This is a genomic window from Legionella drozanskii LLAP-1 (assembly GCF_001467585.1).
GTDB lineage: Bacteria > Pseudomonadota > Gammaproteobacteria > Legionellales > Legionellaceae > Tatlockia > Tatlockia drozanskii.
The window spans coordinates 257,988-315,658 of sequence record NZ_LNXY01000027.1 but is presented as its reverse complement, the minus strand read 5'-3'; the positions used below and the strand labels follow the sequence as shown (position 1 = coordinate 315,658).

Here is a 57,671-nt window from a genome sequence, read left to right as displayed (position 1 = left end):
CGCGAAGCCATAAATTATGCCTGGGAATTCTTGACTGAGGTCTTAAAACTACCCCCAGAGCGTTTGTGGGTTACTGTCTATAAAGATGATGATGAAGCAGCCGATATATGGCTTAAGGAACTTGGGGTATCGTCTGAACGTTTTTCACGATGCGGTGAAAAGGATAACTTCTGGTCAATGGGTGACACGGGTCCTTGCGGGCCTTGTACAGAAATTTTTTATGATCATGGGCCCGAAATTGCCGGTGGACCTCCGGGTAGTCCTGATGAGGATGGAGACCGCTACATTGAAATCTGGAATTTGGTATTCATGCAATTTAATCGAGACAAGTCTGGTCAGTTACATCCCTTACCTAAACCCTCTGTAGATACGGGAATGGGATTAGAGCGTATTGCTGCAGTTGTCCAAGGTGTACATAACAACTACGATATTGATATTTTCCAACATTTAATTCGTTCAATTTGCAAACTCGTCTCCTCCATCGATCCTGAGCATGTTTCTTTGAAAGTCATTGCTGATCATATTCGCGCTTGCTCCTTTTTAATTGCCGATGGCGTGGTTCCAAGTAATGAGGGTAGGGGCTATGTCTTACGTCGTATTATCCGACGTGCAGTTCGGCACGGCAATAAATTAGGCCTGCCGACACCTTTTTTCTGCAAATTAGTGCAGCCTCTTATCGAAGTGATGGGCGATGCCTATCCTGAACTGATTAGTCATAGAGAGCAAATAGAACGCATTTTAGCTCAAGAAGAAAGTCAATTTGCACGCACCTTGGAACAAGGTTTGCGCCTATTGCAAGAGCAAATTCAATCCTTAAAGGGGAAAGAAATTGCCGGTGACATTGCTTTCAAACTTTATGATACTTATGGATTTCCGCTGGATTTGACTGCTGACATTGCCCGTGAACAGGGTTTAACTATTGATATGGAAGAGTTTAATCAATGCATGCAACAACAGCGAGAATTATCTCAGTCAGCAAGTCAATTTGCGACGGATTATTCAGTCACTACGCAGCTGGCTGAATCTTCAGAGTTCCATGGTTATCAAAAGGAAAACCTACATTCTAAAATTTCAGCTTTACTTGCGGATAATAAGAAGGTTTCTAAGTTAATTAAAGGCAGCAGAGGTGCTGTTATCCTAGACCACACGCCGTTCTACGCGGAAAGTGGAGGCCAGGTTGGTGATCGCGGCAAACTGCTAGATGGACGATCTGTTTTTCGTGTCGATGACACGCAGCGAATCGGACAGGCGATTGTTCACTATGGCGAAGTGCTTGAGGGAGAATTTGCAGATAATCAAGAAGTGAAAGCGCTGATTGACGTGGCTAGACGTGATGCAATACGTATGAATCATACCGCAACCCACCTCTTGCATGCCGCTTTAAAAGCAATTGTTGGTTCTCATGTACAACAGAAAGGTTCATTGGTGGATGCCGAGCGTGCGCGCTTTGATTTTTCACATTTCGAAGGGCTCACTTCCACTCAATTGCGCCAATTAGAAATTTTAGTAAACGATAGAATCCGAGCAAATGACAAAGTAGTGACTGAGATTATGAGCGTGGAAGAAGCAAAGAAATCAGGTGCTGTCGCCTTGTTTGGTGAAAAATATGGTGATTCCGTGCGAGTACTCTCCTTAGGTGAGTTTTCCAAGGAATTATGTGGTGGCACCCATGCGTCCCGAACCGGTGATATCGGGCTTTTTAAAATCGTTGCCGAATACGGTATTGCCAGCGGTGTGCGACGAATCGAAATGGTTACTGGTGCTTACGCTTTGACCTGGGTTAATCAGCAATTAGACCATTTAGATGAGGTCGCTGCCAAACTTAAAACGAATACTGTGAATGTTTCTGAGAAATTGTCACAATTTTTGCATGATATAAAACAGCAAGAAAAAGAGTTAGTGCGCTTAAATGCGAAATTAGTTGCAAAATCAGGCGCTGACTTACTGAATGAAGTAAAAAATATAAATGGTGTGAACTTGCTAGTTAAGCAATTAGATAACATGGACAATCAGACGCTGAGAACAACTTTAGATCAATTAAAGTCTAGCTTAGATAATGCAGTGATTGTGCTAATTACCACTAGTCAAGATAAGATGAACGTTGTTGCTGGAGTGAGTAAAAGTCTTTTAGGTCGTGTACCAACTGCTGCAATGCTCGTTAAGCATCTTTGCGGTAAAGGGGGAGGCCGAGAAGACATGGCTCAAGGTGGAGGTCGTGTTCCGGAAGATCTGGACCAAAAGATTTCACAGATTCAGACAATGATCGCTGAGCACGCAAGTTAACATTTAGACGGGGCGCTGAAAATGGCATTATTGGTGCAAAAATTCGGGGGAACGTCGCTGGCTACACTTAAGCATATTAATCATGCGGCAGATTTGGTAGCAAAGGCAAAGCAAGCAGGCCATAAAATAGTCGTGATTGTATCGGCTATGAGTGGAGAGACGGATAAACTAATTGGTCTAGCTAATAATATTAGCGAATCTCCTGACCCAAGGGAGTACGCGGCTCTTGTTGCCACAGGCGAACAAGTTTCGATGGCCTTGATGGCGATGGCTTTAATCAATCGAGGCATTAATGCTCGTTCATACACTGGCGGACAAGCACGAATCCAAACCTGTGATCAGTACAAGAAAGCACGAATACAGGCGATTGATACTTCGCCTATACTTCAAGATCTTGAACAGGATAGGGTAGTTGTTATTGCTGGGTTCCAAGGTATTGATAAAGATGGAAATATAACAACGCTTGGACGAGGCGGCTCAGATACTACGGCGGTTGCTATTGCTGCTGCATTAGAAGCTGATGAATGCCAGATTTATACCGATGTTGATGGTGTTTATACCACTGACCCACGAATTGTCCCCGACGCAAAACGCTTGGAACAGATTACCTTTGAGGAGATGTTAGAGTTTTCTAGCCTTGGCGCGAAGGTCTTGCAAATTCGTGCTGTTGAATTTGCTGGCAAATACAATATTCCACTACGTGTTCTCTCTTCCTCGCAAGAAGGTCCCGGAACTTTAATTACCTATCAACAAAAAAATAGTATGGAAGCTCCGATGGTAACCGGAATTGCTTTTAGCCGTAACGAAGCCAAAGTCACCTTATCGGGCGTCCCTGACAAACTTGGACTAGCTTCAGGTATTTTAACGGAGATTAGCGAGATAGGTGTAAATATTGATATGATTGTTCAGCATTTGTCTGCCAATGATAAAACTGATTTTACATTTACGGTTCATCGTGATGAATACCAGACTACGATGAAAAAGTTGACGCAACTGGTAAAAGATTTAGGTGCGAAGGCCGTGGTTGGCTCAAATGGACTAGCCAAATTGTCATTAGTAGGTGCGGGGCTTAAAAGCCATCCTGAAGTTGCCTCGATTATGTTTAAAACCTTGGCATTGAAAGGGATCAATATTCAATTAATTGCCACTTCCGAAATTAAAATATCAGTACTCATTGATGCTGCGATGCTGGATGAAGGCGTACGTGCTTTACACAGTATTTTCCGGCTTGAAGGGGATGATCAAGATGAATCACGTGTTTCATCGGTGGTCGGAGAAATGGAACCGAATTATGTTGCTGTGCTGGGCAAATAATGATTTTGCTCTGAGAATGTAGGTAGCCAAGGCCAACCTACGTTCTAAAATTAAATGGAGTTAACATTCATGAGCATCTGGATTGAATTTAAACAATTTGCCATGCGTGGTAATGTCATGGATCTTGCTGTAGCGGTCGTGATAGGTGTTGCTTTTGGCAAAATCGTCTCTTCACTGGTTGATGGTATTATAATGCCCTTAATCGGCCTCTTACTTGGGGGAATAAATATTGCCGATAAATCCTTTAAAATAGGAGCTGCAGTAGTTAAATGGGGTTCCTTTTTACAAACAATTATTGATTTCACACTCATCGCGTTTTCTATTTTTCTCATCATTAAATTTATTAACATGTTGCAGCAGAAGCGAGAAAAAGAACCAGAGCTCACCAAAGAAGAAACTCTGTTAACTGAAATTAGAGATTTGTTGAAAGCTAAAACCAGTGGAAAAAATTCTTAGAGTAGGCCGGGCCAAAGCCTAACCTACGATAATTCAGTTTTACAGGGGGAATAAGCTAAAAATTACGAGGGGCACCCGCTCCGCCTGGGCCAGGTGCTTGAGCTGGTCCGCCAATACCGCCAACTCCTCCAGGGCCGCCAGGTCCACCAGGGATCCCTGGGCCACCGGGTCCTCCAACACCTATTGGTCCTCCAACTGTACCGACTCCGCCAGCATTACCAAATCCACCAGGTTTACCAAATCCCCCTGGTTTACCGATTGCTGGACCTACGCCACCGATTCCTCCAGGTTTACCTACGCCTCCGGGTTTACCTACACCTCCGGGTCCGCCAATGCCAGCCGGTCCTATTACACCGCCGACACCACCCGGCCCGCCTATGCCCCCGACTCCGCCTGGTCGGCCTATGCCACCGACGCCACCTGGTCCCCCTATGCCACCCACGCCTCCAATTCTGACATATCTTCCTAATCCCATAGGTCTGCCCGTAGGATTCATGGAATAACTGAGCTGTTCAATAGTCCTAAGTTGTCCTTCGTTACTGTTAGGATAAGTTATTTCTTTGGCTGAGGCCGTAGAATGGATTAATAAACCAGTGATAATTAAAATCCCTGATAGATAGGTTTTAGGAATAATCGATTGCATTAACGACTCCTTATAAATAGATGAATATCCCTAGTCCTTGGGATATAGAATTAAAATTTATCAGACTTAAACAGAGATATCTAGTTATTAGCCTTGTCGAATACCTCGGGGCTTGCCCGGCATTGTTGCATGGTTGAATTTTCCGCAAAGAACGTTGGGCTAAGGCCTGGGGTTGCTCCAATCAGTAGCTCGGTCCGTTCGGGCTGAGTCCTTCGAGAGCCTCAGGATGCTCGGGTGCGCGTACGCTGTCTCCGAGGCCTTGGTTGGCAAGAACCTGCCTCAGGACAGGCCCTTCGAGTGCCTCAGGACAGGCCTTCTAGACGTCGCTGGCCGCCGAACGGTTCAGTAAAACACTGGATTTGGCGCGAAATATTATTCAAAAAAAAAATGACGATACCTCAGGGCTAAGCCCAACCGATAATACATCTTCGTTTTTTAATCAATTAATGTATAATGCGCTCATTTGGTCGATTATTAATCAGTCCGTAATAAAAGAAGGATTCTTTGCAAGATAAGGTAACCAATCGTGTATTCAAAAGAAGAAACAGCTCAACCACTAGACCAGTTAGATCTCAGTATTTTTGAAGATATTCTACAAAAAGAAATCGCTCTATTTCCTGATAGTTTGGAACAAGCTTACAGTTGTGCAAGAGATGAAATTGCTCATTATTTTATGGATGGGAATAGACGAAATAGCATCCTAATTAGCTTCCAAAGAGCAAAACAGCAAGGCATCTTGGATGAGGAATATCTTAAATTGTTGAGCTTTTTTGAGGCTGTTGGTTTTCATGAGGCTGATAATACACTGAATTCCTTAAAGGAGCTTTATAACCGTGTCAATGGAGATGATTTTACGTTGGGGATTGTTAATGCGGATGCTTTAAATTCTTATAGTGTGGCCTCCTTAGTCGATGAATTAATGGGTGATGAAGGTATGCCTTCCGAAACTCTTAGTCCAGCATCCCCTCAATCAACGAAAAAAAGATCTTATAGTGAAATAAATAAAGGAAATGAAGCTGAGGTTGAAACAGGTTCCCGCTCAAAACGAGCTCGCATTGCTGCAACTAGTGAGTTACACAAGTTTGCAGCGGATAAAGCTGGATGTGAAGAAGTAATAAAACGAGTAGAAATGGGGGAGGATATCAATGCTGAAGATCCTGATAATGCATTATCTCCTTTAGAACATGCTGCACGAACCGGAAGCTTTGAAACTTTCTGTTATTTGATAAATTTAAAAAATATTGATTTAAGAAATCCAGCACGTTTATTTAAATATGTGTTAACGAGTGGTGATACGCGTATGGTGAGCTATGTATTTGATGAATCGAATGGAATAGCTGAGAGATTGAATATAACTGATCTTGAACTTTGTAAAGCGGTAAAAAGCAACAGACTTCATGATTTAGAAAGCTATGCAGAATGTTTTACAAGCGAAATGAGCATGGTTGATCTTAATCCTAATGATGATTTAAATGCTTGTGCCTTTGGTAATGCGCTATTTTGGGCCTATTGTTTCAATAGCCAAGCGGTTATTGAATTTCTTAATAATTTGCTTAGGCAACAAATTAAATCAAGCGAGACTAATAAACAAAAACTCATCACGGGATTGGGCTCATTGGCCCTTGATTTATTCTCATTAAACAAAACTAAAGAAGCAACAGAATTGTATAGTTTCGTTATAGAGCTTGTAAAAGAATGCTCTGAAGAAGATCTAGACGATTATCACTTCCTATTAACTGATTTTTCTTACAATAAAATGCGTTGTTTATTGAGAGAAGAAGAGCATTCTGCAGCATTGATGGCAGCGTCCGAGGGCCTTAATTATTGTCATCATATCGCTAATGAAGCTAGTCAAGATAGCTATAAAAATGCTTTGGAAGCTTACCGCGAAAAAATTCGCCTAGCTATCAATGCCAAGGTCTATGGTTTCCGTTGCGTTGATGTGAATGGTGATGGTTCTTGCTTTTATTATGCAATGATAGAGCAGTTAAAATTGCTCGATCCCGCCAATAGTGAGCTAACTCCTCAACAATTACGTGACAGGGCAGCGCGGCATATTCGTTTGAATTTTGCCTTATATCAAGATTCTATCCTTGAGAGTGAGCGAGGCACTTATCTGGAACAATCTCTAGGGACTCAGGCATGGGTTGATCATTTATTCATATTAGCCCTTGCAAGGGAGTTTAATATGAACGTTGTCATTATCAAAAATGATGACAGCGATCCCGATATTTTTCGACAGGAAAATCCTATTGCTACCCTATTTTTTGGCTATGAACTCGCCAGACATTATCAATACCTACAACCCTTGGACACTGATAGCACTAACACCTCAATTCGATTAATGATAGAGCAGAAAGAGATTGATACCATCCAAACAAGACAAGCCGGTCCTCTTAACCAGAAAGATGGTTTATTTGCAACGATTTCAGACCCGGATGATTTTGAGCTACGTCAGAGCAAAGCAAAATTATTGGTTGAACAAGGTTGCGATCCTTGGCAGGCGGATCAAAATTTAAAAATGTCACCGATAGAAGCTGCTGTGCTAGCAGATGATCTAGAGATGTTTGGTTATTTATTCTCGTCAATTTCTATGAATTCTTTTCCTTTTCCACCGGGAACAATTGGTCCTATTTTGAGCATCGCCTTGAAAGAACAAAAGCTGGCAGTGCTTGATCATATCTTAGCGACAGCAAAATATGTTTTTAATGAAGAAAATGACCTGGTCTCTTGCCTGTTTATTGCTGTAGTTACGGGAGATTTGTCCACAGTCGAGGCGATTTATAACAATCATCCTGAAATGCTTACTAAGATGGATAGAGATGGAAGATCGGCTCTCTATTTTTCTATCATCTCTAAAAATAAAGAGGTTTATTATTTTTTGTTCAGTAAAGTTCAAGAATTTATTCAGCAAGGCGGTGAAAACTATGAGAATGTTTTTAATAATATGGAATCCTGTATAAATCTCTTATCGGAAACTGATGTATTTGAAGAAGATGATCCCAAAGAAGAGGACGAGGTACTTAATTCAGAACAATCTAAATTTGCAGATTATTCTCAGCAGCCTTATTGTACACTGTTCCAACCAAATCATACTCCGCCAGATTCCGCTGATTTAAAGCAGAAAGATAGCCAATATAATTTGTAATAAATCTCTGAGAGAAGCCTATAGATAGAATGCCAGATCTCGCGATCTAGGTTTTTTAACCTTAGGTTCTCTCCAGTTAAAAAATTTGTGAGGCCAAGGCCTAACCTACCTGGAATAGCTGGGCCCGAATAATTCATTTTGTTAGTTTATTTACTTACATATTGATCTATTAAACTTTGTGCAGTCGTTTTTGCTTCTGTGCGTTTATTTGCTGGAATTAAAGTATAAATATCATTTTTTGCATTTTGATAGTCTTTGTTATTAGGAACAGCAGCGGAGGCGGCAGAATACCAGGCATAGGCTTTGATATTGTCTTTGGGAACACCCAAACCATCACGATAGAGATGAGCAATATTATAGAATGCAAAGCTGTTACCACCTTGAGCTGCCTTTAAATACCAATTCATGGCTTGAGTATAATCCTGAGTGACGCCTTCCCCATGATCATAAGCATAGCCGACTAAATCTTGCCCCATCGGTGAGCCTAAATCGGCAGCTTTTTGATACCATTTTAAGGCTTGGGAATAATCGAGAGGTAGGCCATTTCCGTTATAATAAAAATTTCCCATCGAAATCATTGCAGCGGTATTGCCTTGATCAGCAGCTTTGGTATACCAAAGCGCTGCTTTGGCATAATCTTGTGATATACCCTCGCCTTTTTCGTAGGCATAGGCTAAATATTCCTGGCCTTTCGCTGAGCCTAACTCTGCCGCTTTTTTATACCATTGCACGGCTCGTGAAAAGTCTTTGGGGACACCGTTACCGTCATAATAAAGATCACCCAATTCCATCATTGCGGATACATTTCCTTGATTGGCTGCTTGTTTGAACCATTTTGCCGCTTCAGTGGTGTTTTTAGTTATACCGTTTAAACCTTGATCGTAGATTGCGCCAAGATTATATTGTGCCTCGGTATTTCCTTGGTTAGCTAAGGTTTCGCAACTCGATAAATCCGAACAAATATCATAGGGTAAAGCAAAACTTAGGGAGGGAAGCGTTATACTAGTAGCTAAAATTAAAGTCCTAACACGCGCAGCAGTCTTTTTTTCCATAACGTTATCCTGCCTAAATCGATATTTGAAATTATAGACTAATTTGCAATAGTTACTTGATGTTTTGCCAACGATGGAATTCGTTTTCCAGGTAAAATGAGCCCAACTAAATTAAGTGGATCGATGGCAGAAATAGTTACGGGTTCATGATGAAGTTCTTTTTTCTTGAAAGCTCGTAAAGAATCGACGGCATAGGGCAGGGCGAATTGCTCACCGATAAAACCGCTAATAAATCGTCCCCCCCTAATTTCTCCTCTAGCTTCCATGCGACGAAAGGCAGTTAATAAATCCCGCCAGCTCGGTCTAATTTTTTCTTTTACTAATAGATCACGAAAGCAAACACCGTATCGCTTTAATAACATTAGGCAGGTGGCTTCAATTGGCGGTGTTTTCGGCGTCGCTTTTCTCGTCTTCAGCAAAGACCAACGTCCGGTGGCGGGTCGATAATTAAGACGGCGGCCCCTTTTTCCTGCTCGACGATGAGGATCGATGAGGGCGCGTAGATTATCAAAACCATCTGCGGTAATAAGACCGGCTGACACTAGTTCCCATAAACCCATTTCAACTTGTGTCTTAAGTTCGTTAATTCCTTCGACAATATCAATAAAGAAAGAAGCACCATTTTCTTGCAAATAATCATAAATACTTCTTGCCGTATGACTTAAAGCCTGTAAATCAATGGTATGAATAGCTTGCAGAGTCGCCATCCAGTCGGCATTTTCACGCACAAAAAAAGTAATTGGCGTGATACTGGTTGGCAGGATGCGTTTAAATTGATTTTCTTCCTCCACGAGTAGGCTGATTGCAGGATGAGGCGATAAACGGCCCCAGCCAATGACGCCTGTAAAACAGAGATGATCGAGCCAATCTTTATTGTAGTCTTTGACACGTTTAGCAAAGACTAATTTTTCCCAGGCATTAGCAGGAATTTCATAGCCTTGTAATTGCTTAATGACTTCAAGTAAACCCTGTTCTCCCTGCAATTGTGAGCCTGGTGCTAAGTGTTGCCAAGTCAGCAGCCAATGAATAAATTGGGTAGCGGTGACCGGTTCAATCTCTTTGCGAAGGATACCTAAGGTATAGGAATGAATTCTTGCTAATAATCGACGTTCACACCATTCAAGCTGATTCCCAGCCCTAAAATTTCCACGCAAAATTAATCCGGTCGATTCTAATTTTAAGAGCGTTTTTTCAAGATCAGAACTTTCAAGACCAAGGATTTCAACTAATTCATCTCGGGTCACAGGACCGAGGTATTGAAGCCAGCCGCGCATCATTTCTACCAGTGCTTCTTCAGGTTCAATTTTTTCTTGCTGAATCGTTTTCAAATGATGGTGAAAACTCGCTTCAGGATAAAGGGTATGAAAGGTCTGTGCTTTTTCAGTCGCTATCCAAAATAAGCGCTCGTGAACGGACGCTTTTCCAGCTCGACCTTGAGCGACTAATTCGGCAAAAAAAACGTCCCAAGTGGGTGAAGCTTTTTGCTGCTCATTTAAATGAATATTAACGGGTAGCGTAATGAGCGTTTGTAAAACATCGTGCAGTTCATCAGCGGATCTAATATCTGGCCAGGCTTGTTGTTGCACTTCCGTTATCGCCAGGGGATTTAATTGACCAATATCCTGCAATAAGGTTGCGGGTAAGACCCGACGCATTTCAACGGCTCGGGCTCTACGTTCTTCCAAGGGGGCGTCATCAAGAAAAGCGTAGGGATTGGCATTTAAAATTTCATGGGAAAATACCGAAGGAGTAGGGGTATCAATGGCTAAGCATTGGATTTTTTTGTTCACGATATCAGTTAAAATAGTCAACAATCCTTCAATATCCAGCGCCTCAGTTAGACAATCTTTCATGGTTTCATGAATAAGAGGATGATCAGGCGGTTCAATATCTTCTCCGGCCAAATTATCCTGACAAGCTGCTGCATCAGGAAATACAGCAGCTAAGAGATCATCAGCCAGCATGCGCAAAATATTGGGAGGTACTTTTCGCCCACCACGAAAACGAACCAGTGCCAAGGCTCGCAGTGCATCCCAGCGCCATCGCGTGGTAAAAATGGGTGATTGTAAAACAGCTTGAGTTAAAACATGGCGAAGGGTATTGGGGTGTAAAAAATGAAAAACATCCGCCAAGGGAAAACTATGTTGTTCAGCCAAGGAAATGGCAATGCCGTTATCTGTAGCGGCTGCTTGTAACTCAAAATTAAACGAACGGCAAAACCGCTTTCTTAATGCAAGACCCCAAGCCTTGTTGATACGTGCACCAAAAGGGGAGTGAATAATCAGCTGCATCCCACCAGCTTCATCAAAAAAACGTTCGGCGATGATAGTATCTTGAGTGGGTACCGCGCCTAAAATTGCTCGGCCTGTCAGAATATAATTGATGAGCTGTTCGGCGCCACTATCATTTAACCCACAATTGGTTTTTAACCAGCCAATGGATTCTTTCTCCCAAACAGTCTCGCCTTTTCTTTTTTCGCGGGAGGGGGGCGTCTCATCAGGAATCATTGTCTGTATTGTTTTACGCAGATTCGAAACTTGCAAGGAAAGTTCGTTTGTTCTCGAAGGCGCTTCCCCTATCCAGAAAGGAACAGTGGGCGGTGCTCCATGAGCGTCTTCAACAAGAACCCGTCCTTTTTTGCTCTCAATTCGTTTGATTTGCCAGGAAGTATTACCCAGTAAAATCACATCGCCACGATGACTTTCAATAGCAAAATCTTCGTCGAGTGTTCCTACAACAAGACCATTCGATTCGGTGATGACTGTAAATAAATTATTCTCAGGAATAGCTCCGCCACTAGTAATAGCAGTTAAACGGCTGCCGCGGCGCGCTTTTACTAAGCCATTGACTTGATCCCGGAAAAGATAAGCACCATATCGGCCCCGGGAGCCTGCGATGCCTTCTGACAATATTTCGAGTATGGCAGTGAAGGTTTCGCGGGATAAATTGCGATAGGGGTAGCTTTTTTTCATCAAGTGATATAGCTGTTCTTCAGACCAATCATTAGTGGCACAGCTGGCAACGATTTGCTGGGCTAAAATGTCGAGAGGCTCTTCAGGGATAATTAATCGATCAAGATCGCCAGTACGAATGGCATAGACAAGTGCCGCGCATTCAACTAATTCATCACAGGTTGTTGCAAAGAAAATTCCTCTAGAAATTGCACCACGCCAATGTCCGGCTCGACCAACACGTTGCAAAGCAATGGCAATTGCTCTGGGAGAACCGAGTTGGCAGACTAAATCGACAGTACCAATATCAATTCCCAATTCTAAAGAAGCGGTAGCGACAAGCACCTGCAGTTTTCCGGTTTTCAATTTTGTTTCTGCGACTAAACGTAATTTGCGCGATAAGCTACCATGGTGGGCGGCTACTTTTTCTTTATCTAATCGTTCAGATAAATGATGAGCCACGCGCTCAACTAAGCGTCTAGTGTTGGCAAAAACTAAGGTTGAGCGATTTTGTTTCGCTAATTCAGCGATGCGATCATAAATTTGATCCCACATTTCATTGGTAGCAACAGGACCTAATTCAGTTTCCGGGGTTTCGATGCGGAGTTCTAAATGACGATTATGGCGAATGTTCACAATCACAGGCCGCGGCCCGCTTGTGCCTGCTAAAAAATCACCCACTAACTCAAGTGGTTTCTGGGTGGCCGATAAGCCAATGCGTACTGGCTTTTCTAAGGTTATAGCTTCCAGTCTTTCAAGTGATAAGGCTAAATGAGTTCCTCGTTTATTATTAGCAAGTGCATGAATTTCATCCACGATCACGGTTTTGACGCTCTTAAGAATGGCACGACTTTTTTCGGCAGTTAGTAGGAGGTAAAACGATTCTGGCGTAGTCACTATAATATGCGGAGGTTTTTTCAGCATAGCTTGCCGATCTTTAGGCAGGGTGTCGCCTGTTCTGACCGCAATTTGAATTTCTCTCATCAATAAGCCACGCTCTTGGGCTAAATCCTGAATTTCCTCCAGTGGCTCAAGCAAGTTCTTTTCAATGTCATTCGTTAGGGCTTTGAGAGGGGAAATATAGATGACCTGAGTTTCATCAACTATTTCAGTTAGCGCTTGACGAACTAATTGGTCAATGCAAATTAAAAAGGCAGCAAAGGTTTTTCCTGAACCGGTCGGTGCAGAAATTAAGGTGGTATGGCCTGCTAAAATAGATGGCCATCCCTGTTCCTGGGGTTCGGTAGGGGATATATATTTGTTTATAAACCAATCACGAACGAGTGGATGTGCCCAGGCTAAACTATCTTGAATAGAACTCATATGTAAATTATACGCGATAATTTGCGAAAGAATTACTTTCTTGAATGGGTGAAAAAAATCGAAGTGCTCAAACTAAAAACCGAGTTTTTATTGTGGCTGCAAAACTAGTTAGGATCTTTAAATAAGCGTAGTGATTTAATAGACTTTTATTTTTGAATGAAGCAATATTAGGTTGGAACTGAATTATAAAAGGTTTTTAGGATTAAGGATGATAGGGTTTATTGTAGCGCAAAGGATGTGCTTTCTGAATCAATATCGGCGTTTTTCTATGCTGATAGGTATCCTATTGTATTCCGGGTTTGCTTTGGCCGAATTTTCCTCCCAATATAATTTGGCTTTTTATTATGGTTCTCAGCCGCCACTGGAGAAATTACGTTTTTTTAAGAATGTGGTCATTGAGCCCAGCAGCGGTCTAAATCCTCATGTGTTAGAAACCGATGGCCATAAGGTCTATGCTTATGCTTCTCTGGGGGAGGCAATCAATTTAAATCAATATGGAAAGCCGATCGATAAAAGTTGGGTTTTAGCGAAAAATCAGAATTGGCACTCGTTGGTTTTGGATCAGACAAATCCTGCTTGGCAAGAATTTTTTATTAATCAAATAATAACTCCTCTCTGGAATAAAGGTTATCGAGGATTTTTTCTAGACACATTGGATTCTTATCGCCTTGTCTCTGAAGACCCACAAAAAATGAAAAAGCAGCAAGAAGGGATTATCTCTACTATTCACGCAATAAAAGCCAAATACCCTGATGCTAGGCTTATCTTAAACCGTGGTTTTGAAGTGTTACCTGAACTCAAGACCTCAGTAGACGGGGTCGTTGCTGAATCACTATTTAATGGTTGGAATAATCAGAAGAAAGAATACTTCCAAGTGCCCGAAAAAGACAGGTCTGCGTTATTAAAAGAGCTTTATGCGGTAAAGAATAGGGGGATTCCTGTTACTGTCGTAGATTATTTAAGCCCTAAAGATGCGGCAAATGCAGAAGCTGCTGCAAAAAAAATCGCAGCCCTAGGTTTCAATCCATGGATCACGGACAGTACGTTTACTCAGATTTACTTAAATAAAGTTGCTTATCCTTCTCCACAAAAAATTTATTTTGCTCAGCCACAAAATGTTTCAGCCCATCTTCCACGAAAAGTTTTAATTCTCTACGATGGAGAAGTGAATAGTCCCGGTGCAAAACTATCTTCTGAAGCTTCTCAGGCCTTATCAATGCCAATCAATTATCTTGGTTATGTCACTATTTTGCACAATGTTAGAACGCCACTTCCTAAAAATTTAAGTCCAAATGACTATGCGGGGATAGTGTCCTATGTGCCCGAATTTCTTATTGGTAGAGAGGACGAAATTTATAAGTGGTATAAAGAGCAGATGAAAAAAAAGATACCCTTAGTGATTCTCTATGGATTTGGTTTTTCTCTCGATGATGAACAAAAGTTAAGAACTTTTGGCTTATCGGCTCCACTCTATTTCCCAAAACCTAAAAATGTAAGAATCGTATACAAAGCCCCTATGATGGGTTACGAGGCCAACCCTGTCATTGGTAGTGAAGTCTTTGAGGCGATTACTTTAAAAAAAGGGACCGTTTTATTAAGAGCAAAAGATGAAAATGGAGCTATTTTCGATGTTGCAGGATTGACTCCTTGGGGAGGCTATTATTTAACAGGTAATGTTTTCCTTCCTAATGTGGGTGACTATTATCGTTGGTCCGTTAATCCTTTCGAATTTTTTAAACAAGCTTTGCATTTTCCTGATCAACCAATCCCTGATCTGAGCTCTGAAAATGGTCGACGATTAATGCTGGTCCACATTGATGGTGATGGATTTGCAAATAAGGGTGAGTGGTATAAAGGTACCTGGGTTAGCGAAGTGATGCGGAAGGACTTTTTAGAGTTTTATAATGTACCTACAACGGTATCAATTATCCAAGGAGAAATTGCGCCCAATGGTCTTTATCCTAAGCTCTCACCAACCTTAGAAAATATTGCTCGCAGAATTTTTGCTCTACCTAATGTTGAAATTGCAAGCCATACGTATAGCCATGCTTACAATTGGGAAGATGCGGAAAATTATAAAGGAAAACCACCGAATCCTTTTACAATTTTGATTCCAAATTATGTATTTAACAATCGTACGGAAGTGGTCGGATCGGTTGAGTACATCGATCAAAATCTTAGTCCTCTAGGGAAGAAATGTCGGGTGTTTTTATGGCCAGGTGATGGTAATGTGAGTGAACAAGCGCTTTCTTATGTTTACCAGCAGGGGTTAGCGAATTTAAACCCCGGAAGCTTAATCACTAATTTTTATAATTCAAAGGTGCAAGTCCCGGCGGTGGGGCTTTATCAAGGACCCTATTACCAAGTTTTTGCTCCTACGGGTAATGATTACGAAACAATCGTCCAAAACCCTGTTTTTTATTCCATCATTGATATTATCGATGCGTTTAAACTGACTGATAAACCGCAACGATTGAAGCCGATCGATATTTATTTTCACTTTTTTACTTTAGATCAGTTAGGCGGCGTTAAGGCGATGCATAAAATTTTTGATTATGCATTATCAACACCGGTAATGAATATTTTTGTTTCTGATTATTTTAATAAGGTGCAAGATTTTATTAGTTTATCCATTACTAAAAAACAAGATGGATGGTCATTTTTTACGAATGATGATCTTCGAGAGTTGCGAATTCCTCAATCGATGGGATACCCAGATTTAGTGGGTAGTACTAATGTGATTGGCTACAGTGCTTACAATAAAGATTTTTACTTACATTTAGGTCCAGGAGGCAAAGCCTTCGTTCGTCTAACACAAAAACCCCCTACGATTCCATTTCTTATGGAATCGAATGCCAGAGTAACGCGCTTTGTAAGAAAAGAAAAAGACCTTGAATTTTCATTGGAAGGATATTTACCGGCTAAATTTATTCTCGAAAATGTAGAGAACTGCACTTTATGGAGGGATAAGGAAAAGATGGTGCCTCAATCTCAACAGGGCACACAAAAACACTTCGAATTCAAAAGGGATTTAAAATATGACTTCGCTCTTCGCTGCGAATAAGAAAAAGAAAAAGTTTTTTGGCTGGTGGCAAATGCTAGTTTTTGTATTGCTACTCATAGGCCTTTTCCTTCTTCTTTTTCCAAAGGGATTATTTATAGATACTGTTTTGCATAATACAAAACCAAGCCGAGTATCAGTCAGTTTCTTAAAAAATTTAATTGCTAAAGATCCCACTAATGTAGCGCTAAGAATGAATCTTGCTAAACAAAATTTAGTCTTAGGTGAATTACAAGAGGCAAAACAAGCACTCGCGCCACTCATTAGCTTTTCGCCTACCTCTGAAACTCAATGGCGAGCACTCTGGCTTTATTATCAAATTTATCGTGTTGAAACCTTTCAGTTACGCCCAAATACTCTTACGCGAAGAGAAAAAGAAAACTATTTGAAATCGCTGCAGACCCTGCTAGCTAACTCACCCTACTTAACTTCAGATGAGCAAGTTCAATTAGCCGACGAAGCCCTTTCTACTAATACACCGGAAGTCGCTGATGTCCTCTATAAAAAAGTAATGCTGAGAGATAAAAAAAGGCCAATCGCTTTTTATGTTAAAGCTGCAAAAGCGGCAATGTTTGTGAAAGACTATGAAGGGAGTGCTGAATTTTATCGAATGGCGATGGAGAAGAGTACTAAAACAGAGGATAAGCGTCTGTATTTTACCAAAGCCTTGAACAGCTTGAGTGCAAGCGGGGATCCTACAAAGACGCTTGCCTTTGCGGAAAAGAACATTGATGGGTTAAAAGAGGATCAAGCTACTTTATTTTATATTACTAAGGTTGCACTTAGGGCAGGACAACAAAGAGTCGCTGAGCAGTTTGTAGGTCAGCTTTTGCATTTACAGTATCAGGACTTACCGGAATGATGCAGAAAAAATATACTTCCCTATTTTTGCTCTATCTGATTCTGCAATCAAACGAATCGCTGAGCTTGAGCTCAGCCGCAATTTCAGCCGCTGCTGAACAACTAGGTTCGTTCGAAGTAAATTCTGTGAAATCTACGGCAATAAGTAAAAGGGTAGTGGCTAAAATCGGAGCCGTATCTGGAAGCAGTGCAGTATCTGGTTTTGTTTCACAAACTAATAAAATGAATAAAAGAGAAGCAGCGACTCGCGTCGGTACAACTACTCCCGTCACACAACTAAGTACAGCTTCTAAAGCAGCGACGATTAGCCCTGACCAATTATTTCAGTTTACACTTCCAGAAGAAGATGACACTAAGCACCAAGCAGTAACAATAATTAAATACGATAAAGATATTTATGAGCTAGCGTATTCAGTTTACATGCAAAGCAATAACCCCAAAGGTGCTTACACTATTGCCATGGCAGCGACAGAACAAATACCGGGATCGAGAGTATGGCGCGAGCGTCTTGCCCAAGTTTCATTGTGGAATATGGAACCTGGCGTCGCTATTGGAGAGTATTTGTATTTACAAACTAATTTTAATGACATGGAGGCTGGGTTAAAAGGTAAGAAATTAGCCGAAACGCTTCATGATGACGATAGCTTAGCAAAATTTCTTAGCTTAGAGTTAAAAAATCTAAAAGAAGAGGACAACACAACGCTTGTTCTTTGGCGAGAATATATCGAAACCATGTTGCGCTTAGGCAACATACCCGAACTAATGCAAGTACTCAATGCCAATCAGAGTCGCTTACCACCGGTCGTGTATCTAGATACCATCGCGCATATTTATAAGATAACCGATGATCCGAATGCTCAGCTGGAGGTGTTGCAAAAATTAGCTGCTGTTTATGGTATGGTTCCTGATATTGCTGAAGCTTTAGCACAAATTTATGTGTTGAAAGGCGATGTGGCTCAAGCTCAAATAGTGATGAACCAAGCTCGTCCAAAAGCGCAGCCGATAGATTTTAAATTTTGGCGAGCTTATGGAACAATCTCTTTATTGGCCAATAAACCAGCAGAAGAAATTTATAGCCTGCAGCAATTACTGAAAGGGAAAAAACCAGAAGTCGATATCTATTCAAGACTTATCGAGCTGACTACAAGGAATCAACCTCAATTAGCTTATCAATACGCTATGCAAGGGATGGTTCAGCATCCTAATAATGCTTCTCTTGCTTCGACTATTTTTTCATTAATGACAAGAAATCGAAGTTTGGATTTTCCAGGTGTTGTTGCAAGAATTCCTGCGCCTCTCTTGAAGATGCTTAAGTATGATCCTAGTTATTGGTACGCGCGAAGTTATTATTGGCGGCGGATGAGGGATGGAAACCAGTTGTTACAAACTTATTTGGAAGGGATTAACTATGTACCGGAGGATCCCTATTTCAGATCAGAACTTATTTATTTTCTAGTGGAAACTAATAATCTAACTCTTCTTAGAAAAGTTTTACCTTTATGGCAGAGTGAAGTGCCTGAAACCCCCATCCTGTGGGGCCCTTACGCGGAGGCTTATTCTCGATTAAATGATCCGATGATGACAAGGTTACTTCTCAGCTTATTTTATCAACAATTTAAAGAGTATGAGAAAGATCCCTACTGGCTCATTTTATTTAAAGATTCGCTTGAAAATTCTTTCTTTGAGCGTGAAGCGAATGAAATTAGCTATTATACATGGCCTTTTTATTTAGAGTTGCTCAGAAACCAACAATCGCCTCCCGATTATGTGCAATTAGTGAATTATGTAAAATTATCCATCTATAATGCCGGTGGAGATCCTACTGCTGTGGCTTTGTCGATGTTAGAAAAACATCCGACTGAAGATACTGAATTATTGATGTTAACTTGGGCGCTAGATCACAATAATATCAGCTTAGCTCGGGCGGTACAGGCGCATTATGAGCGTATAGGGATTCAACCTCCTCTTTGGGCTCGCATGAGTATTGCCCTCGCACGTAATGATCAAAGAACTATGCGTGACCTATTGAGGGATAAAAATGTATTTTTGGGCGACTTAGTTAGTGCTAAAGAGAATGTAGCTTATCGCGACCAAATTAGTGCTGCTGATGCAATTAATGCGATACCTTACGGACAAACTTATGCCTTCAACGCATTAAAAAGATTTAAAAAAGATAGCGATCTTTATGATAACTATTTCACGCCAATTATGTTGAAAACAGCTAATAATATCTATTTTGGTGAGGATTATTACCAATACGGAAATGTGGTTGGACCTAGAACTAATACCTCGTTCACTTATTTTTTAATGCCAAGCCTTAGCATAACGCCCTATAATTCCGTTTGGTTTAGTCATAATTTATCGAAACCTAGCACCACTTTTTCTTTTGATGAAAATAATGAGGTCACATCTGAAATTAACCAAGAGCTTCGAGCGGTTCCGCGAAAAGATGAGCGTGCAGGAGTCAAATTCCGTACTTTGCTGCGACGAGGTAATTTAGACCTAGATCTGGGATATCGTAATAATCTAAACTCATTTATGACAGCGAAACTAGCTCGTGAATATCAGCTTTACAGTGATTTAGACATAGTTGGTACAGTAGGCTATCATCAACCTGCAGAAGATACAGAAGCCTTGTACGTGGGTGGAATGAAAAATGATTTAGAGTTGGATTTTGATTATAAGCTCCTCTTTAAAGACCGTATTACTGGAAACCTACAACAAAATTTCTTTTATACTCAACAAGGTCAGCATGTGGCAGACGGTACGCAATTTACCTTACGCTATGAGCACAAATTTTGGTCTTCTTACCCTGATTGGAGCATTTCACCTTATGGAGAATTCACTCACTATTATAATAAAACCAGAAGCCTGTTGCGCGGTAGCATCCTTAAACTGGTTCCAGTGAATGAAACTCCCAACGCGAATTTTTTAATTCCGGTCAATTTTACTGAATACGGCATCACTGTTTCTTTTGGTAAGAAGTTTGTTGAAGAATTCTTAGACTTGAACATTGCTGACGAATATACTCATCGTTGGAGACCTTTTGCTTCAGCGACTATTTCAAAAAATACCTTAATCGGAATCGGAAAATTATATGAGATTGGTATTAGTGGAACAGTATTTGGTAGAGATCATTTACTGTTTTATTATGAGTATGGAACAAACCAAGGGCCAGGCATACAAGCTTTACGTTTAGCAACAATTAGTTATCGCATTTATATGTAAAAAAATTTAGACAAATTTAACAAGGAGTCAGAATGAAATATGGATTGAAAGCGCTCATTATTATCGCCTTAGTGGCCCTGGCGTCAGGGTGTACTAGAATTAACTCTTCCCCTGGGGTACCTATTGTTCCTAATAGCCGATGGGGGATGGCAATCTTTGCTAATAATACCGAAATTCCTCAAGCTGGTTATCGAGCCATGAGTATTACTGCCGGTGTCTTGCGCTCCAAAGGCGTGCGATCATTAGCTATTTATCCTTCTACCGCGAATTGTAATAAATTAATTGTTTGTCCTAATTCCGTACCCCCTTTAAGCGCAGTACTTAGTTGGGCAAAGGCGAGACATCTAAATTATGTCATGATGGGCGCGGTGAACGAGTGGGATTACAAAGTAGGTCTTGATGGGGAGCCGACTGCAGGTGTTTCCTTGCAACTGTATAGCGTTGGTAACGGGGCACTCGTTTGGAGTTCTGTAGGTTCTAAAATAGGTACAAGCCGCTCTGGTTTAGCAGTCATAGCACAGAGTCTAATCAATGAAATGCTTTCCTGTTTAAAAATATGCTGATATGGACAATAAATTATTTTTAAAAAATTTATGGACTTGGCGACAAACTAGCCTATGGATGTGGGGGGAGCCTATTGTACTTACTCTCCTCGCTTTGGGTTTTTGTTATTTAATTCACCCGACTAATCCTCTTTTTGTGAGGGGAATTTTTCCTTGGCCCTGGCTAATCCCAGTCATTGTTGTTTTTCAGTATGGGTTTGGACCCGCACTTCTCTCGGTCGCCATTATAACTATTGCGGCTGTTATCCAAAAAGATACTGGTACAATCCCAATTGCAGATTTTCAGTCTTACATACTAAGCGGCATGACTTTAATTTTAGTGTGTACTATAGTCAGTTCTGCTTGGATAAGACGAATATTAAATGCGGAAGTCACCCAATCCTATAATGATGAACGGTTAAAAAGTCTTTCTCGATCTTATTACATGCTGCGGGTATCTTCTGATTATTTAGAGCAAAATATCATTTCAAAACCGATGACCCTTAGGTTGGCTTTTAAGGAATTATTAAAATTAAATCTCAACGAGAATAGAGAATTAACGCCAGAAGTAGCCTATTCTTTTTTACAACTTATCTCGCAATTCTGCTATGTTAATATAGGTGGAATTTATTTATATCAAGCCAAAGCTCTGGATAATGAACCCTTTGCTGAAATAGGTTTAATTGGAAAATTAATAGAGCATGATCCTCTCATAAAAAAATGCTTGGAATCAGACGAAGTTTGTTATGTAAGTATTAATCAAGTGGAAGACGCAAGCGATTGCGTTTACTTAGTGGCGGCTCCCTTGATTACCAATGAGAACCGGCGGTTAGGAATTCTTGTGATCAAAGAAATGCCTTTCTGGAATTTAAATGATGAGACACTCAGAATTCTAAATATCTTAATTTACTATTTCAGCAAAGAAATAATTGTTTCACCGGACATTAGCAATTTTCTGCGTCACTATCCTGAATGTTCTGTTGATTTTGCAAGACAGTTCAATCGACTTACTCCACTAAAGAAAGATTTCAATGTTGATAGTGCTCTTGTTGCAGTCATGGTTTCGAAAAGATTGAGACCTCATAATGTTATTGAAAATTTAAGAAATCAACATCGGCTTTTAGATTCTAATTGGTCCCTAGAACAGGATGATTACGACGTACTAATTACATTAATGCCATTTACCTCTGCTGCTGGTATTCATGGATATATGACCCGAATTAAAAATTACCTCAACTTAGATTTAGGTTTATCGTTTGAGAATGAGCAAATAAAAACTCGCTCGATGCAGCTTTATGATGATGACCCATTAAGTGTTATGAATTATTTTTTAAATTTCATAAAGGAAAAGAATATTGACCAATCCAATTGATCAGATCTCGAGCTTGTTATTTCAACCCTCTCCGACAATTGCTTCGGTCATAGCCCTTTTTTTCGTTAATTTTCTGATCAGCGTTTTAGTCAGTTATATGCTACTAAATGTCTATAATTTGGAAATTGTTAAACGTCGCCGAGAATTTACTTATTTATTGGTAAGCATTGGCAGTTTTATTCCTTTATTGGGGAATATTTTAATCTTAGTGGGCATGTATCTTCTCAAAAAATATGGAAGAGATTTTCATCCCGTAGAAGTTAATGTTTACCCAACTGTTGAATACTCACGCAAAAATCCTGTCAAGATAGTTGCCTACGCGACTAGTTGGGCTGATATTCGCTTGCATTCCCCAAATTATTCGCCTGATGAACGTCACAAAGCACTTTACAGTATTAGTCGGGGTTTACCCAGAGAAACGAATTTGATTTATAGTTCCCTCGTGTCTGATGACTTGGAGGAGCTACGTATTTCCGCATTTTCGATGTTAGAAGTTCAACAAGATTATCTACAAACAAAAATTTCTCAGCTATTAAAAAAATATGAGGAAGCTCATGAGCCTTATAAAGCTGCAGTGATTGCTAAACAAATAGCCTTGTTATATTGGGAACTTGTTTATCGTAATTTATCTGAAAAAGAATTCCGTTCCATTTTATTAGAGAGAAGTGAATTTTTTGCCAATGTTGCGATGGAAGCTTTGCCAGAAGATACCGCCTTATTAATTTTATTATCCCGAATAAATATTGAAAATGGCAAATTAAAAGAGGGGCTTTATCATTTATCGGCGGCTGCAAAATTGCAAGCACCCAGCAGCAAGATAATTCCTTATTTAGCAGAACTAGCTTACAAAAGAAGAGAGTATAGTGAGGTGAGAGAGTATTTATGTACTGATAGTAGCTTTCGATATATTCTAAAAATTAACAAAATTGTCGAATTTTGGTGCGAAAAATGAATCCCTATTTCTTCAAAGAACAAGCTGCAGAGGTCGACATCGCCTTAATTTTAGAAGGCTCCTATCCTATGATTTATGGAGGCGTTTCTTCATGGGTGCATCAGATTATTGAAAATTTTCCCCAATATAGTTTTGCACTAATTTTTTTAGGTGGGGCACCTGAGCACTATAAAGATGGGATTCGTTATGTACTTCCTGATAACGTGCTTAATTTCCAAATTTTTTATTTATTTGACGAAGATGATCCTCCGCCATCTAAAACAAGTTTAATGGGTAATGAAGAATGCTTCGCCTTTTTTGAAGCAATGCATGAATCGTTTAAATGCCCCTACAGCGCATTGGAACAAGTTGATGACATCAGCTTGATGATGGAGGGTCCCGATGGAGTGGATTATGAGCAATTTTTATATGGCGAATTGAGCTGGGAATATATCAAAGAGCAATATACTAAACAGTGTGAGGATGCTTCATTTATCGATTATTTCTGGACAATAAGAAATATTCATAAACCGTTATGGAAATTTATTACGATTCTTAAAACTATGCCTAAAACAAAACTTGTGCATACGATTTCTACCGGTTATGCAGGTTTACTTGCCTTTTTTATCCAACGGCATTTTAAATATCCCGTCGTCCTCACTGAGCATGGTATTTATACAAAAGAACGTAAAATCGATATTTTTTTGAGTCAAATTTTTCGCGACGATCCGGAACGAGGATTAACAGAAACAAGCTATTTGCGCCATCTCTGGGATCGCTATTTTAAAACTCTAGCCGCATTGGCCTATCATGTATCCGATCCAATAGTGAGTTTGTTTAATCATGCGCATCAAATCCAGATCAATGAGGGTGCTGACGAAAAGAAAGCCATCATAGTTCCTAATGGAATTGATATAGAGCGATTTAAAAAATTGAGACGGCCATTAGAGGAGAAGCTTCCAATTATTTGTTTTATTGGCCGGGTTGTTCCAATTAAGGATGTAAAAGGTTTTATCCGAGCAGTTCCGAATATACATAATGCAATACCCAATTTAAAAGTGTGGATTATTGGTTCAACCGATCAAGATCCAGAATATGCTCAAGAATGTGTGGACTTAGTTGAAAATGCTTTATTAGGAGATATTGTCGAATTTATACCGCATCAGCAAGTTGAGGATGTTTTGCCAAAAGTGAAGCTAGTTGTTTTAAGTGCTCTCAGAGAGAGTATGCCTTTGGTACTTTTAGAAAGTTTTGGTGCAGGAATACCGGTTGTTGCTACCGATGTGGGCGCGTGCAAAGAAATGGTACTTGGCTCGGAAGGAGAGGATGCGGAATTAGGACCAGCAGGGAAAATAGTTAAAGTTGCTGAAACTCGACAGTTAGAAACGGCGATTCTGGAAATTCTGAATAACCCCAATCTATGGAAGGAAATGAGTCAATCGGCAATTAAACGAGTGGAAAAATATTACGATGAACGATTGATGATTGAACGATATGAACACATCTATGAAAAGGTGATGAGTTAGTCAGGACAATCTGGAGGATAATTGAATGGCGGGAATTGGATTCTCATTACGTAAGATTTTGAATCACGAAAGTATTGCTAGGACATTTGCTGCTTATTCTGTGGCAGGAATCATAGGTGGCGGCCCCTGGCTAGCTTCAATTATATCTATATTAATACTCGCCATTTTGGTTGCATTTATACCCGCAGATAGGCTAGCGATTACGCAATTCCAAGTCATTATTACTTATCTGATTGCTGGCAGTTTAATTTTTAGTGGTTCTGCAGGAAATAGTTTTTCACGTTATTGCTCGGACCAATTATTTTTAAATAAAGCCACTTATCTCGTTTCAAATTTAAATGGAATGATGCTGATTGTGACTACAGTAGGTGGTTTACTGTCATTTTTATTCGTTCTATTTTTCTTTCCACAACAAGACATTTGTTTTCGATTTTTGCTTATGGGAAGTTTTATCAGTTTATCAAATATTTGGGTGGTGGTGACTCTTTTAACTGCTTTGAAAGATTATAAAATCATACTCCAAGCCTTCACGGGCAGTTATGCACTGGTTGTCATTTTGGCCTATCTGTTACGCAATTATGGATTAGATGGGTTTATGTTTGGTTTTATAGTTGGCCAAGTCTTTTTATTATTTATTTTACTGCTGGCGATTTATAAAGAATATCCAACAAATTCCATTATTGACTTTCATTTTTTAGAAAAAGGAAGCCTGTTTAAGCTTCTTATTATTAGTGGTTTTTTCTTCAATTTAGCCATATGGATAGATAAGTTTATATTCTGGTTTAATCCGAGTACAAGTTATCCAGTTATTGGAGTTTTTCGCGCTTCATGGGTTTATGATATTCCAATCTTTCTTGCTTATTTATGCTTATTACCAGGATTAGCGGTTTTTCTTTTACTCGTTGAGACCGATTTTTCGAACTATTATAATCGTTTTAATGAGTCGATTCGTAATGGAAAATCCTTAGCTTACATTAAGATTGCTGGTGATCAAATGATTAGCTATGCCTTTAATGTGATTAGTTCAATTGTAAAAATTCAAGCGCTAACCGTCATCCTTGTTTTTCTATTTGGTGAACGAATTTTGCAGCTACTGCACATCTCCATTCTCTATTATAACTTGCTTTATGTCGCCGTTATTGGCACAAGTTTGCAAGTGGTACTCCTAGCAATTAATGACATTTTATACTATATGGATAGAAGGCGGGATGTGTTTGTACTTTCGCTTTTGTATTTTATTTTAAACGTAATTTTTACACCTATCTCGATCTATCTGGGGCCTTTTTATTACGGATTTGGTTTTACCTTTGCCCTAGCGATTGTTTGCATATTGGGAATGTATTTTTTAACTGAGGAATTTAAGGAACTTGAGTATAAAGTCATTATGTTGAGAGGATGAGGCATGGAGACTTATTTAGTGACAGGAGGTGCTGGATTTATAGGCTCTCATTTATGTGACGAACTCATCAAAACGTCTAAAGTTTATGTATTAGATAATCTATCCACTGGCTTTAGACATAATCTGCCGAAAGGTGTTGAATTGATTGAGGGGGACATTTGTGATTACCCTTTAGTTGAAGAGCTAATGTCCAAAGTCGATGGCTGTTTTCATCTCGCGGCTATGGTTTCCGTTCCTTTATGTAATGATGATGTGTTGAAAGCCCATCATATTAATTTAACGGGTACACTCAATATTTTAAAAAGTGCGTATAAAGTATCTAAGCGGATTCCTGTTGTATTCGCCTCTTCTTGCGCCGTCTATGGTAATTGCCGCAGCTTACCCATCCAGGAAACAGCTGAATTAAGCCCTATTTCAATTTATGCAACCACAAAATTAGCTGGCGAATATTACGGCCGTTTCATCAATGAATTGCATCATCTCCCTTTTACAGCATTACGATTATTTAATGTCTACGGACCTCGGCAAGTCCTGGATAGTAGTTATTCTGGTGTGATTTCTATCTTTTTAAATGCCTTACTCCATGATCAACCCTGTGTTTTTTTTGGAAGTGGCAAACAATTGCGTGATTTTATTTTCGTTAAAGACGTGGTGCAATTTTTTATCAATGCAATGCTTACTTCGACCGATACAGCGAGAATGTACAATGTTTGTACGGGAAGAAGTACAAACATAAAAACAATAGCCGTTTTACTAAGCCAAATCCTAGGGAAAGAATTAAAGGTCGACCATAAACCACCTAAAATAGGTGATATTATTGCTTCATTAGGTAGCCCTCTTTTCGCAGAAGAGGAGCTGGCAATAAGCGCTCAGATACCTATAGAATTAGGATTAAGTAATTTAGTTCACGAAGTTGTAGAAGAAAATCTTTAAGCTGACTGAGCTCCACGAGCCAATCGGCGCTTTAAAACCGTTCGGGCTGAGAGCAGCGCCTTTCCTCAGCCCGAAAAGTCTTTATCCCTATTCTTGATATTAAGCCCGCCCCGTATTTTTAAATACCTCGATAACTGCTTTATTCCATTGCTCCGGCTGTTCTAAGCTAGATAAATGTCCTGCATCTGCAATAACCACTAACTTAGAGTTTTTTGCTAAAGCACTCATATTTGCGCTTTGTTGAGGAGGAATGACCGTATCTCTATCACTGGTGATGATTAAGATCGGCAACGCCGTGCTCGCTAGTACTTTAGAGAAATCACTCCGTATTGCCATGCCACGCAAAGCGGATGCTAAGGCAAAAGAGGTTTGATCTAATAAAATATTCTGTAAAAACGAGCGTATTGTCTGAGGCGCTTCAGTCGATAAGACATGGTTCATATAGTAATTAACAAACTGCTCTGTTCCATCGACCAGAACATCTGTGGCTAGAGTTTTATCAGTTTTTTTTGTTTCCTCAGGATCGGCAATTGCTTGAGTATTGGATAAGATTAAGCCTTTGACTCGGTCAGGGTATTTCGCTAAAAAAGCAAGCGCAATATAGCCCCCCATTGATGTCCCGCCAATAATGGCTTTTTTTATAGATAGCTGATCAAGCAATTGCGCCACTTCATCGGCATATTCATTCATCGGAACAGCTAAGCCCGTAGTACCCTCAGAATAACCAAATCCCCATAAATCTAAGCTGATAACCCGAAAATATTGTTTCAATCCCTGGTGCTGCGGCAACCAAAGGTTTTTATCCGTGGCAAAAGTATGAATCAGAACTAGCGGTTCTCCTTTACCGAAATCAGAGTAGGAGATGTATCTGGTGTAAGGCGATGAAAGGGCGAAAGTATTAGGGATACTTAGAAGATAAATATGTATATAAAATAGAAAAAGCATGAAGCTTTTTAAGGTGCTGCGAAAAATGGTTTTTTTATAATTATTCAATTTTATTAACCTTTAATCCTGCATAAGCTGATTATTGCATTGGCAAGTCTTAGTTTAAAGTAGCAATTTGCAATTTAGTCTAAGATAATACTTAATTGACTTTTGTTATTGCTTATAAGGGAATAGTAATGACATCTATCCTAGGTTTAATCGTCTTAACTATTGTAATAGCTACTCCGTATGTTCTTCATGCTAATCCAATCACGCTCAACGTAATCAGTGAGCCTATCACGGTTAATGGCAGGGAAAGTACGGTATTTAATATTATTCAACCGGATGGAAAAGCAGGATTTACTGGGATAAAAGGCCAGGATTTTAATGTCGTAGTTGTTAATAAAACGAAGGTTCCTCTAGTGATTCACTGGCATGGTTTAATTGATCCCAATCCTCAAGATGGCGTTCCTTACGTCACCCAATTGCCAATCCCAACGGGAGGAAAACAGCAATATCATTTTAAATTAGTTCAAGCAGGCACTTTTTGGATGCATTCTCATGAGGAATTACAGATTCAAAATCTCATGGCTGCGCCCTTGATTATTCAAGATCCTGCTGAAAGAATGATTGCTGATCAAGAAGTCGTTGTGATGTTGCAGGATTTCAGCTTTCGTAGTCCCGAGCAAATCTACGAGGAGCTACGGCATAAAAATCCCATGACCAATATGAGTATGGGTAAGATGCCCATGAAAATGGATTTAAATGATGTGAAATTCGATGCCTATCTGGCAAATCGACGTACTTTGCAAAATCCGCAAATCATTCCAATAAAATCCGGCTCTACGATTCGCTTAAGGCTTATCAATGCTTCATCGAGTACGAATTATTGGGTATATACCGGAACATTAGCGAGTCAATTAGTTGCAATGGATGGTGCCAAGGTTAAACCATTTGCCGCTAAGCAATTTGAACTAGGTTTAGCAAATCGCATCGATTTGCTAATTAAGATACCTGAAGGTGAGGGGGCCTATCCTATTTTGGCACAGCCTGAAGGTACTAATAGCCAAACTGGCGTTATTCTTGCGACGCCTAGCGCTAAAATTCCTCAACTAAGTGATAAAGCCAATACGACTGCCCCTGCTTTGAATAATTCGCAAGAACACCAACTCAAAGCGGTTAATCCTCTCGTTCAAAAAACAGTCGATAAAGTCCTGACTTATCGGCTTGAGGGCGGTATGAAAAACTATGTCTGGAAAATAAATAATGAGGTCTGGCCAAAAGTCACCCCTTTTCTAATCGATAAAGGGCAACGAGTTGAATTAGAGTATATTAACAACACGGAAATGGCTCACCCAATGCATTTGCATGGGCATGTTTTTGAAGTGACTGAAATTAATGGCAAACCCATCACAGACGGACCTTATCATGACACGGTCCTTATTTTACCTAACTCCACGATGAAACTACAGTTTGATGCGGATAATCCAGGTATCTGGTTTATGCATTGTCATATTATTTATCATGCGAAGGGTGGAATGGATACGACAATTAACTATCGCAATTATCCGGAACCTGATTTTTATAAAAAACTGATCAGTACTGGCATCATGAGTGGAAGTTAATGCCTTTTTCTCCTAATACCCGCTACAACGGTTAGGGTTGATTTCACCCTTTTTAGAGGGTAAAATCTAATTACCCCTTATAGAGGGTAAAGATGAAATTACCCTCTAAAAGAGTAAAATTCGGATAAGAGGATAGCGATGCTTATACACTCACCTAAAGAATTAGCTTTGCTTGTTACAAACCAACGCAAGAAGCTTAAATTAAGTCAAGCAAAAGTGGGTAAGCTTGTGGGGATAAAACAACAAACTATCTCAGAATTTGAGCTTAGGCCGGAAAGTACAAAATTGGATACCTTATTTCGTATTTTGTCGGCTCTCAATTTGGATCTCAAGCTAGAGCCTAAAGAGGAAGAAACGCATTCTAACTGGAAGGAAGAATGGTGATAGTAAGAACGCGAAATCGTATTCTCAAGGTGTTAATGAATGGGATTCTCATAGGCCAACTGGAAAAAACGACAAAAGGCGGCCTGACCTTTTCGTATGATCGTCAATGGCTGAATACACCTGCTGCTCGTCCTATTTCCTTATCTTTACCGTTAATAGAGCAACCGTTTACGGGGGATCTGGTTTATAATTTTTTCGATAATTTGCTGCCTGATAATCCCCAAATTCGCGCACGTATTCAGGCTAAATTTCATATTGAGACAGGGCAGCCCTTCGATTTATTGGCCAGTATTGGCAGAGATTGTGTAGGTGCGATTCAACTCATCGATGGAGAAGTCTCAGCATTTAAAAAAGTAATTAATTTTGAACCGCTAGATGAAAAAGAAATAGCAGCTATTTTACGTAGCTATCAAACCAATCCTTTGGGAATGACTGATACCTCCGAAGAGTTTCGAATTTCCATCGCTGGAGCACAAGAGAAATCTGCGTTTTTATTACATAAAGAGCAATGGTGTCGTCCAATCGGCGAGACACCCACCAGTCATATTTTTAAGCTACCTATTGGTTATATTCAACATCAACAAATGGACCTGAGTGACAGTTGTGAAAATGAGTGGCTATGTGCACAAATTGCAAAAGCCTTTGGGTTAGCGGTTGCCGAATGCCAAATTTTGTATTTTGAAAACCTTAAAGTGCTCGCGGTTGAAAGATTTGATCGCAAAATGGCGCGGGATAACTCCTGGCTCATGCGTTTACCCCAGGAAGATCTATGCCAAGCCCTCGGTGTTTCACCGAATTTAAAATATCAATCCGATGGCGGACCAGGAATTCATGAAATTATGCGTTTATTACTCGGTTCTGCAAACCCAAGCTTCGATCGCGATCTATTTTATCGAGCACAAGTTTTGTTTTGGTTATTAGCGGCGATTGATGGCCATGCCAAAAATTTCAGTGTGTTTATTGAGCCGGAAGGAAAATATCGCTTAACACCGTTGTACGACATTATGTCAGCCTATCCATTAATGGAAAAAAAACAATTACATCCTCGTAAAATTAAAATGGCTATGGCGCTGAAAGGAAAAAATAATCACTATCATTGGCATACCATGCAGCGTCGACATTTTTTAGACGCTGCCAAAGCTGTGAATTATTCTCCTGAGAAAGCAGAAATAATTCTTAATGAGATGTTAAGTAAAGTTGATAACGTAATTAATGAGGTCAGAGAAAAAATACCCCGGGATTTTCCTAAGGAGATTTCTCAGCCTATTTTTGAAGGTTTATATTTAGCAAAACAGAAACTTATTGTGTAGCGAATATTTTTTACAATTCATGGACTGGCAGTCTAAGCCAGTCCACGATTAAAGGCGTGAAACAAGACTACATTCGTAAGGCCATAACTCTAGGAGCAACCGAGGCTGGTTCAGCAACGGCATAAAATAGAGTGCCTTGATAGAAGTCCATTAGATCTTTCTTAGTCAGTTTGTCACCACATACCGTTTTCAAATTATTGAAAGCCAAAATTTGAAGTTGTTTTAAAAGATATTGTCCTATTTTGCTTGGACCAGCAACAGGATGTTTCTTTTCAATCTCATCCGCAAACGCTAAGATATCTTCTTTCTCAAGCTCATCGCGGCCCATCATAATCTGATCGACTAGACGCTCTACTAATTTATCATGAGCTGCAGAGTTTTTTGATTTAGAGCGATCCCTATTAAAGGCGGCTGTATGAAACATAGGATGCTGTAAGTCATGAACATTCTCAATAGGTGGTTTTATTGATTGCGTACCCAACATACCGCCACCTATAACGAGACAGGTCATGCCGAAAGAAGAAAATCGATCAAATCCTAAATCCATAAATCCTTGCACGACATTAAAAAATTCTAATTCCGAGGTATTCTTTGGATCAAAAAAACTGACGTGACGCATCAAACCCGTCCGACTTGCTAGTTTATCTTTGACGAAGTCTTGGATGGCCTCACGATATTCTTCGGGGTGACGTTGCGCTTGCTTTTCCAAGTATTGAGATAATAATTCCTCAGATTGCATATTATTTAATGCTGCCCGGAAAGTGTCTGGTAAAAAGGGCGAATTTTTTTTCACGGAAGATTTTTCTTTATCTTTTACGATAGTAGCATCTTCATCATTTAGTGGAGAATTGTTGTTAAAGAATTTCATGTTTACATTCCTTATAACGTTTTTTTTGGTGATTAAGTTACGGAGCTTTAGCGTTTAACGAGAACTAATTGTATCATAACTTTATTTTAAGATCAAAAAATGACCTTATTGTTGGTTGTATTGAGATTCTCAGGATAACTTAAACAAATTAAACTTTTCATGAGTCCCGACGCTTTCGCGAAAGGAGGATCTTATTATTTTCCGGATTTCCGCTTACTCTCCGCGAGGGCTGCGATCTAGGTTTTTATTCAGAAAAGCGTTGCAAATTCGCAAATTGAAGTTGAGCTAACTCAGCAAAATAACCCGGTTCACTAACCAATTGTTTAAAATTACCGTCTTGGATAATTTGTCCATCATGAATTACTAGAATACGGTCTGCACCACGTAAGGTTGAAAGGCGATGGGCGATAATTAATTGCGTGACCTTCAATTTGGATAAATAATCTTGAATTTTAAATTGACTTTGACTATCTAAAGCACTTGTCGCCTCATCGAGGAAAAGCATTTTTGGTTTTTTCACTAAGGCACGGGCTAAGACAATGCGCTGCATTTCCCCTCCAGATAATGATTGCATTCCCTCATTAATGAAAGTATCCATTTCCATCGGTAGGCTTGAAATCATATGTTCCAGACCTAATTGATAAACAATATCCCAGGCATCATTTCGCGTCAGTTGTTTATCATTGCCAATGATATTATCCAAAATGGTTCCTGGTGTAAGTACGCTTTTTTGAGTGACTACGCCGATTTGTTGACGCAAGGCGGACAAGTTAATCATATCCATGTTCACATCGTCATAGAAAATCTGGCCATCTAGTTGTTTTTCTAAACCGAGTAAAATGCGAAAAAGGGTGGATTTACCACATCCTGAACTACCAGTAATGCCGATAACTTCTCCCGGAGCTATATTTAAATTGATATTTTTATAGATCAACGGTTGATTTTCATCATAACGAAAAGATAAGTTTTTGATTTGAATTTTTCCCTCAAGTTTTACATGAGTTCCACCACGTTGGCGAGGCTCAACGTCCGCTTGGAAAATAACTAATGATTGTTCAAATAAAGGAATAATAAGAAGAATTGAAGTAATAAAGGTAGTGATTGTAATTAAAGCAGAAAAAAACTGCGAAAATGCAGCATTAAACGCAATAAATGTACCAAGAGGCAATTGATTTTTTTGTGAAAAATAAATGCAGAAGAGAATCAAGGTCATTACCATGAGTAAAGAACCATGAATAATATGTAAGTAAATGCCGATTTTTTCTGCCTTAAATTTTGCAATAAGTAGGTTGGAAAAATAATCAGACCAGATATTAAATGCACGAAACTCACTTGCTGAAACTTTAAATTTAATTATCCCGCTGATGACTTGGAAAACAAATCCAGATTGTTTCACAACATACTTATAGACATTTCGCTGATGAATTAAAAAGCGTTGACTTAGAGTGAGAATCAGAGCGGCAATAATGAGAAAGCTAAATAGTGCTAAAAACGCAAGTGTGAAACTGTAATAACACATCAAACCAAAAGAAACGAGGGATATAATAATGCTAAAAATTGATGCGATGGAAGATTGAGTGAGCATTTCTTGAATAGCAGAAATAACACCCGCTCGATAGGCAATATCACCCGCATTAAATCTCCGGAAAAATTTAGGTGTGAGTTTTAAAAGTCTATCCCAGATTGCCGGTTCTAGTTTCATCTGAATTTTAAATCGTAGATGTAACATCATGATCGTCTGATTTATAGAAAGGAAAAAGAAAATAATAGTGTTCATAATGAGCGATGCCCCCAATACCGTCATCTGACTTGACTCTACGAATTGTGTAAAATTATTAAAGAAATAGCTCATGAAAATGGGTAAGCTCATCAATATGAGACTTAAAAATAATTGTAAATATAAAACAGATCTGAAGTCAGAAAATAATCGCTCAAATGAGAATTTTAATATATCGAAAAGTTTAGAAATTTTGTCAGGTAGAGGCTTAGTAAAGGAATAAGCATAGTTGCTAACAGCAGATAATTGGTTTTGTGAAAGCGCTAATTTTTCAAGAGGCGTGGATTGCTCATAACCTCCATTTTTCTTAGGTGATAAAACGCAAGGTGACTCATCAATAAAAGCAAGAATAACTCCATGGTCTTTTTCCCACCATTTATCTTCCAGAGTAATCTTTTGGATGCGAATTCCTGAATAACTAGAGATTTTATCCATTGCTTCATCGGTATTATCCTCTAAATCACCACTCGGAAGTTCAAGTGTAATACCTAATAAATCAGCCAGATGTAAACAAGCATCAATTAATAATTTTTTCTTATCGAATGAAACAAATCTAGCATGGTCTTTATCGCCTAAGACTTGCTGGATTTTTAATAAACCGGGAGCAATTTTTTCATACTCCTTTTCGTTCATAATAAGTAATCCTTTTCAATGAATTGCCTGTATCTTCCATCTAATTGAAGTAATTCCTCATGAGTTCCCCGTTCAATAATTGAGCCATCTTCAATGACGATAATTTCATTACAGTGTTTAATTGCGCTTAATCGATGAGCCACAATAAAAAAGCTGCAATTAATTTGACCCAAATTTTTGTAGATTTGGGCTTCGGTTACTGAATCAAGCGCCGAGGTTGCTTCATCAAGGAGAATCAATTGAGGTTGCTTAATTAAGGCGCGAGCAATTTCGATGCGTTGAGCTTGTCCGAGGCTTATATTAGAACCGCCCTCAAGAATGCGATAATCTAATCCGCCTTTCATCGCCACTGCATCGTAAATGCATGCAGTCTTCAGTGCTTCAACGATCGTTTTATCATCGACAGATCTGTCCCACATGGTGAGGTTATCTCTAATTGTTCCCTCAAAAAGAAAGATATTTTGATCGACATAAGAAATTAGCTTAAATAATTCATCTGAGGAGTAATTTTTTATATTTTTACCACTTAAGTAAATGTTTCCGAACCAGGGCTCATAAAGTCCCGTAATTAAATTAAATAAAGATGATTTTCCACCACCAGACATACCAGTTATGGCAACCTTATTACCTTTTTTTAGAGCAATATTGATATCAGTTAAAATAGGCGCTTCTAATTTGCAATAACCAAAATATACTTCTTTAATATCTACTAAATTAGTTGATTTTATTTGATCGATTTCGCCGCTTTCTTGGCGAGTTTTATACTGTAGAACATCATTAACTCGCAGTAAATCGCCTTTTAATTCATTGATTTTCAAAAAATTTTCAACAATACCGATTACAGGTCCTGAGTAAAGAAGTAATAAGGTATAGATTGCAATAACTCCTCCGACTGTCATTGTGCCTTGCATGACAAAATGAGCTCCTAAAATAATTAACAGAACCAAATTAAGAAAGTACAACACACTAGGAAGTAAGGAGATTAAGGAGGTATAAAGATCAATTTTTTGTTGTGAATCAATTAACTTTGATTTATAGCTTAACCAACGCAAGAAAAAGCGGTTTTCGCCATTCATGAATTTCAGTGCTTCCATCATTTGAACTCCACTGTATTCGATACTGTGCATCTTGGCCTGATCTTGAGAAAATCGACGACCTAGATCAATGATGAGTCGTTTAGTAATAATAATCGCTGCAAAATTGATAATTGTAATAAGAATGGTGATTAATCCGATAGTTTTATTAATTAATAGAATAATCAAGGTATAAATGATTATACTTAAGCTATTCATAATACCTTCCGAAAATCCTTCTGTAATTTTCGCGGCTATTTCATCAAAAATATAAAGGCGATTGGAAATATCTCCAGTAGATCTTTGGATATAGAATGACATTGGTAAATGTAAAAGTGTATTAAAAAATTCCGGGATTTTTTTAATTGAAAATCTTATTTTATAAAGCACTAAATAATATTGCTGAACCCAAAGAAGGAAGATCATACAAGCTATGGTGAAAGCCATACTCAGCGTAAATCCAAGCATCCAATGTTCTTGATTTTTTATAATAATATTATCGACAAAAAACTCGATAAATAAAGCAAGAGAAGCTTGAGGAATTGAAAGTAGGGCAGAGGCAAATAAAAGATAGCTAAGCTCGATAAAATCGCCTTTAAGATAATCACGAAGTAAGCCGAAAACCGATTTTTCTTTTTTTCCACTTGGTTTAAATTCTTCACCGGGTCTAATGCTTAAAACAACCCCCGTATAACCTTTATTAAACTCGTTAAGCGTGATAACTCGCGGCCCAGTTGCCGGATCATTGATATAAATTTTATTTTTTATAATGCCTTCAATAACGATGAAATGTTCAAATTTCCAAAAAACGATAAAAGGTGTTGGCAGGTAGCCCAAGGAGTCGATATCTTTAATACGTTTGCCTTCGGCTTTCATTCCTAAATTGCGGGCTGCTTTAATAATATTGATTGCTTTGGAACCATCACGCGTTACGCCACAAGCTTCGCGTGCAGTTTCTGAAGAAATATGTAAACCGTAATAGGCTAGAATAATGGAGAGACATACTGCACCACACTCCATCACATCCATTTGCAAAATACTAGGAGTCTTCACCCGTTTGTGGTGAACCTGCATCAGTCCTTGATCAAAATCGAATTTAATCATTTTTTCCTATCATCCAATTTTTTGCAGATTCGATTACCGGAATTATAATATTAATTGGGTGCTGTTTTTTGATGACAATGCCCACATTAGCCACAGAACCAATCGACAATTTTTCTTTGGGGCCACTTGAGGTAGTCCACAGGTATCCACTTGGTGTATCCGGCGAGTGAGTCAGTGCAATTTTTGCTTTAAAAACCGGACCACTCTGAATAAATTTTTCAACTAATCGTTGGTTTTCGAGGGTGCTTTCGATGCTTTGAGGATCGATAGGCAATTCGCTAATATAAGTCACTGTGCCTACAATTCCACCAAATTCCAAGGGATTCACATGTTTGGGAAAAACTTTTGCCGCCATGCCGACTTTGATTTTTTTACCCTCATCAGCATTAAAAAAGGCAACAGTTTCCAGGTCATTGCTATAGGTGATGATGTTAGTTAAGGTTTGTTTCTCAGGTAAAAAATCGCCTTCTTTTACATAGTTAGCCGCTATCACTCCATCTACGGGACTGGTAACGCTTTCCGTTAAATGGAGATTTTCTAAAATCTTGCGAAGGTTAAATTCAGATTGAGAAACCTTATCTTGCTGTTCCCTTAACTTGGTATTCCAGGTTTCGATATAGTCATTTTTATTTTGATTCAGTTCTACAAGGGTATTCAGATTTTTGCTGATTTGTTCTTTCGCATCATAATAGGCAACTTGCATATCATTTAATTCGAGACGAGATAAAATCCCTTTTTTAAAGGCGCCTTCCTGAATTTTTAGTAGCGCTTCAAGATGATCTTTTTTCTCTTTTAAATTGGCATTTATAGTTTGAGCATAATTAATTGATTCTTGAATTCGTTTTAAGCGTGTATCAATTTCCTTTTTTGCCGTGGTGCTCAAGGTATTTAATTTGGTTTTTTCTTGTTCAATAAATTTGCGCAATTCTTTCGCTTCAGCAGCCATGTTTGGATTAATTAAAGTGGCTATGATTTGGCCTTGTTTAATTTTCATGCCAGGAGTTACGAGTATGGCTTTAACATATCCGCCTGAAATAGGAGACATTACATTGAGAATCGCTGCATTTTTGGCAAGGACGATGCCTTGGCCTTGAACTAAAGTGGTAATACGCCCAAATATTAACCATAGTATGCAGCCGGCAAAGATGATTAAAAAAATAATTAAATAGATCCATGCTTTGGGAGTGATGATGCGTATGGCATGTTGAAATTCATCACGCTCCTGAGCCGCTTCAACCGCCTCCTTGCGGTAGAGTTCTGGGTCTTTCATTCTATTTTCTCATACATAATTCGAATGCGAGAGGCCAAAATTGGTAAGAGTTGTAGGCCAATTTCAGGGTAAGCGTGTATTTGTGTTGTAAAATCCCATTCCGAAATAAAAATACACTCGACTTCATCAATAGCACGGACAGAAGCGGTTGTTTTTAGCTTATCAATAACGGATATCTCGCCAATAATTTGGCCGATGCCGAGTGTAGTGATGGGTAATTCTTTGTTGTCACGCAAGGTTTTAAAAACTTGTACATTACCTTTGCGCAAAATGAAAATACCTACGGGATTATCGCCTTCGGTAATAAATATTTCGTTTGGGGCATAGCTGCGGACAGTTGCAAGATCGACCAAGGGCCATAATGCATTTTTATTTAACATACTAAAAAAATCGAGTTTTTTTAAGAAACTAAAAATTTCTAGGTTTTCAGCGATAGTTTTTTCCATAAACCTATCCCCTCCAGAAGTGTAATGAAATTTTTGTTGCCTTCACAACTTTATTTAATAAAGCATATTTTGGGCCATTTTGTCCGCTAAACTTATGACTTCCCTATTTATCACGCTTATGGACTAGCTACACCATGACAGCTCTCACAATTATCGCAGATAATAAACGTTATTTTGCAGACAAAAAAAGTTTGAACTAAACTTAGAAATACCTATTAAATTTTAACAACCTATGAATTTAAAAAATGAATCATTCACGGATGAATAGCAATGTTATTTTTTATGATTTAGCATTTTTTCTGATGCTATAGAACATGAGGAATTGTGTTATGAACCGTAAGAAAGCCATTCATTCTTTAGTGTCGCAGTTTGAAGATTATATTAGTCATTTACCGGATAAAAAATTAGAGGAGCTAGAGTCTACTAAATTTGAAATAAGTTTCATACGCGTTGTAGGAAAAGAAGCAGGGGGTGCTAAGCGTCCAGAAATTAAGAAAACCTACGGCCCCCCTAGGCGTAGATTGTAATTAAGAGGATAAAGGCTAACACCTTTAATAGCCTTTTTCTACCGTTATAATTTTTGGAGATAGAGTTATTAATCGTAAACAAGTGATTAAAAATTTGGTGTCTCAGTTTGAAGAGAAAATTATGTACTTATTAGAGCATAAATAAAGGATTTGGAATCTGGAAAGCTGGAGATAAAATTAACACAATCAGTAGGTATAGAGGCCGGTGGTGCTGCTGGCATTAGGGGTAGAACCCAATACTCCAACAGCAATGAGACGTGAAACAAAAAGACCCTAGAATACAGCTTAAAAAAATCAGCTATGGCTGATTTTTTTTCTTCAAATTAAGACAAAAATATGATAATTAAAAAATCCAATTTCAGGAAAAATATTGCAGATGAACATAGATGAGCTACACTGTAATATGAGCTATATTTTTTTAGCTGACTAGTTAGGATGATTAATAATCAAAGTTGATTTTATGGTGCTTCAAATTTGGTAGGCTACAAGGAATATACCGCTTCTCTTAAGGAATTTTGTCTAGCAGATTTGGGCAAGTTAGCTCCGATTGTAAGATGGAATAGCGCTGGCGGTAAGCTGAAATCTATCGGAAAATTCATAATAATGTAGTCATTCAAGGATTCGACTGAATGCTTATTATGATTGCAATTTAGATTGCTAGATTAGAGAAGGGCAAAATTATGAATCGTAAACAATTTATTAAAAATTTGGTGTCTCAATTTGAAGAGCAAATTAGGAATTTACCGGATAATAAACTGGAAGAATTAGAGTCCGGCAAATTAGAGATAAGTTTAACACAAGCTGTCGGTCATGAAGCAGGAGGAGCGGCGTTGGGAGCTGCGTCTGCTAGGGGTAAAAATGTACCTAGTATATCTGCTGCTAGCCCACAAAAGGCAGTACAAGAAAGGCAGACTACACGTAGACTAACATAATAAAATAATATTTATTTTGTTTTCTTAAAATCAGCTGTTTCAGCTGATTTTTTTTGTACTACAATTAAGTTGAAGCTACCAATAAGGAAAATTCATGAATGAATTACTCAATTTGATTATCGTAATCATCGCATTTGGGGTGGTTTTATGGTTAATCAATGCATTTATTCCAATGCCAGGCGTAATAAAAAGTTTACTTAATTTATTGGTTCTGATTGTGTTAATCATTTATATTTTGCAATTTTTTGGTTTAGTTCATAATATTTTGCCGACCGTAAGGTTAATTCACTAGGTTTAAAGCTTCATTCTTTTATAAATTGCAAAAGGCAAATGGCGGATTAGACTCATTATAAAGCGCCAAAAAAAAGGATGATATATGAGCCTTTTCTGAGCGAAAGAAGCCCGCCAGCATGCTTTGGCGCAAGCTTTTGGAGGTGAGGCATAAAAAATTCCGGGCAAGCCAAAGGTTTGCACGGTATCAATAAAACCGAGTCTTGCTATCGTGATCTGAAAATCATTATCCTTAGATTGTTGTAAGCCTTCCAAATAAGTTTCAATAGCCGCTTTTGAGCCACCATAGAGGCTGTTTTTAGCACGTCCACGACAGGCTGCTACTGAACTTAAAAAAATGAGACGATATTGGGTCTGTGGTTTCGTTTGATAAGCATGGATAAATTGTACGGTACTTAGGATATTCACACGAACGAGTTCATTGATATTTTCTTGATTCAGTTCATGATTTTCTAAAATTGAGCTGTAAGCGATAAAGAGATCAACTTCTTGTTGATGAGGTTGTAAAATCTGCAGTACTTCGCTCAAATCACCCGCAAAGTCAGTGAAGATAAAATCACATTGCACATGATATCGTAGCTGAATATCAGCTGCTATAACCGCTAATTGCTCTCTATTACGAGCCACTAAAATTAAAGAATTGCCCGCCTGAGCTGCTAAATGAGCAAATTCCTCAGCAATGATCGACGTTGCCCCAAGAATAAGCCAAGTTCTTTTATTCATCGAGTGATACCCAATCGTTGACTTAAATCAGAGCGCATTCTGCTGTTGTATCGCTTAAGGATTTCGGAGAACTGCTCCTGTTGCGGATATTGTTTGGCAAATTGTTTAGCTGTGAGTAGTAAATCTTTCGCTAAATAAACTTTACCCTTTACTTCGCTAATCCATTCATTCATTGCCAAGATTGCCTGATGGGCTTGCTGATTATTTATGAAGTCCACTGCCAGAGTAAAACCAGGTTGGACAAACGACAAAAGACCTAGGCCGGGTTTGCTAAAATATTTCAATACGGCAAGCGTTGGCGTCGCTTGATGAGAACGAATGATCTCCAATAACGTCGTAAGTGCTGTTAATGCGAGCTCCTCAGGAACAAGCGCTTGAAATTGCAAAAGCCCTTTTTTGCCATATAAACGATTCCAATGGGCAACCGAATCAAGTGGATTATTAAATTGAGAAAGCGCTAGCGTGCGCTGAGTGGTGGTATGTCCTTGGAAATAAATACGATTAAACTGTTTCATCCCCCAGGAAGTAATAAGACGAATAGGTAATTTAGGAATCGTATGACGATAGCGCTGTGTGGACATAGTGATTGGTTCACAATGATTCGCGAGCGACAGTAAAGCGCGTGGCTTGTTCAGTAGATCTAGCCAGGCCACTTGATAATCGAAGTGACAACCTTTCTTTTTCATCTGTTCTAATAAGGGGGCAAAGTCATAGTATTTTTCATATTGGACTTGCACAAAATGCGTTGCTTTGCGCATTTGAATAGCCACTTGTTTAATTATACCTGTTAAGCCAAGTCCCGCTAGGGTTGCATAAAATAATTCAGCATGCGTTTTTCGGTCGCAGCGAAGGAATTGCTCACCTAATTGCAGATCAATCCATTGCACATGTTCGCCAAAACTGCCTGCATGATGATTATTTTTACCGTGCACATCGTTAGCAACGCCGCCAGCGACAGTCGCCCGCAAAGTGCCGGGAATAACAGGCGGTATATAATGAGGACTCACGAGAAAGAGATCCGCAAAACTAACACTTCCTTGGCAAACTAAAAGTCCTGTTTCCTCATTAAAATTTAAAAGATGATTTAGACGAGACGTGTCGACAATCAGACCTTGATGGTTCAGACAACAATCCCCGTAACTAGAGCCATTACCTCGCGCAAGCAATCCTTTCTCCGAGGAATGACTGAAAAGCGATGCGAGTTCTTCTTCATTATCTGGGCGAAAGCAATCAGAGTTAGTTTGTTTAGCATTGCTAAAATTGGAAAATTGCTTATTTTTACTGAGCATGTCACATTATCTAAAACGAATTAATTTAAGTTTGGCACGGGTAGAAGGATATGACAACTTATCTAACCTCATTGTGCCCCGCGAACGAAACATTAGCAAAATATCAACTTGAGTTGTTGTTATTTTTGGAGATTGGCACACATTTTGCTTTAGCTCGCTGGCTATGGTAAATCATGGCTTATACTCAAAATACAGGGAGTATAAATAAGCCTTAATATGTAATGACAGGATAGCTATCTATGGCTGAGAAAGATATTTTATCGCAGGAAGAAATTGATGCACTGCTTAATTCCGTGGAAGAAGAAGCAAAACCTGCGGAAGAAAGCACAAGCACCGATCCCCAAGAAGCTCAGGCAGATAAAACAATCGATTTTGTAGAGGACGGCCCTGATCAGGTTCGAGTTCTCAATTTTACAAGTCAGGAACGTATTGTTAGAGGGGAGTTGCCTGTTCTCGACAAAATCCATGACAGGGCAGCCCGTTTTTTTGCAAATGATATTTATCAATTAATGGCAAAGGATTTACAGATTAAACAAGAGCCATTGTCCATAGTAAAACATCGCGAATTTCTAGGTAGCATGCCAAACCCTACCTTAATGACAATACGTCGGTTTAAACCTTTACGAGGCAAGGCGCTTATCCTGTTTGATAGTACCTTTGTCTATGACCTAGTGGATTATTATTTTGGAGGTAGCTCACAATTTCTGGCTCAAACAAGCCGAACAGATTTTACTGCGACTGAATTGAGAGTGATGGAAATCGTCATTGGTAAATTAGTGCGTTGTATTGAGCAAGCATGGGCTCCCATTATCAAATTAGAAGCGATGAAGGTCGGGGAGGAGACTAACCCTCAGCTAGTTCACATTGGTGAACCCAATGAGTTATTGTTAGTGAGTCGTTTTAATGTGGATTTTGGAAAGGAATCCGGTGCTTTTTATTTCGTGATTCCCTACTCTATGGTAGAACCTATTAAGCAGCAGTTAGAACTTGGTGCTGCAAGACCGGATGATGAAATTGATCCAAACTGGATCATGTCTTTAAAGGAGGAGCTGATGGAGGTTGAGCTGGTTGTAAGTTCGGCAATGGCTCAAACCAACAGTTCATTGGGTAAGGTGATGGGTTGGCAAGTGGGGGATTTTATACCGTTAGAAATGAATGAAGTTGTGACGTTGGATATTGAAGGTACTCCAGGTTTTACCGCAACCATTGGTAGTGCCAACGATAAGAGAGCTGTAAAGATTATTAAAAAAATAAGTTACTAGGGAGTGGAGTGAATGGCTAATCAGACTGAGGCGGACACATCCGCAACAGCAACAGCAGCACAAAATGCTGCATCTCAGGACACAGATGTAGAAAAAATGGAATTAATTTTGGATATACCGGTAGCTATAACAGTAGAGATTGGTCGTACTAAAATGACGATACGCAATCTTTTACAGCTCAATCAAGGCGGTATTGTTGCTCTCGATCGTTTAGCTGGTGAACCTTTGGATGTATTAGTCAATGGCACATTGGTCGCTCATGGTGAAGTGGTGGTGGTCAATGATAAGTTTGGTGTGCGCCTGACGGATATAGTTAGTAAATCAGAACGCATCAAACGTTTAAGATGAAGCTAAATTTCGTGGGTATTATTGCGAGTAGCCTGTTGCCAGTTGTAGCGCGAGCAACGGCTTTACCTGCCAGTAGTAACACATCAGCATTAAGCAATGGCGAGCTCATGCGTGTACTGGGTGGCTTGCTCGTTGTTGTTGCTGCGATTGTTTTATTATCTTGGTTATTACGTCGTTTAAATGGCGCAAAATTCGCAAACACTAACGGTTTTAAAATTATTTCTTGTATGAGTTTAGGAGCAAGAGAAAAAATCATGCTGGTTAGAGTGGGGCAGCGTGTTCTTCTGCTTGGCGTGACTTCGGCAAGCATTAATACCTTGCATGACTTTGGAGAGGATTTACCTACTTCATTCTCGTTAGAGTCCAAAACCTCCTTTGCAGAGTTTCTAAAAACTGCTCTTGGGAAATCAGAATGAATAAAATTTTGCTCCTTGGCTGTCTTATCATTCTTTTTGTTTTACCTTGGGCGGCTGAGGCGGCGACTACCTCACTGCCTGCTGTCACTGTCTCGCCAGCATCTAATGGCGGGCAAACTTACAGCGTCAATTTGCAAATACTGATTTTTATGACGCTGCTGAGTGTTTTGCCAGGATTATTAATGGCTGTAACGGCATTTACGCGGATCATTATTGTGCTGTCAATTTTACGACAAGCCATTGGAATGGCACAAACGCCAACCAACCAAATACTGATAGGTATTGCTCTTTTTATGACTTTTTTTGTGATGGCGCCCGTTTTTAATCAAATCAATGAGCAGGCCTTGCAGCCTTATTTAGCTGATCAATTGCAATTTCCACAAGCTATGGCGAAAGCTGAAGAACCGTTGCGTCAATTTATGTTGAATCAGACGCGCAAGAATGATTTGTCTCTGTTTGAAAAATTTAACAATAAGTCTTATGGATCACTTGCAGAAGTTCCGATGACTGTTCTTATTCCTGCGTTTATCACCAGTGAATTGAAAACAGCATTCCAAATTGGATTCGTTTTATTTTTACCTTTTTTGATTATTGATTTAGTTGTTGCTAGCGTATTAATGGCTATGGGGATGATGATGCTATCGCCGCTCATTATTTCATTGCCTTTCAAGATCATGCTATTTGTGTTGGTGGATGGATGGACGCTGGTGTTGGGATCATTAGCTTCAAGTTTTGCGTTAAGTTGAAATTTTAAGAACGTTCCAAGTTAAGAAGAAACGGGCCTGGGGCCATGGTGAAGGATTACCAAGAAGGAGAAAGGGATGACACCGGAATCGGTTCTCTCACTGTTTAGTGAAAGTGTTTATATTATGATTATCCTATTAACGGTATTAATCATACCTGGCCTCATCGTCGGTTTACTAGTTTCCATGTTTCAAGCGGCAACTCAAATTAACGAAATGAGTTTAAGCTTTATTCCCAAACTTTTTGTGACTTTTTTAGTGATGGTATTTGCTGGTCCTTGGTTATTAAAAACAATGATCAACTATACCGATTCGTTGTTTTCTAACATTCCCTACTTGATAGGTTAGCCATGAATTTGAATTACCAAGCCATGATTAGCCAATTTAGCCAAGTTATCTGGCCCCTGCCGCGCATCAGTGGTTTATTTTTGACGATGCCTATTGTTTCTTCGATCCTCGTGCCAACCCGTATTCGCGTTGTTTTTGCCCTAACCCTGGCTTTTATTTCTGCCCCATTTATTAGCTCCGACCTTTCTTTTCTCCATTTTGAAGGTCGTTACGTGGCCATCGTAGCTCATGAGTTATTACTAGGGCTTTTAATGGGCTTTGTCTTGCAGTTAGTTTTTCAGGTTTTTTTGATGGGTGGTCAAGTCATCGCGATGCAGGCCGGACTTGGTTTCGCAACGATGGTTGAGCCCTCAACGCAGGTATCTATACCCTTGGTAAGCCAATTTTACCTGATGATGGTTAGCCTCATGTTTCTTGTACTCAATGGCCATCTGGCCGTTTTTGATGCCTTATTAAGTAGTTTCCGTGAAGTACCAGTAGGAAAAATGAGCCTCGGTTTAACCGCTATTGGATCCGTCTTGGCATTTTCAGGATGGATGTTTAAAGAATCAGTATTAGTGGCCTTGCCAGCCATATTATCTTTACTTATTGTAAACCTAGGTTTTGGGATAATGACAAGAGTAGCGCCCCAATTAAATATATTTTCCATAGGATTTTCTATTACCTTGTTGATGGGCATGGTGATTATTCGCGTTAGTTTGCCAGGAGTCGCTGCGCAAATGACGGATAGTTTAGAGCAAGGGATGCGAATTATTATAGGGATGCTGCGTTAATGTCTGAAGAACAAGCACAAGAAAAGACCGAACAGCCCTCGCTTAAACGGCTTAAAGAGGCCAGAGAAAAAGGGCAGGTTGCTCGCTCGAAAGATTTAAATGCCACTTTGATTTTATTGTTCTCAGGCGTTGCTCTATTTGTTTTTGGCCGTCATCTTTCCACCCAGTTTATGCTAATGATGCGCCAAGCATTTGACTTCGATAGCAGAATTTTGACTTTACCTACCCTCGGTTTACAGCAGTTTTACAGCTTATTAAAACTGGGTTTTGGTGCTGTAATTCCTCTATTACTCATGATCTTAATCCTCTCTATTGCTGCCTCTTTGCTCATGGGCGGTTGGATTTTTAGTGCGGAATCGATGCAACCCCAATTTTCTCGTTTGAGCTTATTAAAAGGCCTAAAGCGAATGATTTCGCTAAAAGGTTTGGTTGAAATGGTCAAAGCACTAGTCAAATTTTTACTTGTCGCAACAGTGGCTATTTTGGTGTTGAAAGGGCAAATTCCAGCCTTACTTGCTGTGGCCAGTTTTCCCTTAACAAATGCTTTAGGTACTGGACTGGAATTAGTGACTCAGTCCTTTTTAATGATCAGTGCAAGCCTTATTTTGATTGCTGCAGTGGATGTACCATTTCAATTGTATGAGCACAAAAAGCAATTAAAAATGACGAAGCAGGAGCTCAAGGATGAATTCAAAGAGACGGAAGGTAAGCCGGAAGTGAAGAGCCAAATTCGTCGCACACAGCAAGAAATCGCCCGTAGAAGAATGATGTCAGAAGTCCCTAAAGCAAATGTGGTGCTCACTAACCCGACTCATTATGCGGTTGCAATCATTTATCAACAACAAGGAAATCGTGCGCCTGTGGTAGTGGCAAAGGGTAGGGATTTAATTGCTTTACAAATTAGTCGCATAGCACAGACTCACAAAATCCCCATTTTATCGGTGCCTCCTTTAACGCGTGCTCTTTATTATTCAACTGATTTAAATGCGGAAATCCCGCGCGGATTATACGTCGCAGTTGCGCAGGTACTGGCTTATATTTTCCAGCTAAGAGACAAAGCGAATTACGATATAAAACCAGAATTTTTGCAGAACTTGCCGATCCCTGACGAGTTAAAGCGAGATGTTGAGGAGAATGTCTGATGAATGTCAATGCGATTTTCCATACCTTGCGTCAATGGATGCATCAAGGTTTAGGTACGCCATTAGTCCTTATCATTATGCTCAGTATGATGATGTTGCCTTTGCCAGCCTTTTTCCTCGATATTTTCTTTACCTTTAATATTGCCTTCTCGCTCGTAGTCTTACTTGCAGTTATTTACAGCGATAGACCGCTTGATTTTGCAGTATTTCCAACAGTCATTTTGATTGCAACACTACTACGTTTAGCTTTGAACGTTGCTTCCACGCGGATCGTTTTATTGAACGGTCATGCAGGAACGGATGCAGCAGGGCAGGTTATTAAATCCTTTGGTGAGGTGGTAATTGGCGGTAATTATACTGTCGGATTGGTGGTGTTTATTATTTTGGTGGTGATCAACTTTGTGGTGGTCACCAAAGGTGCTGGGCGAGTTTCTGAGGTGAGTGCAAGGTTCACCCTCGATTCTTTACCAGGTAAGCAAATGGCCATCGATGCTGACCTCAATGCCGGTTTAATTAATCAAGATCAGGCCATTTTACGACGTTCAGAAGTGGCCCAGGAAGCTGATTTTTATGGCTCTATGGATGGTGCGAGTAAGTTTGTACGCGGGGATGCCATTGCTGGTATTTTGATTTTATTAATCAATATTGTTGGCGGCTTGATCATCGGTGTGCTGCAGCACAACATGGGTTTGGCTGAGGCCCTGCATAATTATATTTTACTGACGATTGGTGATGGCCTAGTTGCGCAAGTCCCCTCACTGGTTTTATCGACTGCTGCAGCCATTATGGTAACTCGTGTTTCTAGCTCGCAGAATATGAGTAATGCGGTGGTGAAGCAAGTGTTTGGTAACCCGCGCTCACTGATTATTACAGCAACGATCATTGGGATTATTGGTTTAATTCCAGGGATGCCTCATATCGCTTTTTTAATTTTAGCCCTAGGTTTAGGGGGAATGGCTTATCTGCTGATAAAACAAAATCGACAAAAATCGACGACAGAAAAACAAGCGGAAACCAGTCAGAGCGCATTAGCAGAACCTCTTGCTTCGGAATTATCTTGGGATGATGTTAATCCGGTCGATGTCATCGGTCTGGAAGTTGGCTATCGCTTGATCCCGCTTGTTGATAGTTCGCAAGGTGGGGTTTTATTGTCGCGAATTAAGGGAGTGCGGAAGAAAATATCTCAAGAACTCGGTTTTCTTATTCCCACTGTACATATCCGTGACAATCTCGATCTCAAGCCGAATTATTACCGCATCAGCTTAGCCGGGGTGGTTATGGGGGAAGCTCTTATTTTTAATGACAAATGGCTCGCTATTAATCCTGGACAGGTTTTTGGGGTTTTGGATGGCCAAGAAACGAAGGATCCTGCTTTTAATTTAGATGCGGTTTGGATTAATGACAGTCAAAAAGAAAGGGCTCATACTTTTGGTTATACTGTTGTTGACGCATCAACTGTCGTCGCAACTCATTTGAGTCAAATTCTCGAGCAAAATAGCCACCAGTTACTTGGCTATGAAGAGACGCAGCAATTATTAGATAAATTAGCCAGCACTTCACCCAAACTGGTGAAAGAACTCGTGCCTGATGCCTTATCGATCGGCGCAGTCAATAAAGTATTACAAGGTTTACTGATCGAACATATTCCTCTAACTGACACGCGAACGATCGTCGAAACTTTGGCGGAATGCGCGTCAAAATCTAAAGACACTGATTTTCTAATTAGCAACGTCCGTGTGGCTTTGTCACGTTTGATAACACAAAAAATAAGCGGCTTGAACGAAGAATTACCGATTATCACCTTAAAACCAGAGTTGGAACAGTTATTGCAAAATACAATTCAGAACAACACCGGTCATGGGGTCAGCTTTGAACCAGGGATGGCCGATAAAATACAGCATTCTTTGACGCAACTTGCAGCACAACAGCAGGCAAAACAAGAGTTGGCAGTACTAGTCGTGCAGCCTGGGATACGTTCTGTTTTGGCACGCTTTGTGCGTAATATTTCCAGTAACCTGCATGTTTTATCTTATCAGGAAATACCTGATAACAAACAGATACGGATAATTGGTACAGTAGGATAAAGACGGAGACTTTATGAAATTAAAACGTTTCGTTGCCCCAGATACACGCAGCGCCATGCAACAAATTAAAGCGACCTTTGGTCCTGATGCGGTTATTTTATCGAGCAGCCGTGTAGAAGGAGGGGTTGAGATTGTAGCTGCTGTTGATTTTGATGAAACAGTTCTGGCAACATCGACTGCTATCGCAACTGCTGAGCCCAGTCCTCAACCAGCAACAAAACCCAATACGCTCTCTCCATTAGACGATATGCGTCAAGAAATCTTAACCTTACGTGGAATGCTAGAGGCACAATTGCGTGGCCATGCAGGTCATGGTGAGCCCCTGCATACCGTACTAATGCAAAAATTATTGTATTTGGGAGTAAGTCAAGTAACGGCTTCATCCTTAGTGACTAGAATAAATCCCAGCCTTAATCAACAACGTGCTTGGCAGCAAGTGCTCACGCTTTTTTCCGAAGCCTTAGCAATTCGCGACTCACGCCGGATAGAAGAGGGAGGTATTTATGCGTTTGTAGGCCCAACTGGCGTGGGTAAGACGACAACGCTTGCAAAAATTGCAGCTCGTTTTGCGCTACGATTTGGTGCAGAAAAATTAGGATTAGTCACCATGGATACCTATCGCATTGCTGCGCAAGAACAGCTGATGCTTTACGGCAAAATTCTCGGTGTTCAGGTCTGTGTCGCTCAAGACGAGGTAGCACTCACCCGTGTAATCCGACAACTTAACGATAAGAAATTAATTCTTATTGATACTGCAGGAATGAATCCCGCTGATGAACGAGTAGAAACGCAGATGGATATTCTCAGTTCTCGCTTACACTCTATATCTGTCGTTTTGGTTTTACAGGCAACTAATCATTATCAGGTTCTTATCGAAGCAATTAGACGATTTCAAGTAAAACACATCGAGCAATGTATTATCACCAAATTGGATGAATCACTGGCTTTGGGGGGCATTTTAAGTGCGATTGCCGAAACAGGCATTGAAGTCAGTTATCTAACCCATGGCCAACGAGTTCCTGAAGACATTAAGCTAGCAACGCGTCACCAATTGATCGAACAATTAAGCAATCAAGAACTTAGCTTAGGCCAATTGAATGGAAACGTGCAGAAAGCATCGCGCGACGTTGCAGGGAGGTACTATGTCGAAGAGTAATCAAGATAAATTAGATCAAGCCGCTGGGTTGCGTAATTTTTCCCGCTCAAAACCGGTGAAAGTCATTGCTGTCACTGCGGGTAAAGGCGGCGTTGGTAAATCTAATGTTTCGGTCAATTTAGCGGTCGCTTTAGCGCAAAAAGAGAAAAATGTGTTATTGCTTGATGCCGATTTAGGGTTGGCCAATATCGATATCATGCTAGGTTTACATACCAAATATAATCTCTCCCATGTAGTTCAAGGGCTTTGTCATCTAAGTGATATTATGCTTCCAGGCCCCGCCGGGGTGAGGGTTATTCCTGCCGCATCGGGAACCGAATACATGACTCAATTAAGCCCAGCAGAGCATGCTGGCATTATCGATGCTTTTAATGAATTGACCGATGACGTGGATTACATGATTATCGACACAGCGGCTGGTATTTCTGATACCGTACTCAGTTTTGCGCGCTCATCCCAAGAGTTAATTGTCATTGTTTGTGACGAACCAACCTCCTTAACTGATGCTTATGCACTCATTAAAGTGATGTCGAAGCGCTATGAATGGAGCCATTTTCACGTGCTCGCCAATATGATAAGAAACGCGCGGGAGGGGAAAGAGCTTTTTAATAAATTATATCGAGTGGCCGAGCAATTTTTAGATGTACGTCTGGACTATTTAGGTGCAATTCCATTCGATGAACGAATACACGAAGCCGTAAAAAAACAAAAACCCGTACTCATTTCTTATCCGGAGTCCAATGCTGCAAAATCTTTTTTACAATTAGCTGATACTGTGGAGGATTGGCCATACAAGCACTCTTTGGGCGGTAATACCAGCTTTTTTCTAGAGCGTTTGGTGGCGGGAGAGTATTGAAAAAAAATGTTTGTCTTGGAATTTGCTAAACTTAAACAAGCTGCATTGATTTTCTGTAATCTTTACTCAACGGGATAAAGTAACACCTGATGAATGCAAATTGGCAAGGAAAAGCGAATTTCCAAGGCAAGCGAAATTAAGGAGAAGGTCGTGGATGCTTTGGCTGCCTACGGCAAAGTGAATCAACAAACTCAGGAAACGCTGGTTAAAACCCATGCGCTATTGGTCAAACGTATTGCCCACCATTTATTAGGGCGATTACCGCACTCGATACAACTCGACGATCTGGTGCAGGCAGGTATGTTAGGGCTGCTTGAAGCGGTAAGACATTATGATTCAACTAAAGGTGCGTCTTTTGAAACCTATGCGGGTATTCGTATCCGTGGTCATATGTTGGATGAAGTGCGGCGTAATGATTGGGTTCCGCGCTCCGTTTACCGTAATGCGCGAATGATCTCCGAGGCGGTGAAAGCAGTCGAAAATCGCTTAGGGCGTGATGCGAAAGATCATGAGGTTGCAAGCGAACTCAATCTTAGTTTGGATGAATATTATGAGATATTAAAAGATTCCGCCGGAAGTCAGCTTTACGGTTTTGATGATCTCGGAGTAACAGATGATATTTTAAAAATAGATGGCGAAGAGCTCAGTGAGCCTCATCTCAATGCCTTGCACGATGATATGGTGAGTCATCTTGCGCAAATTATTGAGAGTTTACCTAAAAATGAGCGTTTGGTGCTGTCTTTGTATTACGAGCAAGATTTAAATTTAAAAGAAATTGGCGAAGTTTTAGGGGTGAGTGAGTCACGTGTTTCCCAAATTCACAGCCAGGCAACACTTCGTATCAAATCTCGATTACCAGAGTGAGGGGCAAAAAATTATGGATGGTTTAACCCTACTTGGTTTAATAACTGCTTTTTTAGCAATTATTATTGGGCAAATGTTTGAAGGTGGCTCGATTCATTCTTTGATGAATCTATCTGCCTTATTAATTGTTCTGGGAGGTACTTTGGGGGCAGTGATGATTCAAACCCCCTTAAATACTTTTTTGCGGGCCTTCAGAATTTTGCCCTGGATTTTTCGCCCACCTAAACTACCTTATGACAAAAGTCGTGAACAATTAATTGAGTTATCGCGAAAATCAAGGCAGTTTGGTTTACTTTCTTTGGAAGAGCATTTAGAGAGAGAGAAAAATCCATTGATGCGTCAAGGACTAGAATTATTGGTTGTCGGGGTCGATAAACAGAATATAAGGCAAGTGCTTGAAACCGAAATCGACCGCTGTGAGGAACTCGATATGCGCGCAGCGCACGTATTTGAAAGTATGGGCGGCTATAGTCCTACCATTGGTATTTTGGGAGCAGTGTTAGGTTTAATTCAGGTTATGCGTAATCTTGCTGAGCCCAGTGAGCTAGGGGCAGGTATTGCTGTGGCCTTCGTCGCGACCATTTATGGAGTTGGCCTTGCGAATTTAGTTTTTTTGCCTGTCGCTAATAAAATAAAAACTTGTATTGCTAATAAACTGCATCACGATGAAATGGTAGTTGAGGGTTTAGTTTCCATGGCAAGCGGGGAAAGTCCTAATATGCTAAACTTAAAACTAAATAATTATGGACAACATCATCAGCATGAGAGGACGAAAAAATAAAGTTGTACCTCATGAAGATACCCATCGCTGGATGGTATCATACGCAGACTTCATCACACTCCTATTTGCTTTTTTCGTGGTGATGTATGCGATTTCTTCGGTTAATGTTTCAAAATATAAATCCTTAGCGGAAGGGATGAATTCAGCGTTTACTTCAAAGTCGAAGGGTCAGTCGGTGTCAACTCTTGCGCAAACCAAAAAAGATATGAAACCGGCCGTTGACAGTCCTATTAAAGACAAAGATCAATTTAATCAACTGATTAAAGCCTTGTCCGCTTTACAAGACTCTGATTATCACATGAATCCACAAGATGGCTGGGTCGAATTGGATATTAAAGCAAACGCATTATTTGATAGCGGCAGCGCGGATTTAAGACCTGTAGCAGTCCTTAAACTAATGAAATTAGCGTCAATTATTAAAACACTTCCTTACTCCATTGCCATCGAAGGTTATACGGATAATATGCCCATCGAGACTGAGCAATATCCTTCAAACTGGGAATTATCCTCGGCGAGAGCGGCTGCTGTTGCGCGTACCCTGTCTTCCTTTGGCGTCAATAAGAAACAACTGTCCGTGACAGGTTATGGCGAACAATACCCTGTGGCCGATAATGGATCAGAAGAAGGCCGTGCTCAAAATAGACGGGTTAATGTTATTATTGCTAAAGATAAAACGGTACCTCGTTTATTAGATCCTTCGATCAGTACTGTGAAAAGACCCAGCACTACTGATCTACCGACACAACTACCACCCAAACCAGAAGCTGCTACTCAACCTAACAACAACAATAATAAGGAAATGCAATGAGTATTATATTAAGCATAGGAGGATTGCTATTAGCTCTTTTATCCCTGAAAGCCCTTATCACTTATCATAGAATGTTTATGAAGATGGCTCGGCAAGTGAAGGAGCTTAACACCGAATTAGAGCAGCTCCAGGTGAATCATAATTTATTAGTCAATGCCGACCTTGGTTTTGGTAAGCAGATTACCGAAATTAATCGTCAACTAATTAGCATGGATAATCAACTACAGGCATTGGAAAATAAACGAGACAACGATGGGGGTTATCAACATGCTCTACGTATACTTGAAATGGGTGGCAATAAAGATGAAATCATCGACAGTTGTCATTTATCCAATGCCGAGGCTGAATTACTAATGAACTTACAGGCTTATCGGTCGGTGATTAAAAAACACAGGAAGACAGTGATTGATTAATGATTGGCGGACAAAGAAAGTCCATGATTCTGGTGAATCCGAACTCCATATTTTACTGATTAGCAGCCATCTGGAATTTATTTAAAGCCATAGATCAGTTATCTCCACAGCAAGTTGACGCCTTTCTAAACGCCTGCGCAAGAAGCTCAACTCATAAAATGATTTCCTTCGCGGGAGAGGGCTTGAGAGAGGGAATAGAAGGTTGATTCGGGGAGCAAGTCGAAATAGAGTCTCTTTCCTTAGGTATATTTTTATATATACACACACAGCAAATGGTTTGCATTTTACCAATCAATTGGTTTTAAGAGATTTGTTTACAATGAATTCAGGATGATCTAAGATCTTCTCAATTTTGACGTTATCAGTGATAAAAACCCTCATTTGAAGGGTAGAAAATTTCCCTCTTTTAAGCTAAATCCTCAATCCTGTTCCCTGCATTTTGGCAAGTTAGGACAAACTCCATACTGAATTATCGAGGCGACAAACAATGCAAACTAGAATTGGTCCAAATGGGCGCATCTTAGTGAAGGTTTCTACTAATGAGATCAACGAGGGGTCTTTTGAGATACCCGATGATATAACCGCAATTGATAATAGCGCATTTAGGGAACTCCGGGATCTGCAAGAAATCACTATCCCTGATAATGTGCTCACGATTGGTGAAGAAGCATTTCAGGGCTGCAAAAACCTGAAAAAGGTCAGGCTTTCTAATAATTTAACTTCCATAGGGTCCTCGGCATTTGTCAGTTGCGGTATAGAGCAAATAGATATTCCTGACAGCGTGACTATGATCGATGCTTTCGCTTTCTCTGACTGTAGAAAGTTGAAAAGCATTCAGTTGCCTGAGAGGCTGAGCTTTCTTGGTAATTATGCATTTGATAGATGCGAAAATCTGACAGAGGTCACTTTTTCTGAGGGATTGCTCTCGATGGGTTGGTCAGTATTTGGATACTGTACAAGGCTCGAAAAGATCCATCTTCCAATGGGATTGACCTCGATTCCTCATTTTGCATTTTTGGGGTGCGTTGCTCTTAAAGAAATAGATATTCCTCAGGGTGTGAGCTCGATAGATTCTCAAGCATTTAAAGGTTGTATTAATCTTAAACAAATTTCTATTCCTGAAAGTATTGTAACAATTGCTGCAGATGCATTTCTTAACTCAGGAGTAGAAACAATATTTATTGACAGTTCGAACGAGGAAGAAAGAGTTAGAATTACTAACTTATTACCAAATGACTTAAAGGATAAGGTGGTAATGTTTTCAAAATCTGAACTGCTTGAACTATTGAACGAAGAACTTCGCAGAATCATTAATGCACCCGAAGCAAATCCACTTTACTCTCTTATGCCTCGGTTGGTCCAAAATGACTTCCCTGAATTACCAAACGAATTACTTGTAAAAATCAACCCCTTTCTAAATCGAAACACTGATTGTTATCAAAAAGCCTTAGCTGCAATAAAGAAAGTTCCTTTACCAAGAATTCGTGCTGGAGAAAAAGGCAAACGAGACTATGAAGACAAAATAAAGAAGATAGTTAATGACTGCATTATGAATGGTGAGCCGAGCGAATCCGATTCTTATTCTTTCTTTTTAAAAGCACTCACTGCAACGGCAGCTGTGGGAGGTTTGGCCTTAGGTCTAGCCGCTTTGCTAACAGTTCTTGTGGCTGGCGCAATACCGCTTGCGGCAACTTTGACAGTGGCTGGTGCAGCTTGTCTAGGCGTTGCTGCTGGAACCTTTTTTTATCATTCCGGTATTGCAAAGGAAGAATCGATAAAGGTCCCCTGTCTGAATTCTCTGTAGCAAGGCGCGGTTCACAAATGTATTTAAATATCGAGACGGTACAATGATAATTTTAAATGATCCCAATGGGCGCATCTTAGAGAAGGTTGATAATCATGAAATCAACGAGGATGGTTCTTTTGATATAGCCGATGATATAACCGCAATTGCTGAAAATGCATTTTATGATTTGCCAGCAGGGCAGATCTCAATCGGTAGTTCGGCATTTAGTGGAGTCGGAAATCTTTGATTTAAATATAGACACAAAGAAAATAGTTTTTTACTTTTCAATTAACTTGTTTTTAAGATATTTGTTTACAATGAAGTCAGTATGATCTAAGATCTTCTCAATTTTGACGTTATCAGTGATAAAAACCCTCATTTGAAGGGTAGAAAATTTCCCTCTTTTAGGCTAAATCCTCAATCCTGTTCCTGCATTTCGGCAAGTTAGGACAAACTCCCAGTACTGAATTATCGAGGCGACACACAATGCAAACTAGAATTGGTCCAAATGGGCGCATCTTAGTGAAGGTTTCTACTAATGAGATTTACGAGGGGTTTTTTGAGATACCCGATGATATAACCGCGATTGATGAGGGAGCATTTAAAAATTGCCTGAACCTGCAAGAAATCACTATTCCTGATAATGTGCTCACGATTGGCGAAGAAGCATTTGAGGGCTGCAAAAACCTGGAAAAGGTCAGGCTTTCTAATAATTTAGTTTCCATAGGGCACTCGGCATTTGCTGACTGTTGTAGTATAGAGCAAATGGATATTCCTGACAGCGTGACTGCGATCGATCCTTTCGCTTTTGCGGGCTGTAGAAAGTTAAAAAGCATTAAGCTGCCTGTGAGGCTGAGCTCACTATTCTCTAATGCATTTGATGGATGCGAAAATCTGACAGAAGTAACTCTTCCTGAGGGATTGCTCACGATGGGTTGGCAAGTATTTGGATACTGTACAAGGCTCGAAAAGATCCACCTTCCCATGGGATTGACCTTGATTCCTAGTTTTACATTTACGAGTTGCGTTGCTCTTAAAGAAATAGATATTCCTAAAGGTGTGAGATCGATAGGTTCTCGAGCATTTAGTGGTTGCATTAATCTTAAACAAATTTCTATTCCTGAAGGTATCGAGACAATTGCTGCAGATGCATTTCTTAACTCAGGAGTAGAAACGATATTTATTGACAGTTCGAACGAGGAAGAAAGAGTTAGAATTGCTAACTTATTACCAACTGACTTAAAGGATAAGGTAGTAATGTTTTCAAAATCTGAACTGCTTGAACTACTGGACAAAGAACTCCGCAGAATCATTAACGCACCAGAAGCAAATCCACTGTACTCTCTTATGCCTCGGTTGGTCCAAAATGACTTCCCTGAATTACCCAACGAAATACTTGTAAAAATCAACCCCTTTCTAAATAGAAACACTGATTGTTATAAAAAAGCCCTGGCTGCAATAAAAGATGTTCCCTTACCAAGAATTCGTGCTGGAGAAAAAGGCAAACGAGACTATGAAGACAAAATAAAGAAGATAGTTAATGACTGCATTATTAACGGTGAGCCGAGCGAATCCGCCGAATCCGATTCTTATTCTTTCTTTTTAAAAGCACTCACTGCAACGGCAGCCGTGGGAGGTTTGGCCCTAGGTCTAGCCGCTTTGGTAACAATGCTTGTGGCTGGCGCAATACCT

The 57,671-nt window shown here is 39.8% G+C and carries 47 protein-coding genes (1 of these 47 only partly in view); 36 read left to right on the top strand and 11 right to left on the bottom strand.

Features of this window, described 5'->3' with window-relative positions; genetic code table 11:
* From alaS to mscL, 3 genes are all read left to right on the top strand, one after another.
* Positions 1–2,283 carry the 3' portion of an alanine--tRNA ligase gene (alaS, locus tag Ldro_RS10625; protein ID WP_058496395.1) on the top strand. The gene continues 306 nt to the left of window position 1, outside the view, so the window shows 2,283 of its 2,589 coding nt (coding positions 307–2,589); its start codon lies beyond the left edge, outside the window; its stop codon occupies positions 2,281–2,283.
* A 21-nt stretch (positions 2,284–2,304) separates the two neighbouring features.
* On the top strand, positions 2,305–3,597 hold the full coding sequence (locus tag Ldro_RS10620) for an aspartate kinase (protein WP_058496394.1): 1,293 nt from the start codon (positions 2,305–2,307) through the stop codon (positions 3,595–3,597).
* 69 nt (positions 3,598–3,666) lie between these two features.
* Complete coding sequence (mscL, locus tag Ldro_RS10615) at positions 3,667–4,053, top strand: large-conductance mechanosensitive channel protein MscL (protein WP_058496393.1); 387 nt, start codon at positions 3,667–3,669, stop codon at positions 4,051–4,053.
* 55 nt (positions 4,054–4,108) lie between these two features.
* Here the strand turns inward: mscL and Ldro_RS10610 are convergent, their stop codons facing one another.
* On the bottom strand, positions 4,109–4,696 hold the full coding sequence (locus Ldro_RS10610) for a hypothetical protein (protein WP_058496392.1): 588 nt from the start codon (positions 4,694–4,696) through the stop codon (positions 4,109–4,111).
* A gap of 526 nt (positions 4,697–5,222) precedes the next feature.
* Here Ldro_RS10610 and Ldro_RS10605 point away from each other — a divergent pair.
* Positions 5,223–7,844 carry an OTU domain-containing protein gene (locus Ldro_RS10605; RefSeq protein WP_058496391.1) on the top strand — a complete coding sequence of 874 codons (2,622 nt, stop codon included), beginning with the start codon at positions 5,223–5,225 and terminating at the stop codon, positions 7,842–7,844.
* 146 nt (positions 7,845–7,990) lie between these two features.
* Here Ldro_RS10605 and Ldro_RS10600 read toward each other — a convergent pair whose 3' ends face one another.
* Both Ldro_RS10600 and Ldro_RS10595 read right to left on the bottom strand, forming a co-directional pair.
* Positions 7,991–8,896: a tetratricopeptide repeat protein gene (locus tag Ldro_RS10600; RefSeq protein WP_058496390.1), complete on the bottom strand. Its 906-nt coding sequence runs from the start codon at positions 8,894–8,896 to the stop codon at positions 7,991–7,993.
* Positions 8,897–8,934: 38 nt separating this feature from the next.
* Entirely contained in the window at positions 8,935–13,170 is a 4,236-nt protein-coding gene (locus tag Ldro_RS10595) for a DEAD/DEAH box helicase (RefSeq protein WP_058496389.1), read from the bottom strand.
* A gap of 208 nt (positions 13,171–13,378) precedes the next feature.
* Between Ldro_RS10595 and Ldro_RS10590 the strand changes: the two genes are divergently transcribed.
* Genes Ldro_RS10590 through Ldro_RS10550 form a run of 9 tightly spaced genes read left to right on the top strand, consistent with a single transcriptional unit; the run spans position 13,379 to position 27,023 of the window.
* On the top strand, positions 13,379–16,234 hold the full coding sequence (locus Ldro_RS10590) for a bifunctional glycoside hydrolase/polysaccharide deacetylase family protein (protein ID WP_058496388.1): 2,856 nt from the start codon (positions 13,379–13,381) through the stop codon (positions 16,232–16,234).
* On the top strand, positions 16,209–17,093 hold the full coding sequence (locus Ldro_RS10585) for a tetratricopeptide repeat protein (RefSeq protein WP_058496387.1): 885 nt from the start codon (positions 16,209–16,211) through the stop codon (positions 17,091–17,093). The genes Ldro_RS10590 and Ldro_RS10585 overlap by 26 nt, the downstream gene beginning before the upstream one ends.
* Entirely contained in the window at positions 17,090–20,320 is a 3,231-nt protein-coding gene (locus Ldro_RS10580; protein ID WP_058496386.1) for a tetratricopeptide repeat protein, read from the top strand. The genes Ldro_RS10585 and Ldro_RS10580 overlap by 4 nt, the downstream gene beginning before the upstream one ends.
* 32 nt (positions 20,321–20,352) lie before the next feature.
* Complete coding sequence (locus Ldro_RS10575; protein ID WP_058496385.1) at positions 20,353–20,883, top strand: hypothetical protein; 531 nt, start codon at positions 20,353–20,355, stop codon at positions 20,881–20,883.
* A 1-nt stretch (position 20,884) separates the two neighbouring features.
* Positions 20,885–22,234 carry a PelD GGDEF domain-containing protein gene (locus Ldro_RS10570; protein WP_058496384.1) on the top strand — a complete coding sequence of 450 codons (1,350 nt, stop codon included), beginning with the start codon at positions 20,885–20,887 and terminating at the stop codon, positions 22,232–22,234.
* On the top strand, positions 22,218–23,186 hold the full coding sequence (locus Ldro_RS10565) for a tetratricopeptide repeat protein (RefSeq protein ID WP_058496383.1): 969 nt from the start codon (positions 22,218–22,220) through the stop codon (positions 23,184–23,186). Before Ldro_RS10570 ends, Ldro_RS10565 begins: the two co-directional genes overlap by 17 nt.
* The gene (gene pelF / locus Ldro_RS10560) at positions 23,183–24,691 is read left to right on the top strand and encodes a GT4 family glycosyltransferase PelF (RefSeq protein ID WP_058496382.1); all 1,509 of its coding nucleotides are present in this window, start codon (positions 23,183–23,185) and stop codon (positions 24,689–24,691) included. The genes Ldro_RS10565 and pelF overlap by 4 nt, the downstream gene beginning before the upstream one ends.
* A 25-nt stretch (positions 24,692–24,716) precedes the next feature.
* Complete coding sequence (gene pelG, locus Ldro_RS10555) at positions 24,717–26,090, top strand: exopolysaccharide Pel transporter PelG (protein WP_058496381.1); 1,374 nt, start codon at positions 24,717–24,719, stop codon at positions 26,088–26,090.
* Between the two features lie 3 nt (positions 26,091–26,093).
* A complete protein-coding gene (locus Ldro_RS10550; RefSeq protein ID WP_058496380.1) occupies positions 26,094–27,023 on the top strand; it encodes an NAD-dependent epimerase/dehydratase family protein in 930 nt (309 codons plus the stop codon).
* Positions 27,024–27,122: 99 nt separating this feature from the next.
* Here the strand turns inward: Ldro_RS10550 and Ldro_RS10545 are convergent, their stop codons facing one another.
* Positions 27,123–28,016 (bottom strand): alpha/beta fold hydrolase, encoded by an 894-nt coding sequence (locus Ldro_RS10545; RefSeq protein WP_131764210.1) that lies wholly within the window; start codon positions 28,014–28,016, stop codon positions 27,123–27,125.
* Positions 28,017–28,144: 128 nt separating this feature from the next.
* Here Ldro_RS10545 and Ldro_RS10540 point away from each other — a divergent pair, with 128 nt between their 5' ends.
* The 3 genes from Ldro_RS10540 to Ldro_RS10530 all read left to right on the top strand — a co-directional run bounded on the left by Ldro_RS10540 (position 28,145) and on the right by Ldro_RS10530 (position 31,266).
* The gene (locus tag Ldro_RS10540) at positions 28,145–29,572 is read left to right on the top strand and encodes a multicopper oxidase family protein (RefSeq protein WP_058496379.1); all 1,428 of its coding nucleotides are present in this window, start codon (positions 28,145–28,147) and stop codon (positions 29,570–29,572) included.
* Positions 29,573–29,710: 138 nt separating this feature from the next.
* On the top strand, positions 29,711–29,956 hold the full coding sequence (locus tag Ldro_RS10535) for a helix-turn-helix domain-containing protein (RefSeq protein ID WP_058496378.1): 246 nt from the start codon (positions 29,711–29,713) through the stop codon (positions 29,954–29,956).
* Positions 29,950–31,266, top strand: coding sequence for a type II toxin-antitoxin system HipA family toxin (locus tag Ldro_RS10530; protein WP_058496377.1), 1,317 nt, complete (start codon positions 29,950–29,952; stop codon positions 31,264–31,266). Before Ldro_RS10535 ends, Ldro_RS10530 begins: the two co-directional genes overlap by 7 nt.
* Before the next feature lie 67 nt (positions 31,267–31,333).
* Here Ldro_RS10530 and Ldro_RS10525 read toward each other — a convergent pair whose 3' ends face one another.
* The 5 genes from Ldro_RS10525 to Ldro_RS10505 all read right to left on the bottom strand — a co-directional run bounded on the left by Ldro_RS10525 (position 31,334) and on the right by Ldro_RS10505 (position 38,437).
* On the bottom strand, positions 31,334–32,134 hold the full coding sequence (locus tag Ldro_RS10525; protein WP_058496376.1) for a caleosin family protein: 801 nt from the start codon (positions 32,132–32,134) through the stop codon (positions 31,334–31,336).
* 244 nt (positions 32,135–32,378) lie between these two features.
* Positions 32,379–34,544: an ATP-binding cassette domain-containing protein gene (locus Ldro_RS10520; RefSeq protein ID WP_058496375.1), complete on the bottom strand. Its 2,166-nt coding sequence runs from the start codon at positions 34,542–34,544 to the stop codon at positions 32,379–32,381.
* The gene (locus Ldro_RS10515) at positions 34,541–36,721 is read right to left on the bottom strand and encodes a cysteine peptidase family C39 domain-containing protein (RefSeq protein WP_058496374.1); all 2,181 of its coding nucleotides are present in this window, start codon (positions 36,719–36,721) and stop codon (positions 34,541–34,543) included. Before Ldro_RS10515 ends, Ldro_RS10520 begins: the two co-directional genes overlap by 4 nt.
* Positions 36,714–37,991, bottom strand: coding sequence for an NHLP bacteriocin system secretion protein (locus Ldro_RS10510; protein WP_083497953.1), 1,278 nt, complete (start codon positions 37,989–37,991; stop codon positions 36,714–36,716). The genes Ldro_RS10515 and Ldro_RS10510 overlap by 8 nt, the downstream gene beginning before the upstream one ends.
* Positions 37,988–38,437, bottom strand: a complete 450-nt coding sequence (locus Ldro_RS10505) for a Crp/Fnr family transcriptional regulator (RefSeq protein ID WP_058496373.1) — start codon at positions 38,435–38,437, stop codon at positions 37,988–37,990. The genes Ldro_RS10510 and Ldro_RS10505 overlap by 4 nt, the downstream gene beginning before the upstream one ends.
* 329 nt (positions 38,438–38,766) lie before the next feature.
* Here Ldro_RS10505 and Ldro_RS10500 point away from each other — a divergent pair, with 329 nt between their 5' ends.
* The 3 genes from Ldro_RS10500 (at position 38,767) to Ldro_RS10490 (ending at position 40,188) form a co-directional block, all read left to right on the top strand.
* On the top strand, positions 38,767–38,964 hold the full coding sequence (locus tag Ldro_RS10500; protein ID WP_058496372.1) for a hypothetical protein: 198 nt from the start codon (positions 38,767–38,769) through the stop codon (positions 38,962–38,964).
* 680 nt (positions 38,965–39,644) lie between these two features.
* On the top strand, positions 39,645–39,896 hold the full coding sequence (locus tag Ldro_RS10495; RefSeq protein WP_058496371.1) for a hypothetical protein: 252 nt from the start codon (positions 39,645–39,647) through the stop codon (positions 39,894–39,896).
* 94 nt (positions 39,897–39,990) lie between these two features.
* Complete coding sequence (locus Ldro_RS10490; protein ID WP_058496370.1) at positions 39,991–40,188, top strand: Thivi_2564 family membrane protein; 198 nt, start codon at positions 39,991–39,993, stop codon at positions 40,186–40,188.
* Positions 40,189–40,190: 2 nt separating this feature from the next.
* On the opposite strand, the gene Ldro_RS10485 is transcribed toward Ldro_RS10490, so the two are convergent.
* Complete coding sequence (locus Ldro_RS10485) at positions 40,191–40,910, bottom strand: SDR family NAD(P)-dependent oxidoreductase (RefSeq protein ID WP_058496369.1); 720 nt, start codon at positions 40,908–40,910, stop codon at positions 40,191–40,193.
* Positions 40,907–42,199, bottom strand: coding sequence for an FAD-binding oxidoreductase (locus Ldro_RS10480; RefSeq protein WP_058496368.1), 1,293 nt, complete (start codon positions 42,197–42,199; stop codon positions 40,907–40,909). Before Ldro_RS10480 ends, Ldro_RS10485 begins: the two co-directional genes overlap by 4 nt.
* 239 nt (positions 42,200–42,438) lie before the next feature.
* On the opposite strand from Ldro_RS10480, the gene fliM reads away from it, so the two are divergent.
* From fliM to Ldro_RS10395, 17 genes are all read left to right on the top strand, one after another.
* Positions 42,439–43,461, top strand: coding sequence for a flagellar motor switch protein FliM (fliM, locus tag Ldro_RS10475; RefSeq protein WP_058496367.1), 1,023 nt, complete (start codon positions 42,439–42,441; stop codon positions 43,459–43,461).
* A 12-nt stretch (positions 43,462–43,473) separates the two neighbouring features.
* On the top strand, positions 43,474–43,809 hold the full coding sequence (gene fliN / locus Ldro_RS10470; protein WP_083497952.1) for a flagellar motor switch protein FliN: 336 nt from the start codon (positions 43,474–43,476) through the stop codon (positions 43,807–43,809).
* Positions 43,806–44,225 carry a flagellar biosynthetic protein FliO gene (gene fliO / locus Ldro_RS10465; RefSeq protein ID WP_058496366.1) on the top strand — a complete coding sequence of 140 codons (420 nt, stop codon included), beginning with the start codon at positions 43,806–43,808 and terminating at the stop codon, positions 44,223–44,225. The genes fliN and fliO overlap by 4 nt, the downstream gene beginning before the upstream one ends.
* On the top strand, positions 44,222–44,971 hold the full coding sequence (fliP, locus tag Ldro_RS10460; RefSeq protein WP_058496365.1) for a flagellar type III secretion system pore protein FliP: 750 nt from the start codon (positions 44,222–44,224) through the stop codon (positions 44,969–44,971). The genes fliO and fliP overlap by 4 nt, the downstream gene beginning before the upstream one ends.
* A gap of 75 nt (positions 44,972–45,046) precedes the next feature.
* Positions 45,047–45,316 (top strand): flagellar biosynthesis protein FliQ, encoded by a 270-nt coding sequence (gene fliQ, locus Ldro_RS10455; RefSeq protein ID WP_058496364.1) that lies wholly within the window; start codon positions 45,047–45,049, stop codon positions 45,314–45,316.
* Between the two features lie 2 nt (positions 45,317–45,318).
* Positions 45,319–46,089, top strand: a complete 771-nt coding sequence (fliR, locus tag Ldro_RS10450) for a flagellar biosynthetic protein FliR (RefSeq protein ID WP_058496363.1) — start codon at positions 45,319–45,321, stop codon at positions 46,087–46,089.
* Complete coding sequence (gene flhB, locus Ldro_RS10445; RefSeq protein WP_058496362.1) at positions 46,089–47,231, top strand: flagellar biosynthesis protein FlhB; 1,143 nt, start codon at positions 46,089–46,091, stop codon at positions 47,229–47,231. The genes fliR and flhB overlap by 1 nt, the downstream gene beginning before the upstream one ends.
* Positions 47,231–49,315 (top strand): flagellar biosynthesis protein FlhA, encoded by a 2,085-nt coding sequence (gene flhA / locus Ldro_RS10440; RefSeq protein ID WP_058496361.1) that lies wholly within the window; start codon positions 47,231–47,233, stop codon positions 49,313–49,315. The genes flhB and flhA overlap by 1 nt, the downstream gene beginning before the upstream one ends.
* Positions 49,316–49,328: 13 nt before the next feature.
* The gene (gene flhF, locus Ldro_RS10435) at positions 49,329–50,471 is read left to right on the top strand and encodes a flagellar biosynthesis GTPase FlhF (protein WP_058496360.1); all 1,143 of its coding nucleotides are present in this window, start codon (positions 49,329–49,331) and stop codon (positions 50,469–50,471) included.
* Entirely contained in the window at positions 50,458–51,327 is an 870-nt protein-coding gene (locus Ldro_RS10430; protein ID WP_058496359.1) for a MinD/ParA family protein, read from the top strand. Before flhF ends, Ldro_RS10430 begins: the two co-directional genes overlap by 14 nt.
* 150 nt (positions 51,328–51,477) lie before the next feature.
* Positions 51,478–52,191: an RNA polymerase sigma factor FliA gene (locus tag Ldro_RS10425; protein WP_058496755.1), complete on the top strand. Its 714-nt coding sequence runs from the start codon at positions 51,478–51,480 to the stop codon at positions 52,189–52,191.
* A gap of 13 nt (positions 52,192–52,204) precedes the next feature.
* Positions 52,205–52,972, top strand: a complete 768-nt coding sequence (locus tag Ldro_RS10420; RefSeq protein ID WP_058496358.1) for a flagellar motor protein — start codon at positions 52,205–52,207, stop codon at positions 52,970–52,972.
* Positions 52,953–53,780 carry an OmpA family protein gene (locus tag Ldro_RS10415; protein ID WP_065235927.1) on the top strand — a complete coding sequence of 276 codons (828 nt, stop codon included), beginning with the start codon at positions 52,953–52,955 and terminating at the stop codon, positions 53,778–53,780. The genes Ldro_RS10420 and Ldro_RS10415 overlap by 20 nt, the downstream gene beginning before the upstream one ends.
* Positions 53,777–54,193 (top strand): DUF2802 domain-containing protein, encoded by a 417-nt coding sequence (locus tag Ldro_RS10410; protein WP_058496357.1) that lies wholly within the window; start codon positions 53,777–53,779, stop codon positions 54,191–54,193. Before Ldro_RS10415 ends, Ldro_RS10410 begins: the two co-directional genes overlap by 4 nt.
* 487 nt (positions 54,194–54,680) lie before the next feature.
* Positions 54,681–55,997 (top strand): leucine-rich repeat domain-containing protein, encoded by a 1,317-nt coding sequence (locus Ldro_RS10405; protein ID WP_058496356.1) that lies wholly within the window; start codon positions 54,681–54,683, stop codon positions 55,995–55,997.
* A gap of 43 nt (positions 55,998–56,040) precedes the next feature.
* Positions 56,041–56,226, top strand: a complete 186-nt coding sequence (locus Ldro_RS10400; protein ID WP_058496355.1) for a hypothetical protein — start codon at positions 56,041–56,043, stop codon at positions 56,224–56,226.
* Between the two features lie 239 nt (positions 56,227–56,465).
* Positions 56,466–57,671 (top strand): leucine-rich repeat domain-containing protein (locus Ldro_RS10395; protein WP_157066488.1); only part of this gene is annotated, 1,206 nt, incomplete at its 3' end.

Bases quoted from the DNA above. Each gene is read 5' to 3' on its own strand.
- Ldro_RS10505 (WP_058496373.1), bottom strand. From the start codon at position 38,437: ATGGAAAAAACTATCGCTGAAAACCTAGAAATTTTTAGTTTCTTAAAA.
- Ldro_RS10610 (WP_058496392.1), bottom strand. From the start codon at position 4,696: ATGCAATCGATTATTCCTAAAACCTATCTATCAGGGATTTTAATTATC.
- Ldro_RS10575 (WP_058496385.1), top strand. From the start codon at position 20,353: ATGAAATATGGATTGAAAGCGCTCATTATTATCGCCTTAGTGGCCCTG.
- Ldro_RS10535 (WP_058496378.1), top strand. From the start codon at position 29,711: ATGCTTATACACTCACCTAAAGAATTAGCTTTGCTTGTTACAAACCAA.
- Ldro_RS10525 (WP_058496376.1), bottom strand. From the start codon at position 32,134: ATGAAATTCTTTAACAACAATTCTCCACTAAATGATGAAGATGCTACT.
- Ldro_RS10530 (WP_058496377.1), top strand. From the start codon at position 29,950: ATGGTGATAGTAAGAACGCGAAATCGTATTCTCAAGGTGTTAATGAAT.
- flhF (WP_058496360.1), top strand. From the start codon at position 49,329: ATGAAATTAAAACGTTTCGTTGCCCCAGATACACGCAGCGCCATGCAA.
- Ldro_RS10515 (WP_058496374.1), bottom strand. From the start codon at position 36,721: ATGATTAAATTCGATTTTGATCAAGGACTGATGCAGGTTCACCACAAA.
- Ldro_RS10595 (WP_058496389.1), bottom strand. From the start codon at position 13,170: ATGAGTTCTATTCAAGATAGTTTAGCCTGGGCACATCCACTCGTTCGT.
- Ldro_RS10620 (WP_058496394.1), top strand. From the start codon at position 2,305: ATGGCATTATTGGTGCAAAAATTCGGGGGAACGTCGCTGGCTACACTT.
- Ldro_RS10490 (WP_058496370.1), top strand. From the start codon at position 39,991: ATGAATGAATTACTCAATTTGATTATCGTAATCATCGCATTTGGGGTG.
- pelF (WP_058496382.1), top strand. From the start codon at position 23,183: ATGAATCCCTATTTCTTCAAAGAACAAGCTGCAGAGGTCGACATCGCC.
- Ldro_RS10495 (WP_058496371.1), top strand. From the start codon at position 39,645: ATGAATCGTAAACAATTTATTAAAAATTTGGTGTCTCAATTTGAAGAG.
- fliP (WP_058496365.1), top strand. From the start codon at position 44,222: ATGAATAAAATTTTGCTCCTTGGCTGTCTTATCATTCTTTTTGTTTTA.
- Ldro_RS10430 (WP_058496359.1), top strand. From the start codon at position 50,458: ATGTCGAAGAGTAATCAAGATAAATTAGATCAAGCCGCTGGGTTGCGT.
- fliN (WP_083497952.1), top strand. From the start codon at position 43,474: ATGGCTAATCAGACTGAGGCGGACACATCCGCAACAGCAACAGCAGCA.
- Ldro_RS10410 (WP_058496357.1), top strand. From the start codon at position 53,777: ATGAGTATTATATTAAGCATAGGAGGATTGCTATTAGCTCTTTTATCC.
- Ldro_RS10510 (WP_083497953.1), bottom strand. From the start codon at position 37,991: ATGAAAGACCCAGAACTCTACCGCAAGGAGGCGGTTGAAGCGGCTCAG.
- Ldro_RS10580 (WP_058496386.1), top strand. From the start codon at position 17,090: ATGATGCAGAAAAAATATACTTCCCTATTTTTGCTCTATCTGATTCTG.
- fliQ (WP_058496364.1), top strand. From the start codon at position 45,047: ATGACACCGGAATCGGTTCTCTCACTGTTTAGTGAAAGTGTTTATATT.
- Ldro_RS10585 (WP_058496387.1), top strand. From the start codon at position 16,209: ATGACTTCGCTCTTCGCTGCGAATAAGAAAAAGAAAAAGTTTTTTGGC.
- Ldro_RS10590 (WP_058496388.1), top strand. From the start codon at position 13,379: ATGATAGGGTTTATTGTAGCGCAAAGGATGTGCTTTCTGAATCAATAT.
- Ldro_RS10550 (WP_058496380.1), top strand. From the start codon at position 26,094: ATGGAGACTTATTTAGTGACAGGAGGTGCTGGATTTATAGGCTCTCAT.
- Ldro_RS10415 (WP_065235927.1), top strand. From the start codon at position 52,953: ATGAGAGGACGAAAAAATAAAGTTGTACCTCATGAAGATACCCATCGC.
- Ldro_RS10400 (WP_058496355.1), top strand. From the start codon at position 56,041: ATGATAATTTTAAATGATCCCAATGGGCGCATCTTAGAGAAGGTTGAT.
- Ldro_RS10485 (WP_058496369.1), bottom strand. From the start codon at position 40,910: ATGAATAAAAGAACTTGGCTTATTCTTGGGGCAACGTCGATCATTGCT.
- Ldro_RS10570 (WP_058496384.1), top strand. From the start codon at position 20,885: ATGGACAATAAATTATTTTTAAAAAATTTATGGACTTGGCGACAAACT.
- flhB (WP_058496362.1), top strand. From the start codon at position 46,089: ATGTCTGAAGAACAAGCACAAGAAAAGACCGAACAGCCCTCGCTTAAA.
- Ldro_RS10500 (WP_058496372.1), top strand. From the start codon at position 38,767: ATGAACCGTAAGAAAGCCATTCATTCTTTAGTGTCGCAGTTTGAAGAT.
- fliO (WP_058496366.1), top strand. From the start codon at position 43,806: ATGAAGCTAAATTTCGTGGGTATTATTGCGAGTAGCCTGTTGCCAGTT.
- Ldro_RS10405 (WP_058496356.1), top strand. From the start codon at position 54,681: ATGCAAACTAGAATTGGTCCAAATGGGCGCATCTTAGTGAAGGTTTCT.
- Ldro_RS10520 (WP_058496375.1), bottom strand. From the start codon at position 34,544: ATGAACGAAAAGGAGTATGAAAAAATTGCTCCCGGTTTATTAAAAATC.
- Ldro_RS10600 (WP_058496390.1), bottom strand. From the start codon at position 8,896: ATGGAAAAAAAGACTGCTGCGCGTGTTAGGACTTTAATTTTAGCTACT.
- pelG (WP_058496381.1), top strand. From the start codon at position 24,717: ATGGCGGGAATTGGATTCTCATTACGTAAGATTTTGAATCACGAAAGT.
- Ldro_RS10420 (WP_058496358.1), top strand. From the start codon at position 52,205: ATGGATGGTTTAACCCTACTTGGTTTAATAACTGCTTTTTTAGCAATT.
- flhA (WP_058496361.1), top strand. From the start codon at position 47,231: ATGAATGTCAATGCGATTTTCCATACCTTGCGTCAATGGATGCATCAA.
- Ldro_RS10480 (WP_058496368.1), bottom strand. From the start codon at position 42,199: ATGCTCAGTAAAAATAAGCAATTTTCCAATTTTAGCAATGCTAAACAA.
- fliM (WP_058496367.1), top strand. From the start codon at position 42,439: ATGGCTGAGAAAGATATTTTATCGCAGGAAGAAATTGATGCACTGCTT.
- fliR (WP_058496363.1), top strand. From the start codon at position 45,319: ATGAATTTGAATTACCAAGCCATGATTAGCCAATTTAGCCAAGTTATC.
- Ldro_RS10540 (WP_058496379.1), top strand. From the start codon at position 28,145: ATGACATCTATCCTAGGTTTAATCGTCTTAACTATTGTAATAGCTACT.
- mscL (WP_058496393.1), top strand. From the start codon at position 3,667: ATGAGCATCTGGATTGAATTTAAACAATTTGCCATGCGTGGTAATGTC.